Origin of the sequence: Streptomyces sp. 549, from assembly GCF_030124175.1 — a bacterium.
GTDB lineage: Bacteria > Actinomycetota > Actinomycetes > Streptomycetales > Streptomycetaceae > Streptomyces.
In genome coordinates, this window is the sequence record NZ_JASKMT010000026.1 from 1 (window position 1) to 54,990 (window position 54,990).

A 54,990-nucleotide genomic window follows, 5' to 3' on the forward strand; every position below is an offset into this window, starting at 1 on the left:
GGGCGCCGTGGGGGCGGGGCGGGCGGGGTCAGCCCTGGCCGGAGGCGAGTGCGCGACTGCGGTCGCGGGCCGCCTCCAGGGCGGCGATGAGGGCGGCGCGCACGCCGTGGTTCTCCAGCTCGCGGATGGCGTTGATCGTGGTGCCGGCCGGCGAGGTGACGTTCTCCCGCAGCTTGACCGGGTGCTCGCCGCTGTCCCGCAGCATCACCGCGGCACCGTAGGCGGCCTGGACGATGAGGTCGTGCGCCTTGTCGCGGGGCAGGCCGAGCAGGATGCCGGCGTCGGTCATCGCCTCGACGAGGAAGTAGAAGTAGGCCGGTCCCGAGCCGGACAGCGCCGTGGCCGCGTCCTGCTGGGACTCCGGGACGAGCAGGGTCTTGCCGACGCCGTTGAAGATCTCCTCGGCGTGCGCCAGGTGCGCCGCCGTGGCGTGGGTGCCCGCGGAGATGACCGACATGGCCTCGTCGACCAGAGCGGGTGTGTTGGTCATGACGCGGATGACGGGCGTGCCGGGTGCCAGGCGCTCCTCGAAGAAGGTGGTCGGCACTCCGGCGGCCCCGCTGATGACCAGCCGGTCCGCAGGGGTGTGCGGCGCCAGCTCCTCCAGCAGCGCTGCCATGTCCTGCGGCTTCACGGTGAGGATGAGCGTGTCGGCGCTCTTCGCGGCCTCCGCGTTGCTCACCGCGCGCACCCCGTGCCGGGCGGTCAGCTCCTCGGCGCGTTCCGGGCGGCGGGCGGTGACCAGCAGGTTCTCCGTGGACCAGCCGCCGCGGATCATTCCGCTGAGCAGCGCCTCGCCGATCTTTCCGGTGCCGAGCACGGCGACTTTCTGCGTCATGCACCCAGTCTTGCAGGGGTCGGCGCCCTCAGGGGCGGGTGTCCGCGTCCTGGTACGGCGGGCGGAGTGTCGGGCCGGCTCAGGCGGTGCAGCGGTGCAGCGGTGGCGGCGCCGAGCAGGAGGAACAGCAGGACCAGCGTCCGGCGGTCGCGGCCGAGCTGGCGCAGTACTCGGCGGGCGGTCGCCAGGGTGCGGCGGCCGGAGAGCGCGGCGGTCATCGGCCGGTCCCCTCGGGGGTGTCGGGGGTGCTGAGGTGCCGGGGGTGCCGGGGGTGCCGGGGCACCACTGACACCGCCCGGCGCCCCCTCGCGTACGGGGGCGGCCGGGCGGTGGCGGGGCGGGGCCTGGGCTGCGGGCAGGTCTGGACAGGCGTGGACCAGGCGCGGAGTCAGGCGCGGCGCTTGGGCTTGCGGCGGGCGGCTGGGTTGCCGGTGCGGGTGGAGCGGCGGCGCTCGTACTGCTGCACGGCCTGCTCGTACTCCTCGCGGCGCAGCTTCTCACCGGGCGCCTCGACCAGGCTGCGGATGCCGTAGGCGAGCAGCACACCGATGAAGCCGATCAGCCGGATGCTGTGCTGGGAGCGGTCGCCGCTGTCGTGCGGGCCGTCGGGGCGCCGGGTGAAGCCGGTCCAGGTCCGGGTGAAGGCGATCGAGTTGCAGATGGCGAAGGCGACCACGACGGCGATGTTCACCACCCGTCCGACGTCGGCGATGGCCAGTCCCTCGTAGGACAGGCGCAGCACGATCGCGCCGGCCGCCGCCGCCGCGAAGGCGGCCAGGGTGAGCCCGGCGCGGCGCAGCAGGTAGCCGCCGGAACGGTCCACCCACGTGGTGCCGTAGAACCGGATGGGTTCCGGCTCCGGCGCGGTGGCGTTATTCGGCAGGCGGGTCGCGTCGTCCATGCGGTCGATTATCACCGCCCGCCGCCCGCCCGCCGCCGCCGGGACGGGCCCGCACGCCGTGCGATCGGACGGGGCCCCTCCGTGTTCAGCGGGCAGCTCCGTGTTCAGCCGGGCAGCTCCGCGCCGATGTGCGAGCTGGTCCCGACGGCCCGCTCGCCCTTCCCTCCGCGCTCTCTTGCGGTTACCCGGGAACGGCAGGAGAGTGTGTGACGTCCTGCACGAACGCAATCTCCGAGACGGGTGGTCATGGTGGCGACCAAGCGAGCGCTCAAGGGCCTGCCCGAGGACGCCGACCTGAGGCGCGCGGACTCCCTGGCACGGGAGATCTTCTCCGACGTCGCCAACAAGTGGGCGCTCCTGATCATCGAAGCACTCGGAGAACACACCCTGCGCTTCAGCGAGCTGCGCAACGAGGTCGAGGGCGTCAGCCACAAGATGCTCACCCAGAACCTGCGCATGCTGGAACGCAACGGACTGGTCGACCGCAAGGTGTACCCCACCGTCCCACCCCGGGTCGACTACACCCTCACCGAACCGGGCCGCGCCCTACGCACGACAGTCGACGCCCTCTGCCACTGGACCCACCACCACCTCGCACACATCGAAGACGCACGCCGCCACTTCGACAACTGACGAGCACACGGCAGCGCGCCCGGCGTGTGCGCGGACGCGCCCGCTTGCGCCGCCGCGCGCCCGGCGCTGCGCGTGACGGCCACCACCTGCGGCCCTTCGGCGCCCGGCCGGGCGCTACGCTGCCTGATGTCCCGCGGGGGAAGTCCGGTGAGAGTCCGGCGCTGACCCGCAACGGTAGGCGGAGCCCTTCACAGGGCCCCGCAAGCCCGATCACCCGCGGCGGCACAGCTCCTGTCAACTCGCCGTGGACTGCGAGGGGGTGCGGCACGGCACACCGTGCGCGGCGCAGGGCGCCGCGGGACGGCCCGGGCGGCTCCTGCCCGTGCCCGGCCCGAGGCTTAGGCGAACCGCCCGTGGCCACACCGGTCAAACACCCTCCCGGCCCCCGCACGGCTGCCGTACGCGAGGCTCGGCCCGCGCCCGGCCGCCGCGTACCCGTCCCCCTCCTGGTCGCCGGCCTCGCCGCGGTGCTGCTGGTGTCGCTGCCGGCGGCGGTGACGCTGGGCGCCTCCGGCCTGGGCTGGAGCGACGCGCTGGGATATCTGCGGGCCGGGTTCACCGGGGGCCTGATCCAGCCGGAGGACGTCGGGGCCTACACGATCGTGTGGGAGATCCGCTTCCCGCGCGCGCTGCTCGCCGCGGTGGTCGGCGCGGGGCTGGCGGTGGTGGGCGTGGCCGTGCAGGCCATGGTCCGCAACGCGCTGGCCGACCCGTTCGTGCTGGGCATCTCCTCGGGCGCCGCGGTCGGTGCCAACGCCGTACTGATCTTCGGAGCGCTGGGCGCCCTGGGCATGTACGCCGTCTCGGTGGCGGCGTTCGTGTCGGCGCTGGGCGCGATGACGCTGGTGTACGCGGTGGCGCGCACCGCGCACGGGCTGACGCCGCTGCGGCTGGTACTGACGGGCACCGCCATGTACTACGGCTTCTCCGCCGTGACGACGCTGATGGTGTTCATGGCCGAGCGGGGTGAGGCGGCCAGGTCGGCCATGATGTGGCTGCTCGGCAGCCTGAGCGGCGCCACCTGGACGTCCGTTCCCGTCGCCGGTGGCGCGGTGTGCGCCGGCACCGTGTACCTGCTGCTGTCGGCCCGGCGGCTGAACGCGCTGGCCATGGGGGACGAGACGGCCGCGGCCCTGGGCATCGACGCCGAGCGGTTCCGCCGGGAGCTGTTCGTGATGGCCGCCGCCGTCACCGGTGCCGTCGTCGCGGTGAGCGGCGCGATCGGCTTCGTCGGCCTGATGGTGCCGCACGCCGTCCGCATGGTGGTGGGCGCCGACCACCGGCGGGTCCTGCTCGTCGCACCGCTGGCCGGGGCGGTGCTGATGGTGTGGGTGGACGTGCTGTCGCGGACCGTCATGGCGCCCGTCGAACTGCCCGTCGGGGTGCTGACCGCGGTGATCGGCGTGCCCTGCTTCCTGCTGCTGATGCGGCGCCGCGGCTACGCCTTCGGAGGTGCCTGATGCAGGTGGACGTGACCGACCTGAGTGTGGAGATCGCGGGCGCCCGCCTGGTCGACGAGGTGACGCTGCGGGCCGGGAAGGGCCGGGTCGTCGGGCTGGTCGGGCCGAACGGCAGCGGCAAGTCGACGCTGCTGCGCTGCGTGTACCGGGCCCGCAGGCCCGCGGGAGGCACCGTGCGCCTGGACGGCGACGACCTGTACGCCATGACGAACCGGGAGAGCGCCCGGCGGCTGGCGGCCCTGCCGCAGGAGTCGGTGACCGAGTTCGACTTCACCGTCGCGGAGGTCGTCGCGATGGGCCGCGTCCCGCACCAGCGCGCCGCGGCCCGGTCCAGTGAGGCGGACCGGGCGCAGTGCGCGCAGGCGCTGCGGCGGGTCGGCGCGGACCACCTCACCGAGCGGGTCTTCACCAGCCTGTCCGGCGGCGAGAAGCAGCGGGTGCTGATCGCCCGCGCCCTGGCGCAGCAGCCCCAGGTCCTGGTGCTGGACGAGCCCACGAACCACCTGGACATCGCGCAGCAGTTGGAGGTGCTGGCGCTGGTGCGGGACAGCGGCCTGACGGTGCTGGCCGCACTGCACGACCTGAACCTCGCCGCACTGCACTGCGACGAGCTGTACGTCATCGCCGGCGGCCGGATCGTCGCGTCCGGTGCCCCGCACGAGGTCCTCACCGCGGACCTGCTCGCCGAGGTCTTCGGCGTGCGCGCTCACCGGGTGTCCCACCCGGAGACGGGCGCCGTGCAGCTGCTCTTCGACCGTCTCCCCTCCGAGTGAAGGACGCCACACCACCCATGAACCCCGCAACCCGCAGGACCACCCGCACCACCGCCCGGGCCGCCGTGTGCGCCGCCGCGGCGCTCACCCTGCTCGCCGGGTGCGGCGCCCAGGTCGACACCGGCTCCGACACCGGCTCCGACACCGGTTCCGACTCCGCCAAGGGCTCGTCCGCCGACGGGCACTACCCCGTCACGATCACCAACTGCGGCGAGAAGAAGACGTTCGACAAGGCGCCCGAACGGGTCGTCACCAACGACGTGGGCATCACCGAGATCATGTTCGCGCTGGGGCTCGCCGACCGGATGGCCGGCTACGTGATGCCGGACGACAAGGGCGACCTCGACGGCGTGCCCTGGAAGGACGGCTACGAGAAGACGAAGTGGCTGTCGAAGCGGCAGATCAGCAAGGAGATCGCCGTGGACGCCAAGGCCGACCTGGTGTTCGCCGGCTGGAACTACGGCTTCAGCGAGGCGAACGGGCTCACGCCCGCGACGCTCGAGAGCCTGGGCATCGACACGTACCTGCTCACCGAGTCCTGCCGAAGCGGCGAGGGCAAGGAGCGCGGTGTGATGTCGCCGCTCGACGCGCTCTACACCGACCTGCGCACCCTCGGTACCGTCTTCGACGTCGAGGACCGGGCCGAGAAGCTGGTGAAGGAGTTCCAGCAGGAGGTCGCCGCGGCCCAGGCCGCGGCGCCCAAGGGCAAGGACCGGCCGCGGGTGTTCCTCTACGACGACGGCCGCGACAAGCCGCTGACCTCCGGGGTGTTCGCCGGGCCGCACGACATCATCACCAAGGCCGGCGGCGACCACGTGATGAAGGACCTCGAGGACTCCTGGACGACGGTCGGCTGGGAGACGGTCGTGGACCGCGACCCCGAGGTCATCGTCATCAACGACTACGGCGACACCAGTGCCGAGGAGAAGCGCAGGTTCCTCAAGAGCTACGGACCGCTCAAGGGGGTCTCCGCGGTGAAGAACGACCGCATCTTCGTGCTCGACTACGTCGACCTGGTGGAGAGCCCGCGCAACCCCGCCGCGATCACCGCCCTCGGTGCCTACCTGCGCGAGACCGGCGACTGAGTCGGGCGGAGCACCGACGGGAGACCGGCGCCCGCGCCGCCGCGGGCGCCGGTGCTCCTACACTGGGGGCGTGGTGAGCACCGAGTGGCAGGACGACCTGCGCAAGCGCGGATACCGGCTGACGCCGCAGCGCCAGCTCGTGCTGGAGGCGGTGGACAAACTGGAGCACTCCACGCCCGAGGACATCCTCACCGAGGTCCGGCGGACCGCGGGCGGCGTGAACATCTCCACCGTCTACCGCACGCTGGAGCTACTGGAGGAGCTGGGGCTGGTCAGCCACGCGCACCTGGGGCACGGCGCGCCCACGTACCACCTCGCCGACCGGCACCACCACATGCACCTCGTGTGCCGGGACTGCACCACCGTGATCGAGGCGGACGTCTCGGTCGCCTCGTCCTTCGCGGAACAACTGCGCGAGTCCTTCGGTTTTGAGACCGATGTGAAACACTTCGCGATCTTCGGGCGCTGCCGCGAGTGCTCGGCGGACCGGCCCGACCACACATCCTGAGGTACTGGGGTTAACGCATGACCTACGCAAGCCCGCTGCTGTCGCTGCCCGGCGCCGTGTCCGCCGAAGGTCCCGACGAGGGGGTCGCCGCGCACTACGGCGACCTGTTCCGGGAACAGCGCGCCCTCGCCGACGGCACCGGCTTCGTGGACCTGTCGCACCGCGGTGTGCTCACCGTCAGCGGCGCCGACCGGCTCTCCTGGCTGCACCTGCTGCTCACCCAGCACGTCAGCGAGCTGCCGCCGATGCAGGCGGCCGAGTCGCTGATCCTGTCGGCGAACGGGCACATCGAGCATGTGCTGTACCTGGTGGACGACGGCACGACGACGTGGATCCACACCGAGCCGGGGCGGCAGCAGGCACTCCTGGACTACCTGGAGAGCATGAAGTTCTTCTACCAGGTGGAGGCGGCCGACCGGACTGCCGACTTCGCCGTGGTCCACCTGCCCGCCGGGTCGATCACCGCCACCCCCGAGGACACCGTCGCGCGCGAGACCCCGCACGGACGGGACCTGTTCCTGCCGCGAGAGCGGCTGCGCGACTTCGCCGAGGCGCACGGCCGCCCGGTGGGCGCGCTGGCGTACGAGGCACTGCGGGTGGAGGGCCACCGGCCGCGGCTCGGCCTGGAGACGGACCACCGCACGATCCCGCACGAGCTGGGCTGGATCGGCTCAGCCGTGCACCTGCAGAAGGGCTGCTACCGGGGGCAGGAGACGGTGGCGCGGGTGCAGAACCTGGGCAAGCCTCCGCGCCGGCTCGTCTTCCTGCACCTGGACGGCAGCGAGGTGACGATCCCCGGCCACGGCGACCCGGTGCGGCTCGCCTCGGACGGCCCCGACGGGCGCCCGCTCGGCTTCGTCACCACCTCGGCCCGCCACCACGAGCTGGGCCCGATCGCGCTGGCGCTGGTGAAGCGCAACGTGCCCGTCGACGCCGAACTGGTGGCCGGCGAGAACACCGCCGCGGCGCAGGAGACGGTCGTCGAGCCGTAGGTGTGTTCCCCTTTGAGGTCAGGGGCGCGGCCGGCGGTGGTTTGCCTGCGAGCGCGGTGTGTCCGCGGTGGCGATTGCAGGTGTGCAGCCGGCGAGGGAACGCGTCACGTCGTTCCTGCTCTGAGCAGTGGAGGCGGGTTCGTTCGTGGGTGATCCCACGGTTCCCACCGACACTCCGACCAGGGCGAGCACCGTCCGGAAACCTACGTCCAGAAACCAGACGGGCTCACGCCGCCCTCAAGTAGCCCAAGCCATACGGAGAGACAACCACAATGGCCGGAAACCGGGCTATCAGTGCACGGCGCATTGCAGGACTCTCGTGACGTCTCCATGCCGGAGACGTCACGCGAGACAGGGGAAAAACATGCGCAAGATCGCGATGGCCACCGCAAGTCTGGCCCTTGCCGTGGGAACCGGACTCGCCGGAGCGCCCAGCGCTGGTGCGGCGACCCCCTGCCCAAGCGGAGCACTCTGTATCCGTGAGGCGAACGGCAGCATCCTGAACAAGAACATCTTCTACAGCTACGGGGCTCACAACCTGTCGAACGTCACCGGTAACCGCGTACTGGCCCACTACCAGACCGGCGGCGCGGGCTACCAGGTCTGCTACGGGTACAACGGCACCAACTGCTCCAACGTGATCCGCTGGACAGGTGAATCAGCGCCGTACAACATGACGCCGATCAACTCCGTGGTCCTCGTGCGCTGACCACCGAGGACACCCCACGGCCCCGGCGTTGTTCCGGTCTGTCTGGTTAGTGATGGTTGGCCAGATGTCATAGGTCCTGATGAGCAGCGCAGACTCCGCTGCCAAAGGCTCAAAGGGTCTCGCTGAGGGAGTCGGCGAGGCGGCGCCGGGAGGTGCGGGCGGCCGGCAGGGCGGACGCGGCGACGGCGCCCAGCACGGCGGCCACCGCGACGGCCAGCAGCACGGCGGGCGGCGGGCTCTGCGCGATGCCCGCGCCGACGCCGCTGGACCGCCCCTGCGCGTCGACCAGCCAGCGCCCCACCAGCACGCCGAGCCCGGTGCCGAGCACCGCGGCGGCCAGCGCGGTGAACCCGGCAGCGGCCACGATGACGGAGCTGATCTGCCGCGGTGTCAGCCCGATGGCCTTGAGCGCCAGTAGGTCGCGGGCCCGGTCGCGGACGCTGGTGCCGATCATGGTGAGCAGTTCGGTGAGCCCGATCAGGGCGAGCACCGCGACCACACCGACGATCACGCCGCGGGCCGGGCCGAGGCCGGCCGCGGGCGGCGGCGTCTCGCGGACCTCCAGCGAGCCGCCGCCGTCCTGCGCGAGGTCGGTGGCGACCTTGCGGGCGTCGGCGCCCGGCCGCAGCAGCACGTGGTGGAAGGCGGGCCGCAGGTCCGGGTCGCGCTCACGCAGGGTGTCGAGTGTCGTGGAGACCACCCGGCCGCCGCTCTCGGGTTCGATGGTGCGGCCGACGAGGTGCAGCACCTGCGGCCGTCCCTCCACCGTCATGCGCACCCAGTCGCCGACCTGGACGCCCAGCAGGTCGAGCAGTCCCTGACCGGCGACCGCCTCGTCCGGCCCGTCCGCCGCGCGGCCCTCGACCACGTCGAACGGGTACGGGGAGCGGGCGGTGCCCAGGCCGCGCAGCGTGATGGTGCCGGTCTGGCCGGGCACCAGCGCGGCCACCTCCACGCCGGGGTGCGCGGCGCGCACGTCGGGGTGCGCGGTGAGGAGGCGGCGCACCTCCGCGTCGCCGAGCCGGTCGGGCTGCTCGGCCCGCGCGGTGAGCGCCGTCGGCAGGCCCAGGTGCCCGGACCGGCTGTGGAACTGGTCGAGCGTGGCCCAGGCGCCGAGCGCCACGGTGACGATCAGCAGCGGCAGCGCGAGCCGGGCCACGGCCAGCAGGGTGCGGGACCGGCGGGGGAAGGCGGCCCGCCACCCGAGCACCAGCGCGGGCGGCACGCCCAGGCCCAGTGCCCGGCGGCCCAACCCGGTCAGGCGGCTGCCACCGGGCAGCGCCGCCCGTGCCGCGGGCACCGGCGGCACCCGTCCGGCCCGCCAGGCGGCGAGGCCGGTGGCCGTCGCGATGAGCAGCACCGCGGCGGCCGGCATGCCCAGCAGCGTCGCGGTGTGCCCGGGGAGGTCGGGCCACACCCCGGCCGCCTCGCCGATCCGACCGGGGATGTGCGCGCCGAGCAGTGCGATGGCGGCCGTGCCCAGGGCGACGCCGAGCAGGGCGAACGCCAGGTGCTGGACGAGGAAGATCCGCACGACCTGGCCGGGCGTGAACCCGATGGCCTTGAGCACGGAGATGTCGCGGAGCTGGCCGCGGATGCGGGCGCTGATGGCGCCGGAGGCGGCGAGCGCGGCGGCGAGCAGCGCGCCCAACCCGAAGACGGCGAACAGCAGGCCGAGCAGCCGGTCGTCGCCCTCGGCCTCGGCCCGGGCCTGCTGCCACTTGGTGACCTGGGCCACGCGGTCGGCGCCGAGCAGGGTCACGGCGCGCTGCACGGTGAAGTCTGTGTCGCGCGGGTCGTCCAGCCGCAGGCCGGTGGTCTGGCCGGTGTGGTCGGGCACGGCGGCGTCGAGGGTGGCGGGCAGGACCCAGGCGGTGCCGGGGCGGTCGCCTGCCCGGTAGCGGGGCTCGGCCGCGTCGGCGGTCCCGGCCACGCGCAGCGTCAGCGTGCCGCCGTCCCGGTCCGGCACGGTGAGCGTGTCGCCGGGCTCGGCCCACAGCACCCGGGCCAGCGAGCTCTCCAGCACGATCTGGTGGACGTCACCCGCAGCGTCGCCGGGGGCGTCCCCCGAAGCGTCGCCGGGGGCGTCCTGGCCCGCCGCGTCCCCCGGGGCGGCCAGCCAGCGGCCCGCGACCATCTGCGGACGGGCCACCTCCGGCGGCTCGGGCGCGGCGGCGCGCAGCTCCACGGTGGCGCGGGCGCCGCGGGAGGTGACGGTGGCGCGGCCGGTCGGGAAGGGCCCTGACAGGCTCTCGACGCCGTCCAGCGCGGCCAGCTGACCGGGGTCGGCGCCGTCCCGGGTCTGAATCCACACGTGCGCGCCCTCGGACTGCGTGAAGATCCGCTGCCACGGGTTGGCGGCGTAGCTGAACAGAGCCCCGGCGAGCAGCAGCGAGGCGATGATGCCCGCCGTGGCGAGCACGATGAACAGCGCCTCGCCGCGGTGCGCCCGCAGGTCGGCGTGTGCCCAGCGCAGCGTGGCCCGCACCGTCAGTCCTTCAGTTCCAGCACGCCGGAGACGCCGCCGCCGGGTGGCCGGCGCCGACCGCCGCCGAGTGCGGCGTCGTCGGCGATGCGGCCGTCGAAGAAGCTGATGACGCGGTCGGCGGCGCTGGCCATGCGGGCGTCGTGGGTGACGAGCAGGATCGTCTGGCCGCGCTGGTGGAAGCGGGACAGCAGCCGCAGCACCTCGCGGGTGCCCTTGCTGTCGAGACTGCCGGCGGGTTCGTCGGCGAGCAGCAGCGCCGGGTGGTTGACGAGTGCGCGGGCGAGGGCGACCCGCTGCTGCTCGCCGCCGGATAGTTCGCCGGGCATGGACCGCTCCTTGCCCTCCAGGCCGAGTTCGGCGAGCAGGTCGGCCCGGCTGTCGCGGGCGGCCCGGGGGGACGCGCCGGCCAGCAGGGCGGGCAGCTCGACGTTGTCGGCGACGCTGAGGTTGGAGACGAGGTTGAAGAACTGGAAGACGATGCCGATGCTGCGGCGGCGCAGCACCGCCCAGCGGGCCTCGCGGTAGGTGTCCACGCGCTTCCCGTCGAGCCACAGCTCGCCGCTGTCGGGCCGCTGGAGCCCGCCGAGCAGGTGCAGCAGCGTCGACTTGCCGGCACCTGAGGGGCCGGTGACGGCGACGAACTCGCCGGGCTGCACGCTGAGGTCGACGTCGCGCACGGCGTGCACGGGGGTGCCCTCGCCGTGGTGGGTCTTGGTGAGCCCGACGGCACGCAGCAGCGGTGGCACGCCGGAGGCGCTGTGGGCGACGGGGGCGTCCGGCTCGGAGACGTCCGACGCGGGGGCGTCCGACGCGGGGGCGTCCGGCTCCGGAGGGGGACCCGGCGGCTGCGCCTTCGGGTCGGGGGTGCCGCCGTGGCTCATTCCAGCTCCTCCTGACAGCGTTCCAGCCAGTCGAGGTCGGCCTGGAGGTGCAGCATCGCGCCCTCGATGAGCAGCTGGGCGACGGGGTTGTCGCGGTCCTCGACCGCCGCCAGCTTGGACAGGTCCCGCATGGTGTTCAGGTACTGCCGCCGCTGCTTGTTGATCAGTGCGACCTGGTCGGCGAGACCGGACTGCCGGGCGAGTACCAGTTTCATGAAGAACTCGTCCCGGACGCGGGGCTCGTCGGTGGTCTCCTCGAACCAGCCGAGCACGGCCTCCCGGCCGGCGTCGGTGATCCGGTACGTCCTCTTGTTGGGACGGCCGGACTGCTCGACGTCCTCACCCTCGATCAGGCCGCTCTTCTCCAGCCGGCCCAGCGTGACGTAGACCTGGCCGACGTTGGGCTGAGGGTACGCGGCGCCCAGCAGCTTCTCAAGGTCCTGCTTGAGCTCGTACCCGTGGGCCGGACCGCGGGTGAGGAGCGCCAGCAGCGGCAGCCTCACGCTCTTCCCTCCCCGGTCCGTGGACGCTGGTGGCGGACCGGGCCGGGCTGTGGCCCGGATCGCTCTCGTCCTGTTCTTGGACGTCTAGTATCGCCCATGCCTAACAGGTATATATGGGCGCAGGGCGTCCTGCGACGAAGCGGGCGCCGGTGCACTGGGAGGAACCTATGCGGTGGACGCGTGCCGCGGGCCGGGGCCTCCTTGCTGCTGCCGTGGTGCTGGCCGGGTACGCCGGGTTCGGCCCGCACGCGGACGGTGCGGCGGGCGCGGGCCGCGGCCCGATGACGCTGGCCACCGCCGGGGACCTCACCGACTACCTGGGCCCGCTGCTGGACGGCTGGAACCGCGAGCGCCCCAGGGAGCGGGTGACGCTGGTCGAGCTGCCGGACTCCGCGGACGAGACCCGCGCCCAGATGATCACCGAGCTGCGTTCCGGCGGCGACCGCTACGACGTGCTCAACATCGACGTGGCGTGGACGTCGGAGTTCGCCGCGGCGGGCTGGATCGCGCCGCTGGACCGCGGCGGGTTCCCGCTGGGCGACTTCCTGCCGCCGGTGGTGGACACCGCGACCTTCGGCGGCCGGCTGTACGCCGTGCCGTACGTGACCAACGCCGGGCTGCTCTACTACCGCGCGGACGTGCTGCGGCGCGAGGGCCTGGAGCCGCCGCGCACCTGGGAGGAGCTGGCCCGCCAGGCGCGCGAGGTCGCGCCGAAGTACGGGCTGGAGGGCTACGCCGGGCAGTTCCTGCCGTACGAGGGGCTGACGGTGAACGCCACCGAGTCGGTGCACTCGGCCGGCGGGTCCTTTCTGCGGGACGAGGGCGCCCGGGTGACGGTGGACTCCGACGCGGCCCGGCGCGGCCTGGCCTTCCTCGCCGACGGCGTGCGGGAGGGCTGGATTCCGCGCGAGGCGCTGGACTACAAGGAGGAGGAGTCCCGGCAGGCGTTCCAGGAGGGGCGGCTGCTGTTCCTGCGGAACTGGCCGTACGTGTACTCGCTGGCCAACGGGGACGACTCCGAGGTGGCGGGCCGGTTCGGCACGGTCCCGCTGCCGGGCCCCGACGGCCCCGGCACCAGCGTGCTGGGCGGCTCCAACCTGGCCGTCAGCAGCGGGTCGCGGCATCCGCGGTCGGCCGCCGACCTGATCCGCTACCTCACGAGTGAGCCGGTGCAGCGCAAGGTGCTCACCGACGGCGCGCTGCCGCCGGTACGGGCCGCGCTGTACTCGGACCGGGACCTGATCCGGCGCTACCCCTACCTGCCGACGCTGCGGCAGAGCGTGCTGGCGGCCGAGCCGCGCGCCAAGAGCCCGCGCTACGACCAGGTGAGCCTGGCCGTGCAGGCCGTCGTACAGGACGCCCTCGCGCTGAGGCAGACGCCGCGGGAAGCGGTGGCCCGCCTGGGCCGCGAACTGGAGTCGATCGCCCGCAAGGGCTGATCAGAGCGCTGCCCGCAAGGGCTGATCAGAGCGCAGCCCGCAAGGGCTGATCCGGGCGCCGCCCGGGCGGGGTGGGTTTCACATCGGCCCCGTGCGCCTCACCCGCCCCTACTTACGCGTTAAGTAGATCCGCGCGCCGCAACACCCCCACAAACCGGGTCAGAACCGGGCTGTTTTCGACGTACTCGTTGACACTCTTATGACACACCTACTTAACATGCATGCATGAACGAGCGAACCGGCCCTGGCTCGCTCTCGCACCAAGCAGGAACAGGTCAACGGGAGATGCTCACAGCCCCGGCCGAGAACGGCCTCCTCACCGGCACCGCCCACCACTGGTGGCGCGACGCGGTGATCTACCAGGTCTACGTCCGCAGCTTCCTGGACAGCACCGGCGACGGCATCGGCGATCTGGCCGGTGTGCGCGCCGGGCTGCCCTATCTGAAGAAGCTCGGCGTGGACGGCGTCTGGCTGAGCCCCTTCTACCCTTCACCGCAGGCCGACCACGGCTACGACGTCGCCGACTACCGCGACGTGGACCCCGTCTACGGGGACCTCGCCGAGTTCGACCTGCTCGTCACCGACGCCCGGCGGCTGGGCGTGAAGGTCCTGCTGGACATCGTGCCCAACCACTGCTCGGCCGCCCATCCCTGGTTCCAGGAGGCACTGGCCGCAGAGCCCGGCAGCGCGGCCCGCAGCCGCTTCCACTTCGCCGACGGCCGCGGCGCGGACGGCGGTGAACCGCCGAACAACTGGCGCGCCATGTTCGGCGGCCCGGCCTGGAGCCGGGTCACCGAGGCCGACGGGTCGCCGGGCCAGTGGTACCTGCACCTGTTCACGCCCGACCAGCCGGACTGGAACTGGCGCAACCCCGAGATCGGCGACACCTTCGAGCAGGTGCTGCGCTTCTGGCTGGACCGCGGTGTGGACGGCTTCCGCATCGACGTCGCCGCCGGCCTGTACAAGCACCCCGAGCTGCCCGACTCCCTGGACCCCGGTGCCGACGAGCGCGCCCGCGACTCGGTCAACCAGCTCGCCTGGAACCAGCCCGAGGTGCACGACGTGTGGCGCCGCTGGCGGGCCGTGTGCGAGGAGTACGCCGCCCGCGACGGCCACGACCGGCTGCTCGTCGGTGAGGTCTCGGTGCCCACCGCCCGCGAGCACGCCGCCTACGTCCGGCCCGACGAACTGCACCAGGCGTTCTTCTTCGACCTGCTCAGCGCGCCCTGGGACGCCGAGGCGTTCCGCCGGACGATCAGCGAGGCGATGCGCGACATCGCCGGCACCGGCTCGACCGTCACCTGGGTCCTCAACAACCACGACCAGGTCCGGACCGTCACCCGCTACGCCGGCGAACCCGGCGTCGAGGGCAGCGGGCTGGGGTCCACCCGGGCGCGCGCCGCCGCCCTGCTGATGCTGGCTCTGCCCGGCGCGGCCTACGTCTACCAGGGCGAGGAACTGGGCCTGCCCGAGGTGGTGGACCTGCCCGACGAGGTCCTCACCGACCCGATCTTCCACCGCACCGGCAGCCGGGCCCGCATCCGCGACGGCTGCCGGGTCCCGCTGCCCTGGTCGGGCCACGCCTCCCCGTTCGGCTTCAGCCAGGGCGTCGACGGCGCCCGGCCGTGGCTGCCGCAACCCGAGTGGTTCGCCGACCACGCGACCGACCGGGCGCTGGCCGACACCCGCTCGTTCTGGCACCTCTACCGCGACGGTCTGCAACTGCGCCGCGGCCTTCCGCAGCTGGGCGAGGGCACGCTGCGGTGGCTGGAGACGCCGCCGCAGGTGCTGGCCTTCGTCCGCGGCGACGGGCTGGTGTGCGCGGTCAACTTCGGCACCGACCCGGTACCGGCCCCCGTCTCCGGCACCCCGCTGCTGGCCAGCGGCCCCTGTACCAACGGTGTCCTGCCCGGTGGCACCGCCGCCTGGTGGACCGGAGACTCCCCCACCTCCCCCTGACCCCGAGACCCCGTCCCCTCCACAGCACCGCCCGCACCACCGGAACCGCCCCGCACCACCACAGCGCACCACAGCACCCCCGGCACGACCCGTACCGCACGTACCGCACGTACCGCACCCGACGCGGCAGCCCACGTTGCCCGGCTCGGCGGTCCGCCGTGCCCCGGCACGGCAGCCGCACCCCGCTCCACGCGCACTCCCCGCTCGTCCCGCACTCCCCGTTCGTCATCCCGCTCGTCCTGAACCTCCCGGAAGGACCACCGCCATGAGACGACCCACCTCACTCGGCCGCACCACCCGCCGTACCGCAGCCGCCGGAGCCGCCACCCTGGCGCTCGCGCTCGGCGCGACCGCCTGCGGCGGCGAAGACCCGACCGGCCCCGCGTCCGGCGGCGAACTCAGCGGCCAGACCGTCACCGTCGCCGGTGTGTGGACCGGCAGCGAGCAGAAGAACTTCCAGAAGGTGCTGGACGCCTTCGCCGCCGAGACCGGCGCGAAGACGCAGTTCGTGGCCACCGGCGACAACGTCTCCACCTTCGTCGGCAGCAAGATCCAGGGCGGCAACGCGCCCGACGTGGTGATGGTGCCCCAGGTCGGCGTGCTGCAGCAGTTCGCCGAGGAGGAGTGGCTGAAGCCGCTGTCGAAGAAGACGGAGATGACGGCCACCAACAACTTCGCCAACGTCTGGAAGGACTACGGCACCGTCAAGGGCACGTACTACGGGCTGTACTTCAAGGCCGCCCACAAGTCGACCGTCTGGTACAGCCCGGAGGCGTTCGACCAGGCCGGCGTCGAGGAGCCCGACACCTACGAGGACATGCTGAAGGCGGGACGCACGCTCGCCGACTCCGGCACGCCCGCGTTCGCCGTGGCCGGCGAGGACGGCTGGACGCTGACCGACTGGTTCGAGAACATCTACCTCTCCCAGGCCGGGCCCGCCGACTACGACAAGCTCGCCGCGCACGCCATGCCCTGGACGGACGACAGCGTCGTCAAGGCGCTCACCACCCTCGGTGAGCTGTTCGCCGACAAGGAACTGATAGCCGGCGGCGCCCAGGGCGCGCTGCGCACCGACTTCCCCACCTCGGTGGAGCAGGTCTTCGGCCCGCAGCCCAAGGCTGCCATGGTCTACGAGGGCGACTTCGTCGGCGGCATCGCCAAGGACGAGTTCGGCAGGAAGCTCGGTGAGGACGCGAAGTTCTTCCCCTTCCCGCCCGTGGACGGCGGTGAGGCCCCGGTCGTCAGCGGCGGTGACGCGGCCGTCGTGCTGAAGGACGGCAAGAACCAGAAGGGCGCGATGCGCCTGCTGGAGTTCCTCGCCACCCCGCAGGCCGCGGCCGTCTGGGCCGAGGCGGGCGGCTACCTCTCCCCCAACAAGGAACTCTCCCTCGACGAGTACTCCGACGACACCACCCGGGAGACGGCCAAGTCCCTGATCGACGCCGGTGACTCCGTGCGGTTCGACATGTCCGACCAGGCACCCGCGGCGTTCGGCGGCACCAAGGGCGCCGGCGAGTGGAAGCTGCTGCAGGACTTCCTCCGCGACCCGTCCGACCCCAAGGCCACCGCGGCCAAGCTGGAAGCCGCGGCGGCCAAGGCCTTCAAGAGCTGAGGCAGGGGCAGATGAAACCGACCGCCCCCGCCCCACCCGTGGGCCCCGTCCCGGGCCCCGCCGCCGCGAAGCACAACCCGCGGCGGCGGGCCCGGCGCCGGGCCCGCGTGGCCGCGGTGCTGTTCGTCCTCCCGGCGCTGCTGCTGCTCGGCTCACTCGTCGTGTACCCGGTGGTCTTCTCCATCGGGCGCAGCCTGTTCGACGCGAGCGGCGACACCTTCGTGGGCGCCGGCAACTACACCGAGATGTTCCGCGACCCGGCGACGCTCAAGGCCATTCGCAACAGCACGATCTGGGTGGTCGTCGCCCCCGTCCTGCTCACCGGGCTGGGCCTGGTGCTCGCCGTGCTCACGGAGAAGATCCGCTGGGCGACCGCCTTCAAACTGCTGCTGTTCCTGCCGATGGCGGTCTCCTTCCTCGCCGCCGGCATCATCTTCCGGCTCGCCTACGAGCAGGACCCCGAGCGCGGTGTGCTCAACGCGGTGGTCGTCGGCGTGCACGACTCCGTCAACGACGGCTCCGCCTATCCCAAGGCGCGGGCCCGCGAGGAGCACGGCCTCAGCCGCACCGAGGACGGCGGCTACCGCACCAGCGACCCGCTGGGGCCGGGCGACAGCGTCAGCCTCGGCTTCGTCGGCGTCCCGCCGGCCGACGTGCCAGCCGGGGCGCGGCCCGCCGCGGGCGCCGCGGCCGAGCAGGCCGCCGACGACGAACTGCGCGGCACCGTCTACCTGGACTTCACCCCCGGCGGGGGCGGCAGCCCCGGCCGGGTCGACCCGCAGGAGAAGGGCCTGCCCGGCATGAGCGTCGAGGCGGTCCGCGACGGCGAGGTGGCCGGCCGGACGACGACGGCCGCCGACGGCTCGTTCACCTTCACCGGCCTGGCCGACGGCTCGTACACGGTGCGGCTGCCCGCGGCGAACTTCGCCCCGCCCTACGAGGGCGTGTCCTGGCTCGGCCCGGCCCTGGTCACCCCGGCGATCATCGGCGCGTACCTGTGGATCTGGACCGGCTTCTCCATGGTCCTCATCGGCGCGGGCCTCGCGGCGCTGCCCCGGGACACCCTGGAGGCCGCCCGGATGGACGGCGCCAACGAGTGGCAGATCTTCCACCGCATCACGGTGCCGCTGCTCGCCCCGGTGCTGACGGTCGTCTTCGTGACGCTGGTCATCAACGTGATGAAGGTCTTCGACCTCGTCTACATCATCGCCCCGGGCCCGGTACAGGAGGACGCCAACGTGCTCGCCACCCAGATGTGGCTGGTGTCCTTCGGCGGCGGCAACAACCAGGGCCTCGGCAGCGCGCTCGCGGTGCTGCTGCTCGCCCTGGTGGTGCCCGCGATGATCTTCAACGTCCGACGCTTCCGCAGGAGCCAGTCATGAGCGGACCCGGCACCATCGAGGCCAAGCCCGCGCCGCAGCCCGTCCCGGCGCGCGGCCCCGGCGCGGTCACTCCCGCCCGTCCCCGGCGCTCCCCGCTGAAGTGGCTGACGGCACAGCTCAGCCGCGGCCTGGTCCAGGCGCTGCTGGTGGTCATCGGGCTGATCTGGATCACCCCGCTGGCCGGGCTGTTCCTGTCCTCGCTGCGCTCGGAGCAGGACAACGCCTCGGCCGGCTGGTGGACGGCGCTGACCGATCCCGCCCAGCTGTCGCTGGAGAACTACACCGCGCTGTTCCAGGACTCCGGCATCACCAGCTCGTTCTGGAACACGGTGATGATCTCCGTGCCGACGACCGTGCTGGTGGTCGGGATCGCCGCGCTGGCCGGATACGCCTTCGCCTGGCTGGACTTCCCCGGCCGGGACGCCATCTTCCTGCTGGTGGTGGGGCTGCTGGTGGTGCCGGTGCAGATCGGTCTGCTGCCGGTCGCCAAACTCTTCGGCGCCATCGGCCTGTTCGGGACGATTCCCGGTGTCGTGCTGTTCCACGTCGCCTACGGGCTGCCGTTCGCGGTGTTCCTGCTGCGCAACTACTTCGCGGAGATCCCGCGCGAGATGCTGGAGGCCGCCCGGATGGACGGCGGCGGCGAGTGGCGGATCTTCAGCCGGCTGGTGCTGCCGCTCGGCCGTCCCGCCCTCGCCAGCCTGGCCATCTTCCAGTTCCTGTGGGTGTGGAACGACATGCTGGTGGCACTGCTCTTCGCCGACAGCGACTCGCAGCCGCTGACCGTGGCACTCCAGTCCGAGATGCGGCAGTTCGGCAGCAACATCGGCGTGCTGGCACCGGGCGCGTTCCTCTCCCTGGTGGTGCCCGTCGCCGTGTTCTTCGCCTTCCAGCGGCACTTCGTCCAGGGGGTGATGGCCGGCTCCGTCAAGTGAGCCCCCATACGGGCGGGGCGGGCCGGCAACGAGCGCCACGGGGGTGCTCGGCGCCGCCCGCCCCGCCGCCGCAACCGCTCGGCGGGTCACCCCTTCGGCTGCCGGGCCGCCCCCGGCGCGTCAGACCTCCAGCAGCACCGTGAAGGGACCGTCGTTGACGAGCGACACCTTCATGTCGGCGCCGAACCGGCCCTCCGCGACCTCCGCGCCCAGCTCCCGCAGCCGGGCGCACACCTCGTCCACCAGCGGCTCGGCGACCGGTCCGGGAGCCGCCGCGTTCCACGTCGGCCGCCGGCCCTTGCGTGCGTCGCCGTAGAGCGTGAACTGGCTGATCACCAGCAGTGGGGCGCCCAGATCGGAGCACGACTTCTCGCCCTCCAGGATGCGCAGCGACCACAGCTTGCGGGCCAACCGCGCGGCGTGCTCCGCGGTGTCCTCGTGCGTCACCCCCACCAGGACGCACAGCCCGGCGCCCACCACCTCGCCGACCGTCCGGCCGTCCACCGTCACCCGGGCCCCGTTCACCCTCTGAACTACTGCTCGCATGCATCCATGATGCGCCGGATGGGTGCCAAGCCGCTGCGCGCGGCCGCCCGGCAGTGGCACGATGCGAGAACGTAATACGGCGGTCGCGGACCACGCGGCCACCACCGCGACACCGTTGAGCCGACGGACAGATGAGTCGTATGAACTGCATGAACGCCATGCACACCGCACCCGCCGCCGAACCCGTGCGCCCCGCGCCCGGCCCGGACCGGCGTGTGCGGCGTGCCGCCCCGGACGGCACAGGACCGGCAGGACGCGGCACAGCGGACGAGGGGACCACATTATGACCACGTACGGAACCGGCCGGGACCCCGACCGCGGCACCGAACACACCAGGGCGGCCGGCGCGGTGACCGCCGCCGCACCCCACCTGCCCCACCAGCACCCCGGCGTCGACGGCCCCCGCCCCGCGCCCGCGGACCACGCACCCGGGCTCGGCGCACTGGGCCTGCCCTCGCTGCGCGGACTGCGCCGATCCGCACAGCAGGACGAGGCCGACCTCAGCTACCTGCGGCGCCTGCTCCAGGGCCGCATCGACATCCTGCGGGCCGAGATCACCCGCCGGGTCGACCCGGCGGCACGCATCGTCGACCGGCTGCCGGAGATCCTCGCCGACGCCCCCGCCCGGCACCGCCAGTCCGCCCGGCACGTGACCCTCGGCACCCCGCACAGCGCCGAGTACCGCAAGCTCGCCGACTCGATGCTGGCCGAGGTCGAGCTGTCCGACCTCGGCGCCCGCAGCGACAACGAGCTGCACGACGCGATGGGCCGCCTCATCCGCTACGAGCGTCAGATCTCCGGCCGCCGGCAGACCCTCCAGCGGACCGCCGACGAGTGCAGCGCCGAGATCGCCCGCAGGTACCGTGAGGGCGAAGCACAAGTCGACGACCTGCTGGCCTGAGGGCGATCCCCTCCGGTGGCCGGTCGTGCCCACCGAAGGAGATGGCCCGCCGATGTCGCCGACCGCAGCACCCGTCCTCGCCGAGATCGTCCGTTCCGGTTTCACCGAGGGCCGGCACCGCGGCTCGCTGGTCGTGCTCGACGCCGACGGGCAGGTCGACTGGTCGCTCGGCGACCCGTCCGCACCCGTCTTCCCCCGCTCGTCGAACAAGCCGATGCAGGCCGCCGCGGTCCTGCGGGCCGGGCTGCCGCTGTCCGGCGAACGGCTCGCGCTCGCCGCCGCCAGCCACTCCGGTGAGCCCTTCCACCTGGAGCTGGCCGGGCGCATGATCGCCGAGCAGGGGCTCTCCGAAAACGACCTGCTGTGCCCGCCCGACCTGCCGCTGGACGCCGTCGAGGCGGAGACCTACCTCGCCGCGGGAGGCGTCCGCGCCCGTCTGACCATGAACTGCTCCGGCAAGCACGCCGCGATGCTCGCCGCCTGCCGCGTCAACGACTGGTCCACCGAGACCTACCTCGACCCCGGCCACCCGCTGCAGAAGCTGGTCGTCGAGACGGTCGAGGAGGCCGCCGGGGAGCACGTCGCGCACACCGGCACCGACGGCTGCGGCGCACCGCTGCTGGCGATCTCCCTCACCGGCCTGGCCCGCGCCTTCCGCAGCTTCGCCCTCGCCGCGCCGGAGAGCGAGCAGGGCCGCGTCGCCCAGGCGATGCGTTGCCACCCCGAGTACGTGGCCGGCACCCGCCGCCCCGACACCTGGCTGATGCGGGAGATGCCCGGCGCGCTGTCGAAGATGGGCGCGGAAGCGGTCCAGGCGGTGGCCCTGCCGGACGGCCGTGCGCTCGCCTTCAAGCTGGAGGACGGCGGCATCCGCGCTCTCGGTCCGGTCCTGGCCCGCACCCTGCGGCGCATGGGCGTGGAGGCGCCGGTGCTCGACCGCGTCGCCGACGTCCCGCTGCTGGGCGGCGGCGTCCCGGTCGGCGCGGTGCGCGCCACGTTCTGAGCAGCGGTGGCCCGGTGGTGTGCGTGCCTGCGCACGCCGCCCGCCGTGGCTCTCCGGGGGCCGGCCGCGGAGGGAAACGCGGATGCGGTGACCGGGCCGGGCGTCCTACGCTGCCGGGGTGTCCCTCCCCCTCCGCACGCTCCGTGACCCCTCCGACCTGCCGGGCTGGCTCGGCGCACTCGCCGTCGGCTTCCTGCGCGCCCCCGAGGTGACCGACGAGGAGGTCGCCTTCCGCGCCGGCGCCTGGGATATCGCCCGCGCCTGGGGCGTCTACGACGGCGTGCGCTGCGTCGCGACCTACCGCACGTTCGCGCAGCAGCTCACCCTGCCGGGCGGCCGGGCGGTGCCCGCCTCGGCCGTCACCAACGTCACCGTCTCCGCGACGCACCGCCGCCGCGGCCTGCTGACCCGGATGATGGGCGCCGGGCTGGCCGACGCCCGGGAGCGGAGCGACGTCTGCGCGACGCTGATCGCCGCCGAGTACCCGATCTACGGCCGGTACGGGTTCGGGCCCGCCGCCTGGACGACCGACGTCGCGGTGGACGTGCTGCGCACCGGCCTCGACCCGCGCCGGCCCGCGGACACCGGCGAGGGAACGGTAGAGCTGGTCTCCGCCGAGGAGTTGGGCAAGCTCGCACCCGGCGTGCACGAGCGGTTCCGTGCGCTCCCCGACAGCGCCGGCGCGGTGGACCGCAGCGAGCGCTGGTGGCGGTTGCACACCGGAGCGCTGCACGACCCCGTCGATCCGCTGCCGGTGTACTTCCGCGCGGTGTACCGGGACGCCGCCGGGGAGCCGCAGGGCTTCGTCTCGTACGCGGTCGACGACCGGTGGGAGGCGAAGCTGCCGCACGTCACCGCCACCGTCCGGGACCTGATCGCCACCACCCCGGCCGCCGAACGCGCGCTGTGGCGCTACCTGATGGCCATCGACTGGGTCACCACGCTCAAGGCGTCGAACTGCCCGCCGGACGACGTGCTGCCGCTGCTGCTGCCCGACCCCCGCGCCGCCCGCCTCACCACCCACGCCGACTTCCTGTGGGTGCGCCCCCTGGACGTGCCGGCTCTGCTGGAGTCCCGGAGCTACCGCGTGCCGGGCGGACTGGTGCTGGAGGTGCACGACCCGGACGGGCCGGCCGCCGGACGCTACGCGCTCGACGCGGCACCCGAGGGCGCCCGCTGCACGCGCACCACCCGCTCCGCGGACCTCACCCTGGACGCCGCCGCGCTGGGCACGCTCAGCCTGGGCGACGAGTCGGCCGTCCGGCTGGCGGTGCTGGGCCGGATACACGAGGAGCACCCCGGCGCCGCTGCTCAGGCCGACGCACTGCTGCGCGCCCCCCGCCGCGCCTGGTGCCCGGACGTCTTCTAGAAACCGTCCCGGCTCCCCGGCGGAGGAGCGCACGGTGGGGTGGGCCGGGGCCGGGAGCCCGGGTGGCTCAGCTGGCGCCCGGGCCGATCAGGAGCACGGTCAGCACCGCCGCCCCCATGCAACTGCAGGTCGCGTTCCGCGACTTGATGCCGACCGCCAGCAGGATCACACCGGCGGCGCCGAACACGCCGTACCTGGCTTCGATCACACGCTCGGCGACGACCACCAGCACCGCCACGAACAGGGCGAGGTAAGGCATGGTGTTCCCTCCTTCCGGAGGACTCGGAAGACCGTGGACTGCGTGGGCGCCCATACGCCGTCGGACGGGCGGGAGGGGGAAGTGCGCCGAACCGGAGGCAAGATCCGAACAACTTGCGCGACTTGATCGCCAACCCTGGAAAGTTGGCGGCCAACTCACTCCTAGTTGTGCCCAACTTCGGTGGGCCCAGAAACACTTGGCGGGCAACTCCCGCAGCTTCGGACAAAGTTGTACGGTCACAGGGTGAGCAAGGATCAAGGCGCTGTTGAGCCGGCCACCAAGGACGACATCGCCGCCCATCTGCGGGACCGCATCAGGGACGGCGAGCTCGGTCCGGGAGACCGGCTGCCCACCCAGCAGAAACTGGTCAGGCAGTTCCGCAGCAACCGCAACGCGGTCCGCGAGGCGCTGAACGTGCTGAAGGCCGAGGGCCTGCTCGCCCACACCGGCCGCGGCGCCCCGCCCGTGGTCGCCGAGCAGTCCACCCACACCGAGGCCCCGCGCCCGGCCGGCGTCGAACTCGCGGAGCGGGTGCTCGCCGCCTTCCACGCCGAGCACGTCACCATCGACACCTACTCGCTCACCACGGAGACCCTGAACACCGCCCTGGCCGCGGCGCGCCTGGCCATCGAAGCCGGGGACCTGAACCCGCAGTCGATCACCGTGCGCGTCATCATGCCGGACCCGCACGCCGAGTTGGCGCTGCCGTGCCTGGTCGGCGACCCCACCGACCCCCGGCCGCGGGAGCGCCTGCGCGAGCTGATGCAGACATACGCGCAGGTGCTGGTGATGGACCTTCGGAAGCTCCAGGAACTGGAGCTGGTCAGCGACGTGAGCGTGCAGATCCGCTGGATGCGGATGACTCCGACCATGAAGTACTACCGGCTCAACAACAGCGAAGTGCTCCACGGCCTCTACAAGGTGATTCCCCGGACGGTCACCCACCGGCACGAGGACATGGAGATCTACGACGTGCTCGGAGTGGAGGCGTGGCTCTTCCGCTACTCCAGCGGCTCCGACAGCCGCGACGACCAGGAGACGGCGTTCGTGGACACCACCGCCGAGTGGTTCGACTCGCTCTGGGCGGTCGCCGAGCCCTCCGACCTCACCCGTTGAACGAACCCGCCCGGGGCCCTTGGCGGCGGCTCCTCGGCCCGGACACCCCGGTGGGCGGGCGGCGGGTCCGGCCGCCGCACGGGTGAGCGGGCAGCGGGCGCGGGGCCCGGACCTTGCCATCCGCAGCCGGGGGGCCGAAGATACGGGTCCCGGCGTCCGGTGGCCCGCGGCCCTCCGCGAGGTGCGCCGCATCCGGCACCGGTGGTCCGGCCGGGCGACCTCGCTCGTGCCGCGGACCGTCGAGCGGGCACCCGGACCCCGTGGCTGCCCGGCACAGCGTGGAGGGGGACGGTTGCCGATGGAACGACTGGTCGCTGCGGCGGAGCATGTGGTCTTCGACTTCGACGGGCCGCTCTGCCGGCTCTTCTCCGGCGTCTCCGTGGAGGCGATCACCGAGCGGCTGCTCGCCATCGCCGACGAACGCGCCTGCGGCCTGGACCTGCCCCGGTCGGACGGCCCGTTCGCCGTCCTGCGCCGGGTGGTCGGGCATTCCCCGTCCGGCCCGCTGGCGCGTGAACTCGCGGCGGCACTCGTCGAGGAGGAGCTGCGGGCAGCGCCCCGCGCCTGGCCCACCGCGTACGCGGACGGCCTGGTGATGACGCTCGCCGCCACCGGCCGGATCTTGTCCGTCGCCTCCGACAACGCCCCCGAGGCGGTGCGCGAATACCTCGCCGACCGGCGCCTGGGCCACCTGTTCGCCGGGCGGGTCCACGGACGCGATCCGGACGCGTCCCTTCTGAAGCCGGACCCGTCGTGTGTGCTGCGGGCGGTCGAGACCGCCGGGGTGCCCACCGAGCGGACGCTGATGATCGGTGACTCCGGCCGGGACGCGATCGCGGCCCGGAAGGCCGGCACCGCCTTTCTCGGATACGCCAGGAACGACCGGAAGCGGGCCGACCTGCTGGAGGCGGGAGTGCCGCCGGAGCACCTGGTCTCCTCGTTGCTGCCCGTCCTGGAAGCGGTATCCGTGGCCGACTTCGCCAAGGTGCCCGCCCGGCGCGCGACAGGCGGCTGAATGCCGTGCGGGCGGTGCCGTCGGCCGGGGGCGGCCGTCGGCACCGCCTGAGCGCATCTGTTCAACTCCCGTGCCACGCCCGACACTCGGGTGATGAAGACCCTCCTCAACACCGTCAGGTGCGTGCTCTTCGACTTCGACGGCCCGCTGTGCGACCTGTTCGCCATCCACCCCGCGCGGGACGTCGCCGAGCGGATCCGGCAGTGCGTGCGCGAGCACGGGGAGTCCGGCCTGCTCGGCCCGGAACTGCACACGACCGACAACGCCCACGACATCCTGCGCAGCGTCGCCGGACGCCGCAAGGGCCCCTTCGTCGCCGCGCTGGAACGGGAACTGACCCGGCAGGAGGTCACCGCCGCGACGAGCGCCTGGCCGACACCGTTCGCCGACCGGCTGGTGCAAACGCTACGGGCCACCGGGCACAAGCTGGCCATCACCACGAACAACTCCCCCGAGGCAGTGGGGCGTTACCTGGAGACCCGGGGCCTCGGGCACGTCTTCGGCCCGCGCGTCTACGGCCGGCAGCCCGACGTCAGGCTGCTCAAGCCGGACCCCGACTGCCTGCTGCGCGCCCTCGACGCGCTGGGCGAGCCCCCGCACCGCGCCGTCATGATCGGTGACGCGCCCGTGGACGTCCAGGCGGCACAGGCCGCCGGTGTGCGGTTCATCGGGTACGGCAGCACCCCCGCGAAGGCCGCCGCCCTGCGGAAGGCCCTGGGATACGCGGCCGACGCACCCGTCATCAGCTCGCTGGAATCCGTACTGGAGGTCGTACAGCAGCCTTCCAGGTGACGTCCGGGTTTCCTCACCTCCCGCTCGACGGCGAACGGATAGGCTTCCGCCCTCCGCCGTGTGAGAGGTACGACGACTCCGCGATGAAACCACCGCAGTCCTTCGAGGGGTACCACCGGACCTGGCACGTCCTGGGCCCGTACAAGTACGCCGAACCGCATGACGGTGCGCTGTGGTTCGACCGCCGCTGCTTCCGGTCGGAGAACGAGCTGCTGGCCGAGCTGGCCGCGCTCGGCACCGGCCGTGTCCCGGCCGTCGGCGAGCTGGCGCCGGGCATGACGGTGCAGTCGTTCGTGCCGGGCGAGTCCCTCTACCGGCGCCGGCCGCGCGGGACGCCGGTGCCGTACCTCTACCGGCGGCAGATCATGTCCCGCTTCCGGCACCTGGCCTCCCTGCGCCCCTCGGACGTCGCCTCCGAGCGCAGCTGCGAGGCGGAGGCGCGTCCGGCGGACGGGGACACCACCGGCTTCCTCCGCGCCCTGCTGTCCTACGCCCACCGTGAGACGTATCTCGCCCGCCTGCCGGAGTACGGCACGCTGTTCGAACGCCTGGGCATCACCGGCGCCGCGGTGGACAGGAGATCGTGGCTGCACCGGGAGGCCGGCAGGCTGACGCCGAGGCCGTTCTGCCTGCTCCACGGCGATCTGCACCGGGAGAACCTCATCGTCGACCGGTGGCGGCGGTTGTGGACGATCGACTGGGAACTGGCCATGGTCGGGGACCCGTTGTACGACCTCGCGACCCACCTGTACCTGATGGACTACCCCGACCGGCAGCGGAAACCCGTCATCACCGCCTGGCGGAAGGCGGTCACCGCCGAACTCCCCGGCGCCGACGCGGGACTGAGCGAGGACCTTCCCCGCTACCTCGACTACAAGCGTGTGCAGTCCGTGTACACCGACGTCGTCCGGCAGTCGCACCGCCGCCTCACCCCGCACACCGCGACGGTGGTGCTCGGCGTGCTCCGGCGGGCGGCGGACCTCCTGGGCGTCGACGAGAGCGACCTGCCGACCCGTCGCCAGATCACTGCCGCCTACGCAGAGCACGCCCGGAGCAGGGCCGCCGCACGTACTGCCGCCGAAACCGCCGCGACCGGTACCGCCGTGACCGGTACCGCCGCGACGACCGCCGAGCAGCCCGCGGTGGTGGGCGGGCCCTCCTCCGCCGGGGCACCGGGCTACGTAAGGTGAGGTCACCGGTCGGGTGGCGGTTCCCGGGCAGTTCCGGGGACGGCCTTCGCACCCGACGCCCGCCGCACGCGTACAGGAGGCTGACCGCCCATGACCGACGAGCCCGCGCACGACCCAGAGATCCTGCAACTGGCGGGCAAGGTCTTCGACCTGGCCCGCCAGGGGGACACGGACACCCTCGCCGCCTACGTGGACGCCGGTGTCCCGCCGAACCTCACCAACGACAGCGGCGACACGCTGGTGATGCTGGCCGCCTACCACGGCCACCCGGCCTCGGTGCGGGCACTGCTCGCCCGCGGCGCCGACCCGGACCGGGCCAACGACCGCGGGCAGACGCCCCTCGCTGGTGCGGTGTTCAAGGGGGAGACGGAGGTGGTCCGCGCCCTCGTGGACGGGGGCGCGGACCCGGCGGCCGGCACACCGAGCGCGGTGGACACCGCCCGGATGTTCGCGAAGACGGAACTGCTGGAGCTGTTCGGCGCTCAGTGACGCGGCCCCCCGGCGGGCGCGGCCGGTACGGCACCCCCGTCGGCGTCCCCCGCGGCGTCGACGGAGTCCAGCGTGCCGTCCACCGTCGCGTCCCCGGCCGCGCCGACGGCAGCCCCCGTCATCCCACCCGCCTCGCCGTGCTGCTCCACGGTGTCCGCCTCGGCGCCCGCGTCCGGGCTGACGTGGCGCAGCAGTACGGTGGCGGCGAGCGCGATGCCGGTGACCAGCACCGCGCTGACGACGGCCGTGACCTGCATGCCGTGCACGAACGCCTGCCCGGCGGCCTCCATCAGGGCGGCCCCGGTCTCACCGGGGAGCTGCCCGGCAGCGGCGGCGGCACCCCCGATGGAGTCCCGGGCGGCGTCCGCCGCGGCGTCCGGCACACCCGCCGGAAGTCCTCCGGTCATCTCGCCGCGGTAGACGGCCGTGCCGACGCTGCCGAGCACGGCGATGCCGAGCGCCATCCCCATCTCGGTGCCGGTCTCGGACAGTGCGGAGGCGGCGCCGGCCCGCTCCGGCGGGGCGCCCGCGATGATCAGGTCGGTGCCGAGGGCCATCGTCGGACCGAAGCCGATGTGCAGTACCACCAGGCCGGTCACCGCGGTGGCGATGCCGGTGTCCACGGTGATGCGGGCCAGCAGCACGATGCCGACCGCGGAGAGCAGCATGCCCGCGCCGATCAGGTAGGCGGCCCGCACGTGCTTGACCAGTGCGGGCGCCAGCATGATGCCGACCAATCCGGCGACCACGCCGGGCAGCGAGTACAGCCCGGCCTGCAGCGGGGACAGACCCAGGACCATCTGGAGGTACTGCCCGACGAAGAACATCAGGCCGCCGCTGGCGAAGACGGCGAGCGCGACCGTGCCGAGGGAGACGCTGAAGCCGCGGTTGGCGAACAGCCGCAGGTCGAGGAAGGGGTCGCGGAGCGAGCGCTGCCGCCGGACGAAGACCACGCCCAGGGCCAGCCCGGCGGCGATGGCCAGGACGGAGGCCGGGTCGGCCCCGTGCTCGGCGATGCCCTTCAGGCCGTAGACGGCGGCAAGCACGGTGAGCAGCGACATCACCGCGCTGGTCAGGTCGAGGCGTCCGGCGTTCGGGTCGCGGAACTCGGGCAGCAGCAGGGGTCCGGCGATGAGCAGGACTGCCATGACGGGAACGCCCAGCAGGAACACCGATCCCCACCAGAAGTGCTCCAGCAGCGCGCCTCCGACGAGCGGGCCGAGTCCGGCGCCGACCATGAAGCTGGACATCCACACGCTGATCGCCAGTGTGCGCTGCCGCGGGTCGTGGAACATGTTGCGGATCAGCGACATGGTGGACGGCATCAGCGTGGCCCCGGCGAGGCCGAGCAGCGCCCGGGCCGCGATGAGTGTCGCCGCGCTGTCGGCGAGCGCGGCGAGGACCGAGGCGACGCCGAACGCGGCGGCACCGGTCAGGAGCAGGCGTCGGCGGCCGATGCGGTCGCCGAGCGTTCCCATGGTGATCAGGGAACCGGCGATCAGGAAGCCGTAGATGTCCACGATCCACAGCAGCTGTGAGCTGCTGGGCGCGAGGTCCGCGCTGAGGTGCGGCACCGCGAGGTGCAGCACGGTCATGTCGAGGGCGATCAGCAGGGTCGGGAGGGCCAGGACCGCCAGCCCGATCCACTCACGCCGACCGGCCCGGGTTGACGGGGTACGGGGTGCTGCCTCTGGAAAGCTCATGCCCCGGAGCCTAGAAGTTCAACTCAGCTTCAAGTCAACTGGTTTCTTCCGGACGCCGGACGCGGGCAGGTCTGCAGCCCTGCCCGCGCGGATCAGAGCGAGCGCTCCGCGTAGACGCGCATCGCCTGGCTGACGAACGCGGCCGTTCCGGCGCCGTGCGCGTCGTAGACCGCGGCGAACCGGGGGTCGTCGACGTACATCCGGCCCAGCCCGGTGAACGCCTCGGCGGTCGGCTGCCTGCCCTGCCAGCCGGCGCCGACCCACTCGTAGTGGCTGCGGGTGATCTGCTGCACCTCGTCGCTGCCCGGGTCCAGGCCCTGTGCGTGGGCCAGGCCGAAGGCGGCGCCGATCTCCTGCTGGCGCCGCTGGAACTCCGCCCGGTCGTCCACCGGCAGCGAGCGCCACCACTGGTCGCCCTGCTCGTAGGCGCCTCGACCCCAGCGGTCGATCACCTCTTCCTTGTACCGCGTGTGGTCAAAACCGTCGAAGGCCTTCTCGGCCATGAGCGGTTCGCCTCCTTCCAGTGTGTGCAACGTGGTCCGCACCGACTCGATCTGCCGTTGCAGGCGCTCGCGCTCCTGTTCCAGCAGCCTCAGGTGGGTGCGCAGCGCGGCGGAGGTGTTGCGCTGCCCTTCGAGCACTTCCGCGATGGCGGCCAGGCTCATCCCCAACTCCCGGAGCAGCAGGATGCGCTGCAAGCGCACCAGTGCGTCCTGGTCGTAGTGGCGGTAGCCGTTGTGCCCGATCCGGCTCGGCTTCAGCAGCCCGATGTCGTCGTAGTGACGCAGGGTGCGGCTGGTGGTGCCGGCCGAGCGGGCCAGGTGCTGGATGGACCATTCCATCGCCGGGACCTCCTGTTCCGTCGCCGGTCACGACGCTAGGGGTTCACGCAACGTCAACGTCAAGCGTGCCCGGAGGCTCGTGCGGGTCCGTGCGGGTCGAGGCGTGTCCGTGCGAAGCCGTGCGGAACAGGGGCGTCCGGGGTGTCCACGAAGGAGGGAGGGGGAAAGGGCGGGACGGCACCGGCCGTGGGGGCCGGTGCCCGGTCAGTTCTGCCGGTCGGCGCGCAGCTTGTCGTTGAGGCGCCGGGCTTCCGTCAGTTCGTCCTCCAACCGGACGATGCGGCAGGCCGCTTCGACGGTGGTGCCCTGGTCGACCAGCTCCCGGACCCGTGCGGCGATCCGCAGTTGGTGCCGGGAGTAGCGGCGGTGCCCGCCGGACGAGCGCTGCGGCGATATCAGCTCGGCCTCGTCCAGGCTGCGCAGGAAGCCGGCCGTGGTGCCGAGCATCTCGGCGGCGCGGCCCATGGTGTAGGCGGGGTAGTGGTCGTCGTCGAGCTTGGTCTCCATGTGTCGTGTCTCCAGACTGCTCACCGTCCACGAGTCGAGGGCCCCGGTGCGTTGCACCGGGGCCCTGGGTTGGGTTGACACCATCTACCGGCTATCAGGCCGGTCTACCGTTTCCGCGTCTGCCCGAACGGCTCGGGGGACGCGGGGATCGCGAATGCGTAACCGAAGACCACCTTCCGATCATGGGGACTGCGGTAACCCGTTCGGCGCGATGCCGCTGTCGCCGACGGGCGATCCAATGGCGTGTTTCCCTTCCCTTCTCCTCGGATTTCTCTTCTTCCCGAACTGGTGATTCCTTGTCGCGGCCACCACCGGCGCGACCCCTGAGCTCCTGCATTCGGGCCGATCACCGCCTGGCAACCGCTCGCCTCCCCGGCCGACGCCACCTGCTCGCGCCCACCGAATCAGCGTCATGATCCTTCACTCGCGGCAGTTCGTCGTCTGCCGCGCCTCTGAGATCTTCTCTCCGCTGGCTACGAGGAAAATGCTAGCTATGGCGAGCGCGAATGTCTACCTCGACCAGAGGAGTTTTTCTGTCCCGTGCGGACGGGCGACGGCCAGGGCCCGGATCAGTCGTCGCCGGGCACCCTGCCCGTGGACACCGCGAGCCGGTTCCAGGCGTTGATGGCCAGGATCGAGGCGATCAGCTGGGCGATGCTCGCCTCGTCGAAGTGGGCGGCGGCCCGGCGGTAGACGTCGTCCGGCACGCCGGCGCGCGGCAGCAGCGTGACGGCCTCGGTGAGGGCGAGCACGGCCCGCTCGCGCTCGGTGAAGAAGGCACCGGCCTCCTGCCAGACGGCCACCAGGTTCAGGCGCTCCTCGGACTCGCCGGCCTTGCGCGCGTCCGTGGTGTGCATGTGCACGCAGTACGCGCAACCGTTGAGCTGCGAGGCGCGGATGCGGACCAGCTCGACCAGCGTCGGCTCCAGCCCCTCGCTGGCGGCGGCGTCCAGGGCGATCAGGGCGCGGTACACCTTCGGAGCGGCCTTGGGGAAGTCCACGCGGGACACATCGGGGGAAGTCATGACCGCTAACCTACGAAGCCCACCGACCTTGCGAAAGGTGCACTTCCGTGTCGGAACCATGGGTCAATTCCGCCCGGCGGACCGGCAGTGACCTGCACCTGGAGCTGCCCGCCGCCGGAAGCCGCCGGGCCGCCGTCATCCGGGCGCTGCGCGACGCGGTACGGGACGGGCGGCTTGCCCCGGGCGTCCGCCTGCCCCCGTACCGCTCACTCGCCGCGGACCTGGGCCTGGCCCGCAACACGGTCGCCGACGCCTACGCGGAACTGGTCGCTGAGGGCTGGCTGACGGCCCGCCAGGGCTCCGGCACCCGCGTCGCCGCCCGCCCGGCCCCACTCACCGCCACCCCGGGGGGGCCGCCCCCGGCGGGGGCGTCCGAACCGCTCGCGCACGACCTGCGGCCCGGACGCCCGGACGCCGCCTCGTTCCCCCGAGGCGCCTGGCTGGCCTCCGCGCGGCGCGCGCTCACCGACGCGCCGCACGACGCCTTCGGCGCCGGCGACCCGCGGGGCCGCCCGGAGCTGCGGCGGGCCCTGGCCGACTACCTCGCGCGGGCCCGCGGCGTGCGCACCGACCCGGACCGGATCGTGGTCTGCTCCGGCTTCGGCCACGCGCTGCGCCTGCTGTTCGGCGCGGGCGTGCTGCGCGGGCCGCTGGCCGTGGAGGCCTACGGGCTGTCGTTCCACCGGTCGCTGCTGGCCGCGGCGGCGGTCCGTACCGTCCCGCTGCCCCTGGACGAACACGGGGCCGACGTCGACGGATTGGCGTCGGCTCCCGGTGGCGGCGGGGTGCGGGCGGTGCTGCTCACGCCGACACACCAGTTCCCCACCGGCGGCCCGCTGTCCCCCGCCCGCCGCGCGGCCGTCGTCGCCTGGGCCGGGGCCCGGGGCACGGTAGTGCTGGAGGACGACTACGACGGCGAGTTCCGCTACGACCGCGATCCGGTGGGCGCGCTCCAGGGGCTCGACCCCGAACGGGTGCTGCACTTCGGCTCGGTCAGCAAGAGCCTCTCGCCCGCGCTGCGCCTGGGCTGGATGGTGCTGCCGGGCCGGCTGGTCGGCCCGGTCACCGCCGCCAAGGGCGAGTGGGAGGCGTGGACGAGCGTGCCGGACCAGCTCACGTTCGCCGACCTCGTCAGCTCCGGCCGGTACGACCGGCACGTGCGGCGCATGAGGCAGCGCTACCGGCGGCGCCGGGACCGGCTGGTCGCCGCCCTGGCCGAGCACGCCCCGCACGTCACCGTGTCGGGCATCGCCGCCGGTCTGCACGCCGTGCTGCGGCTGCCGCCGGGCACCGAGCAGACCGCCCTGGCCGAGGCCGCCAGGACCGGCCTGGGCGTCTGCGGGCTGGGCTCCTTCCGGCACCCGGAGTCCACGATGCCCACCCAGGACGGCCTGGTCGTCGGCTACGCCACCCCGCCCGAGCACGCCTACGGGTCCGCGCTGTCCGCCCTGTGCCGCGTGCTGCCCCCGGCACCGGTCCCGATCCCGGTCCCGCACTGAGTAGCGCGGGACCGGGCGCGCGGCCGGTCAGGCGGCGGTGTCGTACGTGTAGTGCGGGGTGTGGTCCAGCATGTCGGCCGGGGTGACGTCGTTCCACGGCCGCATGGTCTCGTTCAGGTCGACCACGTTCGCCGTGCCGCGCGCCGGCAGGTAGACCCCCTGCGGATGCCGGGCCTGCCACTCGGTCCACAGCTTGTCGATGAACGCGTGGTGCATCCAGAACACCGGGTCGTTCGGGGACCCGCCGGTCGCCATGTGGCCGCCGACCCACACGTGCACGCGGTTGTGCAGGTTGACGCCCCGCCAGCCCTCCAGGTGGTTGCGGAAGCCGTCCGAGGCGCTGTTCCAGGGCGGCATGTCGTAGGTAGCCATGGCGAGCACCGAGTCCACCTCCGCCCGGGTGGGCAGCGGCCGGGTGCCGGAGCCGAGGGAGCGGCGCAGGAAGTTGCGGCCGTCCACCCGGACCTCGATCGGCCAGCGGCTTCCGGAGAACGCGAACGGCCCGTCCGTCACCTGCCCGTCCCGGCTGCGGCCGGTGCCGCCGAGGAAGTCCGGGGCCCACAGCGACGCCGCCGCCGTGCGGTCCACCGTCCAGTCCCAGTACGGCAGGGTGACGTCGGCGTCGACGGACTGCAGCGCCTGCTCGAACTCCAGCAGGAACCGGCGGTGCCAGGGCAGGAAGGACGGCGAGCGGTGGCCGACGCGGTCGCCGCTGTCGGTGTCACTCATGATGAAGTCGTTGTGGGTGGAGACGAAGGTGTCGTACCGCCCGCTTCTCTTCAGCGCCAGCAGCGCGTCGGTGAAGCGCCGCTTCTCGGCGGCGGTGAGCTGCGCCTGGTTCTTGCGTACGGTCATGGTGGTGCGACTCCCGGATCAGCTGGTTTCGAGGGGGACGAGCGCGGCGCCCTGGAGTTCCAGGACGGCCGCCCTGGCGATCTCCCGCGGCGTGTCGGCCGGCTCGTAGTGGTTGATCACGCTGACCCAGGTGCCGTCGGCGTTCTCCATGACGTGCAGTTCCTCGCCGTCGATGTGCACCGCGTAGCCGGCGCCGTGTCCGTCATGGCCCCCGTGGCCTCCGCTGTGGCCGCCTCCGTGGCCGGTGCCGTGGCCGCTCTGCGGCCGGGTCGGACCGCCCTGGATGCGGCGTCCCCGGTAGACCTCGTCGAAGGCCGGCGGTGTTCCGCCGCGGGCGGCGCGGTCCGCTGTGCCGTGGCCGGCGTGCCCGGCTGCGTCCTGCGGCGCTTCGGTACGCGCGGTCCCGGCGATCGCCGGGCCTGCCGCGGCGAGGCCGGCGGCGGCACCGGCCACGGCGACGGCGCCGAGCGCGCGTCGGCGAGTGATTCCGGACATGTGAGAACCCCCAAGTCGGTGCAGTGGTCAGATGCACCCGGGGCCGGTGGTCGGCCCTGGTTGGCATATGCCTACCTGGAGGCCGTTAGCGGGGAAAACCGCAGCAATCCGGTTGGCCCGGATACGGACAGATCCCGTCATCTGGTACAGCGTTGAACGAAGTGGATCTTGCTGTCCGCACGGCCCGGAGAGCGCGTCCACTGCGAAGTCCGCTGCGGGAGAGGGCCGTTGCCGGGAGATCTTCTTGCCGGGCAGCCGCAGGTGTGCCCTGGCTCACCCCGGGAGATTGTCCGCAAACCGCCCCGCCGGCGGGAGGACACGCGCCGGGCACCGCCCGGGCCACCCGAGGGGCCCGTGGTCGGCAGGCGGCGGATATCCGGTGGCCGGGACCGCGCGGGAGCGGGAGCATCGAGCCATGACACGCAGTTTTGAGCAGCTGGTGGCCGAGGCGGAGGACGTGCCGGTGGACGGCTGGGACTTCTCCTGGCTCGACGGCCGGGCCAGCGAGCAGCGGCCCTCCTGGGGCTACCAGCGCACCATGAGCGAGCGGCTGGCACGGGCCACGGCCGCCCTGGACCTCCAGACCGGTGGCGGCGAGGTGCTGGCCGAGGCCCCGAAACTGCCGCCGCTGACCGTCGCCACCGAGGCGTGGCCACCGAACGTCGCCAAGGCGACCGCGCTGCTGCATCCGCTGGGCGTGGCGGTGGTCGCCGACTCGGACGAGCCGCCGCTGCCGTTCGCCGACGCGTCCTTCGACCTGGTGACGAGCCGGCACCCGGTGACCGTGTGGTGGCGGGAGATCGCCCGGGTGCTGCAACCCGGCGGCACGTACCTCTCGCAGCACGTCGGTCCGGCCAGCGTCTTCGAGCTGGTCGAGTACTTCCTCGGCCCGCAGCCCGAGGAGACCCGGCGGCAGCGCCACCCCGAGGACGCGCGGCGTGAGGCCGTGGACGCCGGGCTCGACGTCGTCGACCTGCGGTTCGAGACGCTGCGGACGGCGTTCTTCGACGTCGGCGCGGTGGTCTACTTCCTGCGCAAGGTCATCTGGATGGTGCCCGGCTTCACCGTCGACCGGTACCGCGACCGGTTGCGGGAGCTGCACGAGCAGATCACCCGCGACGGCCCCTTCGTCGCCCGCACCACCCGCTTCCTCATCGAGGCCCGCAAGCCCGCCTGAGCCCCGGCGCCCGCCACGGTGTTTGCCTTCCGCCGGGCGGAGCACTCACCCGGCGGGCGGAGGTCCGAGGACCGGCACCGGGAGGGAGCGGGCGATGTTCGAAGGGTTCACGGAGACCACGGTCACCACGGGAACCACCGGGACGGCGGAGTCGGCCGGGGAGGGCGACACGGGCGAGACCGTCCGGTTGCACGTGCGGCACGGCGGCAGCGGGCCCCCGATCCTGCTGCTGCACGGGCATCCGCGCACCCACGCCACCTGGCACCGGGTCGCGCCGCGGCTGGCGGCCGCCGGGTACACCGTCGTCTGCCCGGACCTGCGCGGCTACGGCAGGTCGTCGAAGCCGGCCACCGACGCCCGGCACCTGCCGTACAGCAAGCGGGCGATGGCCGGCGACTGCACGGCCCTGATGCGCGTCCTCGGCCACGAGCGGTTCGCCGTGGTCGGTCACGACCGGGGTGCCTACGTCGCCTTCCGCCTGGCCCTGGACCACCCGGCGGCGGTCAGCGCGCTGACCGTGCTGGACTCGGTGCCGATCGGCGAGGCGCTGAACCGCTGCGACGCCCGCTTCGCCGCGCGCTGGTGGCACTGGTTCTTCCTCGGCCAGACCGCCGGACCGGCCGAACGGGTGATCAACGCGGACCCCGACGCCTGGTACGGCGGTGATCCCGAGCGCATGGGCGCCGAGGCGTACGAGGACTTCCGCCGAGCCGTGCACGACCCGGCCACCGTGCACGCCATGTGCGAGGACTACCGGGCCGGGCTGGGCGTCGACCGCGAACACGACGAGGCCGACCGCCTCGCCGGCCGGCAGGTGTCCTGCCCGCTGCAGATGCTGTGGGCGACCGGAGACGACATGGTCGACCTGTACGGCGACGTGCTCGCGGTGTGGCAGCCGTGGGCCGGCGACCGGCTGACCGGCGGCCCGATCGAGTCCGGCCACCACATCGCCGAGGAAGCCCCCGGCGAACTGGCCGCCGCCCTGCGCCACTTCTGGGAGGCCGGCCCCGTCACGCCCCGCCACCGCACAGCCCCCTGACCACCCCGGTTCCCCCGACCACCCCGCGCCCACTACCAGAGTCGGGCCGGCTCTCGCGGGCAGTCGGCCGTATCCGCCCGTGCCGGACGCCGGTGCCGGACACTGTCGACGCATGGCCATCGACTACCGCAAGCAGCCCGCGCCCTCGTCCTCGCCCACCGGGCCGCTCAACCTGGAGAAGGTGACCGAGCGCGCCCCGGGCCTGGTCAACCTCTACAAGACGGCCGCCGTCTCGCTGGCCAAGCACCGCGTCAGCGGCCGGCGCGCCGCCGTCTACCTGGTCCTGGACCGGTCCGGCAGCATGCGTCCCTACTACCGCGACGGCTCGGTGCAGCACCTCGCCGAGCAGACGCTCGCACTGGCCGCGCACCTGGACGACGACGGCGTGGTGCCCGTCGTCTTCTTCTCCACCGACATCGACGGCACCGCCGAGATCAGCCTCGACTCCTACCGCGACCGCATCAACCCGCTGCACGAGTCGATGGGGCACATGGGCCGCACCAACTACCACCTGGCCATGCAGGCGGTCATCGACCACTACGAGGCGTCCGGCGCGAGCGACCCGGCGTTCGTCGTCTTCCAGACGGACGGCGCGCCCACCTCGAAGACCGCGGCCGAGCACGTGCTGTGCTCGGCCGCGAAACTGCCGGTCTTCTGGCAGTTCGTCGGCTTCGGCGACGACGAGTTCCGCTTCCTGCGCAAGCTGGACGACCTGCCCGCACCGGGACGGCGGGTCGTCGACAACGCCGGGTTCTTCGCCGCCGGGCACTCCCCCAAGGCGATCTCCGACGCCGAGCTCTACGACCAGCTGCTCCACGAGTTCCCCGACTGGCTCACCGCGGCCGGAGCCGCCGCCATCCTCCGCGACTGACCCCTTCCGCCACCCCCGTGCGAGGCCGCACGACCGGCCCTCGAACCCTGCCCCGCACGGCGGAGGCGCCCGGCCCGGTCAGGCACCGACGTAGGCGGCGAGGTGTTCGCCGGTGAGGGTGGAGCGGGCGGCGACCAGCTCGGCCGGGGTCCCCTCGAAGACGACCCGGCCACCGTCGTGACCGGCGCCGGGGCCGAGGTCGATGAGGTGGTCCGCGTGCGCCATGACCGCCTGGTGGTGCTCGATGACCACCACCGACTTGCCGGAGTCGACGAGCCGGTCCAGCAGACCGAGCAGCTGCTCGACGTCGGCCAGGTGCAGGCCGGTGGTCGGCTCGTCGAGCACGTAGACGCCGCCCTTGCCGCCCATGTGGGTGGCCAGCTTGAGCCGTTGCCGCTCACCGCCGGACAGCGTGGTGAGCGGCTGGCCGAGGCTGAGGTAGCCGAGCCCGACGTCGGCGAGCCGCTCCAGGATCCGGTGCGCGGCCGGAGTGCGCGCCTCGCCTGCGCCGAAGAACTCCTCGGCCTCCGTCACCGGCATCGCGAGCACCTCGCTGATGTCACGACCGCCGAGGTGGTGGTCGAGCACCGACGCCTGGAACCGCTTGCCCTCGCAGTCCTCGCAGGTGGTGGCGACGCCGGCCATCATCGCCAGGTCGGTGAAGATGACACCGGCACCGTTGCAGGCCGGGCAGGCGCCCTCGGAGTTGGCGCTGAACAGCGCCGGCTTGACACCGTTGGCCTTGGCGAACGCCTTGCGGATCGGGTCGAGCAGCCCGGTGTACGTCGCCGGATTGCTCCGCCGCGAACCGCGGATCGCGCTCTGGTCGACCGACACCACCCCCAGGTCGGCGGCGGCCGGGCTGCCGACCAGCGACCCCTGCACCAGCGAGCTCTTGCCCGAGCCGGCGACGCCGGTGAGGACGACGAGCACGCCAAGCGGCACGTCCACGTCGACGTCCCGCAGGTTGTGCGTGGCCGCGCCGCGGATCTCCAGCTTCCCCGTCGGCTTGCGCACCGTCTCCTTCAGCGCGGCCCGGTCGTCGAGGTGCCGACCCGTGACCGTGGTCCCTGCCCGCAGGCCCTCGACGGTGCCCTCGAAGCAGACCGTGCCGCCCGCCGACCCGGCCCCCGGGCCGAGGTCGACGACGTGGTCGGCGATGGCGATCGTCTCCGGCTTGTGCTCCACGACCAGCACCGTGTTGCCCTTGTCGCGCAACCGCAGCAGCAGGTCGTTCATGCGCTGGATGTCGTGCGGGTGCAGGCCGATGGTCGGCTCGTCGAAGACGTAGGTGACGTCGGTGAGCGAGGAACCGAGGTGGCGGATCATCTTGACGCGTTGCGCCTCGCCGCCCGACAGCGTGCCCGAGGGCCGGTCGAGCGAGAGGTAGCCCAGCCCGATCTCCACGAACGAGTCGAGCGTGTCCCGGAGCGACGTCAGCAGCGGCGCCACGGACGGCTCGTCCAGCCCGCGGACCCAGTCGGCCAGGTCGCTGATCTGCATCGCGCAGGCGTCGGCGATGCTGACGCCCTCGACCTTCGAGGACCGGGCCGCCTCGCTCAGCCGCGTGCCCTCGCACTCGGGACAGGTGGTGAAGGTGACCGCCCGGTCCACGAACTCGCGGATGTGCGGCTGCATCGCCTCCCGGTCCTTGGACAGGAACGACTTGCGGATCTTGGGGATCAGCCCCTCGAAGGTGAGGTTGACACCCTCGACCTTCACCTTGGTCGGCTCCCGGTGCAGGAAGTCCTGCATCTCCTTCCTGGTGAAGTCGCGGATCGGCTTGTCCGGGTCGAGGAAGCCCGACTCGGCGTAGGTACGCACGGTCCACCAGCTGTCCGACTTCCAGCCCGGAATGGTGAACGCGCCATCCGAGATCGACTTGGAGTCGTCGTAGAGCTGGGTGAGGTCGATGTCGGACACCGAGCCGCGGCCCTCGCAGCGCACACACATGCCGCCGGTACGGGTGAACGTCTGCTTCACGGTCTTGGCGGAGCCGCGCTCGACCGTGATCGCGCCGCTCGCCCGGACCGAGGCCACGTTGAAGGAGAACGCGCCCGGCGGGCCGACGTACGGCTTCCCGAGCCGGCTGAACAGGATGCGCAGCATCGCGTGGGCGTCGGTGGCGGTGCCGACCGTGGAGCGCGCGTCGGCACCCATGCGCTGCTGGTCGACGATGATCGCCGTCGTCACGCCCTCCAGCACGTCGACCTCGGGGCGGGCCAGCGTCGGCATGAACCCCTGCACGAACGAGCTGTAGGTCTCGTTGATCAGCCGCTGCGACTCCGCGGCGATCGTGCCGAACACCAGGGAGCTCTTGCCCGAGCCGGAGACACCGGTGAACACCGTCAGGCGCCGCTTGGGGATCTCGACGCTGATGTCCTTCAGGTTGTTCTCCCGCGCGCCGTGCACACGGATCATGCCGTGGCTGTCAGCCACGTGCGGCGCGGACGACGGGGAGGCGGGCGCCCGGGATGCGGACGCCTTGGCGGCGGACGTCTTGGTTGCGGCCGTCTTCGCGTGGGACGCCTTGGCGGCGGACGGGTTCGGACCGGTGCGGGTGGCCATGCTCATCATGTCCTCGTCTGTGCGGCGGAGCCGCCGCCTCCGCCCCCGCGGCGTCCCCTGGCGGGGCGAGCGGTGCGGGTGCGGGCGGGCGGTGCGGTGCCGGGAAGGCGGTGCGGCCGGTGGCGGCGGGTGGCGGCTACCGGCGACCGGCCGGCCGTCGGGGGGGCGGTGACGGCCGACTGCGGCGTCCGGGATGGTGCGTGGTCGCAGGGGCCACTCGGGTCGCAACGGCCGGGACGTTCGGATCGCCAGCGACGATCGGCGATCACCGGCCGCCTCGGCCGAGGCGGCCGAGGCGGCGTGCCCGGCCGGTGATCGTCAGGCTAGCGCCCGGTGCCCCGGGCCGCAGCTCAGTTCGCGCGGGGCTGGGTGAAGCGCAGCATGTTGCCCGCCGGGTCGCGGAAGGCGCAGTCGCGGACGCCGTACGGCTGGTCGATCGGCTCCTGCAGCACCTCGCCGCCCGCCGCACGGACGCGCTCGAAGGTGGCGTCGCAGTCGGCCGTCCCGAAGATGACTCCGCGCAGCAGGCCCTTGGCCAGCAGCTCCGCCATGGTCTTCTTGTCCGCGTCGGAGGCCTCCGGGTTCGCGAGGGGCGGTTCGAGCACGATGGCCACGTCGGGCTGCGAAGGGGAGCCCACCGTCACCCAGCGCATGCCCTCGAACGCGACGTCGTTGCGGACCTCCAGGCCCAGCGCGTCGCGGTAGAAGGCGAGCGCCTTGTCATGGTCGTCGACGGCGATGAAGCACTGCGAAAGTGTGATGTCCATGTGCTTCACGCTACGGGCGGGGTGGGTGGTTTCGCTTCTCCATTCCTGATCGGTCGGGTGTACATCTTGGCGATGCAGGCCGGAATGGAAGCACCCTCCTCGTGGTCGCGCGCCCGGTACGCGCTCGGGCTCTCGCCGACCAGTTCGGTGAAGCGCGAGCTGAACGACCCCAGCGAGGTACAGCCCACCGCGAAGCACACCTCCGTCACCGTCAGGTCGCCCCGCCGCAGCAGCGCCTTGGCCCGCTCGATCCGGCGCGTCATGAGGTAGCTGTACGGCGTCTCACCGAAGGCGGCACGGAAGCTGCGGGAGAAGTGGCCCGGCGACATGAGCGCGGTACGCGCCAGCGCCGGAACGTCCAGCGGCTCCGCGTACTCGCGGTCCATCCGGTCACGGGCCCGGCGCAGCCGGACCAGGTCCTCCAACGTCACCCGCCCACCCTCCCACAGGGCCCGCGGCCCCACCTCGGGCACGCCGCGCACACCGCCACGTCACGGCCGTTCCGCGCTGAGGAAGGCCCCCGGGCGCACCTGCCGGGGTACGGCGTCCCGCCCCTGTGCTCTCCTGTGGCGGTGACAACTCCCCGGAGTGCCCACCGGCCCTTCGACGCGCTGCTCTGCGACCTCGACAACGTGATCCGCTTCTACGACACGACGGAGTTGGCCGCCCTGGAACGTGGCGCCGGGCTGGCGGAGGGGACCACCGAAAGCGTGGCGTTCGCCCCGGAGACGGACCTGCCGCTGCTGCTCGGTGAGATCACCAAGGAGCTGTGGGTGGACTCCATCACGGCCAGGCTCGCAGGGCAGGTGCCGAAGGCGCAGGCGCGCGAGCTGGCGACAGCGCTGGCGAAGGCGCCGTTCCGGGCCGACGACGTGGTGGTCGCCATGCTGCGACGGGCGCGGGCGCACGTGCCGGTGGTGCTGGTGACCAACGCGACCGTGGAACTGGAGGACGACCTGGTGACGCTGGGTCTGGCGGACCTCGCCGACCACGTCGTCAGCAGCGCCCGGGTGGGCGTGGCCAAGCCGGACCGCAGGATCTACGAGATCGCGGCCCGCCGGGCAGGCGCCGCCATGGACCGTTGCCTGTTCGTGGACGACCGGCTCGAGAACGTCGAGGCCGCGGTCGCCCTCGGCATGACCGGCCTGCACTACCGCGAACCCGCCGACCTGCGTGCGTCGTTGGGCGTCCTGCTGGATGCCTGAGGCAGGCCGTGGAGGTGCTCCCGCCCTGAGAGAACGGGGTTTGCACCACCGCTTGTCCATCGACCACGTTCTCCCCCTGCGCAGCCTGACCAGCGCGCAGGAAACGGGGCATCGGGGGATGAATCGCGAGAGCAGGACTCTGTGCCTGCTTGAACTCTCGCAGTTCTCGACCATTCCGGCGACTCTCCGCCGTGCTTCTTTGTGCTCGGGCGGCTCGTTATGCATGTCTCGGCGGTCTCCATACACAGGGCTACACGAGGGAACGCGATGAGAGCCGACAGCACTACCTGCCCCACCTTCCCGTGCGAGTGACCACGTCCGGAACCCGGCACGGCGCGCGACTCGCGCCCTTCCTGCTGAGCGCCGTCCTCCTCACCGGATGCACCGCAGAGGAGCCCGCTGCCCCGAGCAGCGCGGGTTCGAAGCGTGACGCACGCGATCACATGATCAGCGGCACCGTGTACGCCGAGGGCGCGGACGAGGGACCGTGGTTGGTCTCGGACGTGGTGCGGACCACGACGGAACGAGGCGACATCACCCTGACCTTCACGTCCCTGCCGGAAGCGGGAATCAGGGTCAAGCTCCTCGACAAGCCCAACCGGACCATCGGTTCGGTGCAGACCTGGCAGAAGGACGAGACCGGCGTGGCGAAGGTCTTGGCCGAGGGCGTCGCGGGCGACACCGCGTTCGTCAACGCGTTCGAGCAGCTGGACCCGTGCAGCAACTGCAGCCCCTACACCTTCGAAGGAACTCAGAGGTACTGATTCCCTCGTTCGCCTCGGGCTGCTGAAGCCTCGGGCTGCTGAAGTGGTGAGGAGTGAGGGGCCGCCGGGCCTTCGGAGCACGTCGGACCCCGGGATCGGCTGGGGGTCACCTGACGCCGCGAGTGCTGGCAGGCCGGGCAGATCGACTTCCCCGGCGGACATCCGGGCCCCGACGGCCCCGAGTGGACGTTCAATCCGAGATCACCGGCCTCGACCCGACCGCGCCCATCGATGATCTTGTTGGGACCACTGCAGCGACCGGCTCTCCTTCCGTGACCAGTCGTTTGAGACAGCCGACAAGTGACAGCTCCGCCGCGAATCGCGCGCGACCGGCACGGCTGGTCGGCAGGCCCGCCAGCGTCGATCAGCCGACCTGGAAACGGGCCATCGAACCTGCTCACGAGCAGCAACCACCCCGATCAAGGCAAGCGCGTCATGTCCGGATCCCTCCCGATGTGGGACACGACACTTTTGCAAGCAGTCGCTTGCAAAAGTTAGCACCGGGGTGCATGGTGGAGGCATGGCTTCACTGAACCCCGGTGACATAGGCGAGTTCCTGCGCGAGCAACGGCGTAGCGCGCAGCTCTCGCTGCGGCAGCTCGCCGACGCCGCGGGGGTGTCGAATCCGTACCTCAGCCAGATCGAGCGCGGGCTGCGCAAGCCCAGCGCGGAGATCCTGCAGCAGCTGGCCAAGGCGCTGCGGATCTCCGCGGAGACGCTCTATGTGCGGGCCGGGATGCTGGAGGAGCGGGAGCCCGGGGAGACCGGGGTCGTCGCCGCCGTCCTTGCCGATCCGTCGATCAGCGATCAGCAGAAGCAGGCGCTGCTCCAGATCTACGAGTCGTTCCGCACGCAGCACGGCAGTGGCGCCGCACCGGGCGCCGCACCGCAGGACCCGTCGGCGGCTCCTCCGTCGAAGCCGTCACCGCAGCACACCGAGAAGCACACAGAGCAGCCGACCTGAGCATCCCCGGGAGGGACCCTCAATGCCCAGCAACACCGACTTCCGCAAGACGCTCACCGACCCGACGCCGCTGTACTTCGCGGCCGGCGTGATCGAGAAGGTCCGCACCGAGGCGCCCGAGCGCATCGCCAAGGTCCGGCAGACGGACCCCAAGGCCGTGCAGGAGCGCGTGCAGGGCCGGTTCCAGGACGTGCTCACCACGCTGGACTCCGACCTGAAGAAGGTCCGCGAGCAGGCCCAGCACTTCGCACTCCAGGGCGTCGGCTTCGCGGCCGAGGCCGCGGTGAAGGCCAAGGAGGGCTACGACACGCTCGCCGAGCAGGGCAAGTCGGCCGTCGAGACGTGGCGTGCCAAGTCCGTGTCCGAGGACGTCGTCTACGAGGCGACCATCGAGCGCGAGGCCGTCGTCGTCACCGAGGCCCCGGCCGACACGAAGCAGGGCGAGACGAAGCAGGCCGAGGCCGGTGGCGCGTCGAAGACCACCGCCAAGTCCGGCACGTCGAGCACCTCCGGCACGTCCGCGAAGACCGCCGGTACGCAGAAGCAGGGTGAGGGCGCCAAGCGCTCCACCACCGCGCGTCAGACCCCGGCGGCCAAGAAGACCACCGGCCAGAAGTCGACCCCGAAGTCCGACTCCTGACCGAAGAAAGTCCGACTCCTGACCCAAGCGGTCAAGCGGTCAAGCAGTCGCTCCGGCGCCGCCCGAGGCGGACGGCCGGGACCGGGTCCGTACGCGCGGTCGCGCCGGGACACGGGTGAACGACCCACGAGGACGGGACAGGCCGGGCGGGGAGTACCTGCCCGGCCTTCCGTCCGGGTAGCGTGGGATGGCAAGGACGGCAAATCTCCAGGGTGGTGGCCAGCGTGCTTCTGAACGGTTTCAACAGTCTGCTGAGTTTTGTCTTCCTCGGGCTGCTGATCTTCGCCATCTTCTGCTTCGTGGACGCGGCCCTGCGCCGCGAGGACGCCTACCGTGCGGCGGACAAGAAGACGAAGCAGTTCTGGTTGATCATTCTCGGCGTGATCGTCGCGGTGAACCTGATCCTGAGCTTCTTCTTCCTGGTCATCGCCGGTCTCATCGCCAACATCGTCTACATGGTGGACGTGCGTCCCGCGCTCATCCGGGTGACCGGCAGCGGCGGTGGCGGACGCTTCCGGGGCAGCAGCAGCGACGGCCCCTACGGCCCCTACAACGGCGGGCGCTGACACCCGCACGGCCCCGGCCCCCGGCCCGCACCGACCGGACCCGGACCCCGCCGCAGGACCTGACGAGTCGCCGCACGACCTCACGAGCCCGCCGCCCCGCAGGGGCGGCGGGCTCAGTCGCGGTGGCCCGCCCGCTCAGCCGCGGTCGAGCAGGACGACGGCGACGTCGTCGGCCAGTTCGCCGCCGTTGAGCTGGCGGACGTCGTCCAGCAGGCCGTCCAGCAGCGTCTGGCCCTGTGCACCCTGGGCCAGGCGCTGGGCGACCAGGGTCCGCATGCCGTCCTGGCCGAGGCGCTCACGTCCCTCGCCGATGTGGCCCTCGATCATTCCGTCGGTGTAGAGCATCAGGCTCCAGGACGCTCCCAGCTCCACCTGGGTACGGGCCCAGCGGGCGCGGGACAGCAGGCCCAGCGCCGGTCCCGCGCCGTCCTCGGGCAGCAGCCGCAGCCCGGCGGAGTGGGAGAGCAGCGGCGCGGGGTGTCCGGCCAGGCAGACACCCGCCCGCCGGCCGTCCGGGGAGATGTCGACCATGCACATGGTCGCGAAGATCTCCTCGTTGGACCGCTCGTACTCCAGCACCTGCTGGAGGGTGGCGAGCAGGTGGTCGCCGCACAGGCCCGCCAGGATCAGCGCCCGCCAGGCGATGCGCAGCTCGACGCCGAGCGCGGCCTCGTCGGGGCCGTGCCCGCAGACGTCGCCGATCATGGCGTGCACGGTGCCGTCGCTGGTCCTGACCGTGTCGTAGAAGTCGCCGCCGAGCAGGGCCCGGGAGCGGCCGGGGCGGTAGCGGGCCGCGAAGCGCAGCTCGCTGCCCTGCAGCAGCGGCGTGGGCAGCAGGCCGCGTTCCAGGCGGGCGTTCTCCTGGGCCCGCAGCCGGGACTCGGTGAGCTGCCGGTGGGCGACGTCGGCCCGGCGGCGCTCCAACGCGTAGCGGATGGCCCGGCCGAGGAGGCGGGCGTCCATCTCGTCGCGGAAGAGGTAGTCCTGGGCGCCGATGCGGACCGCTTCGGCGGCGCGTTCGGCGTCGTCCTCGTCGGTGAGGACGAGCACGGCGTGCCGGGGGGCGAGGTCGAGGATCTGGCGGAGCAGTTCGAGGTCACCCAGTGCCAGGTCGACCAGGATGCAGTGCACCTCGTCGGTGAGCAGCCGCTCGACCTCGGTGAGGTTGCGCGCGGTCCGCACCCGGACCCGGCCGCCGTAGGCGTTGATCATCTCGGGCAGCGGCGGGGACCCCGCGGGGTCTGCCTGGATGACGAGCAGGGTCTCGGCCTGGCGCGGCAGCTGCACGGTGGCAGGCGCCGCTCTCGTCTCGTCACCCAGCGGCACGGACATCAACGTTTTCCTCTTCCCTCCCCCCGAGGGCAGTGCGGCACCCTGCACGGCGTGCCGCAGGTGACCCTAACCGGAGGGGAGGCTGCGGGGAATGCTTCGTAAGGAGGAAGCATTGGCATATGCCGTAGTTCACAGGCGGTGAGCAGCACGATCGGCCCCCTGTGGAGCCCGGTGTGCCCGGCCGGCTACCCACCGGCGCCGCCCGCCGCCGCGCCGCCCGTCCTCGTCCACCGCGGGGCGGGGGTCACCGCGGGGCGGGGGTCACCGTCACGCGTCAGGGCGGACGACGCCGAGCACGGGCAGGGCGCCGACGCCCTCGATGCGGACCTGGCGGCCGGTGCGCGGTGCGTGCACCATCGAGCCGTCGCCGACGTAGAGGCCGACGTGGCTGGCGTCGTTCTTGTAGATGATCAGGTCACCGGGTCGCATGTCCTTGAGGTCGACCTTGTGCAGCGACTTCCACTGCTCCTGCGAGGTGCGCGGGATCGTGGTGCCGGCGGCCTCCCAGGCGCGCAGGGTCAGCCCGGAGCAGTCGAAGGTGCGCGGGCCGGTGGCGCCCCAGCGGTAGTCCTTGCCGATCTGGGCGGTGGCGTAGGCGATGGCCTGCTTTCCGGCCGCGGACGCCTTGCCGCTGATCTCGTCGAGCACGCCGCTCTTCAGCCACCGCATCTGACGCTGGTAGGAGGTCTGCTCCTCCAGCTCGCGCAGTCGCGTGCGCTCGCCCGAGGCGAGCTGCGACTCGATCTTGACGGCCTTCGCGAGCCGCTCCTCCACCTTCTTCTTCGCCGCGGCCTGCTTCTTGCGGCTCGCCTCCAGCTTCTTCCACTGGACGTGGGCCTGCCGGGCGTCGGAGGTCAGCGTCCTGCGGGTCGTCCGCAGTTCGCGCAGGAGGCCGTCGGTGGCCCGCTGGCCCTTGTACATCAGGCTGAGCGAGTGCAGGAAGTCCTCCGGGTCCCGCTCCAGTACGAGCTGCCGGCCGGGCGGCAGGCCGCCGCCGCGGTACTGGGCCCGGGCCATGGCCCCGGCCTGGTTGCTGAGGTCGGTCAGCTCGTCCTGGTTGCGGTCGAGCTTGCGGGCGAGGCGGTCGACGGCCTTCTGCTGCCGCTCCACCCGCTGCACGGCGGCGTTGTAGTCGTCGGTGGCGGAGCCGACCTGGTCGTGCAGGTCCTCGATACGGGCCCGCAGCTGTTCGAGCCGGGCGGCGTCGGCGGCGTCCTGCCCGCCCGCCCCGGGGCCGTCGCCTGAGCCGTCACCGGAACCGTTCCCCGTGCCGCCCCCCTCATCGCCCTCCACGTCGCCCCCCGGGCCGAAGGTGCCGGGCGGGAGGGGCAGGGGCGTGTCGGGCAGTGGGCGGTCGGACTGCTGGGGGACGCCCGGCCGGTCGGGGCCGGCGGACTGCTGCGGCGCGGGTTCCGGCGGCGCCGCGTGGGCCGCGTGGACGCCGTGGGCGGGCACCGACAGCAGTCCCACCGCGCAGACCAGTACTGCCCCCTTGCGTATCACCGTGAATACCCCTCCCGTGCGGTGACGTCCCCACGCCTCGTCGACGCTTCCCCCGCGCGGATCGTTCCACGACCCGCCAGAATGCAACAGGGCACCCCCACCGGTGCCGGAGCCGTTCACACACCGCCCGGAGCCGTCCGGGCACTCGCAGCCACCGATTCACGTCTCAGCCGTGGGAGGCCACACATACGACCAATGAGGTTCACCTTGTGTTCACTCTCGACCGTCGGGCACTTCACCTCTTCTGCCTAACTTCGGTCAGGTGAGGTGCGCGTCGCATGGCGCTCGCGAGCCTCGCAGCGCATAGCTGGTCGAAAGAGAACGCCACGTCGTCCGCCGCTCACCGTCAGTAGGACCGGTGGGCAGAGGAAGGAACTGAACCGAAGTGAAGCTTCAGCGCACCAACCGGCTTCGCGCCCTGACCGCCGGTGCTCTCGCGGTCACCGGCGCCCTCGTCCTGTCCGCCTGCGGTTCGGACGACAACGCCGGCGGTGGCGGCGGCCAGCAGACCAGTGCCGCGAGTGACATCGAGTGCGACGGCCAGGGCAACCTGCTGGCGTCCGGTTCCACCGCGCAGAAGAACGCCGTGGACGTGTGGGTCCAGGCCTACCAGGACGCCTGCCCCAACACGAAGATCAACTACAACCCGACCGGTTCCGGTGCGGGCATCCAGGAGTTCCTCCAGGGCAAGACGACCTTCGCCGGCTCCGACTCCGCCCTCAAGGAGGACGAGGTCACCCAGTCCGCGAAGGTCTGCAATGACGGCGGCAAGGCCGTCAACCTGCCGATGGTCGGCGGCCCGGTCGCGGTCGGCTACAACATCTCCGGTGTGGACGACCTGGTCCTGGACGCGTCGACCCTGGCGAAGATCTTCGACTCGAAGATCGGCAAGTGGGACGACCCGGCGATCAAGAAGCTGAACCCGGACGTGGACCTGCCGCCCACCAAGATCCAGGCCTTCCACCGCTCGGACGAGTCGGGCACCACCGACAACTTCACCGACTACCTGGCCACCGCCGCCCCCGACGACTACCCCTACGAGCCCGCCAAGGCATGGGCCGCCAAGGGCGGCCAGTCGGCCAACGGCTCCGCGGGTGTGGCCACGAACGTGCAGCAGACGGACGGCGCCATCGGCTACTTCGAGCTCTCCTACGCCTCCGGCAACGACCTGAAGACGGTCAAGCTGGACACCGGCGCCGGTGAGCCCGTCGAAGCCACCGTGGAGAACTCCACCAACGGCATCGCCGCCGGCAAGATCGTCGGCAAGGACGGCGACCTCGCCATGGAGCTGGACTACTCGACCAAGGAGGAAGGGGCCTACCCGATCATCCTGGTCACCTACGAGATCGTCTGCGACAAGGGCAACAAGCCCGAGAACCTGGACGCGCTCAAGTCCTTCCTCACCTACGCCGCGAGCGAGGACGGCCAGAAGGCCCTCACCGAGATCGACTACGCGCCGGTCCCCGAGGACGTCATCACCCAGGTCCGCGAGGCCGTCACGAACCTCTCCTGACCTGAAGCAGCGCCGGCGGCCCCGCTGAAGGGGCCGCCACCCCGCCGGGGTCCCCACCAGGACCCCGGCAGCACCACGCACAGCCCCGATCCCCTTCCGGTGCACCGCCGCCAGGGCCCGGACCGGCAGCAGCCGGCCCGCACCCCAGACCGGAGAAACCATGGACATAGCTTCGACCACCACGCCTCCACCCAGGACGCCGAGCCAGCCGACCCCCGCCGGCCGGGCGACCCACCGCGGTGACCAGATCTTCCTCGGCCTCTCCAAGGGGTCGGGCATCGCCCTGCTGGTGATCATGGCGGCCATCGCCGCCTTCCTCACCTGGCGCACAGTGATCGCGCTCGCCCAGAACGAGGGCAACTTCCTCACCACCTTCGAGTGGAACGCCAACGCCGACCCGCCGGTCTTCGGTATCGCCGTCCTGGCCTTCGGCACCGTGGTCAGCTCGCTCATCGCCATGGTCATCGCCGTTCCGGTGGCCGTCGGCATCGCGCTGTTCATCTCCCACTACGCGCCGCGCCGGCTCGCCACCCCGCTCGCCTACGTCATCGACCTGCTCGCCGCGGTGCCGAGCATCGTCTACGGCCTGTGGGGCGCCCTGTTCCTCGTGCCGCACCTGACCGGCCTCTACACCTGGCTCGACCAGTTCTTCGGCTGGACGCAGGTCTTCGGTTACGACGGCGGCGCACCGCGCTCCCTGTTCACCGTCGGCATCCTGCTGGCGATCATGATCCTGCCGGTCATCACCAACGTCTCCCGCGAGGTCTTCAAGCAGTCGCCGAAGATGCAGGAGGAGGCCGCGCTCGCGCTGGGCGCCACCCGCTGGGAGGTCATCCGCATGTCGGTGCTGCCCTTCGGGCGGTCCGGCGTGATCAGCGCCTCCATGCTCGGCCTGGGCCGCGCCCTGGGTGAGACGATGGCCGTGGCCACCGTCATCTCGCCGAGCTTCCTCATCAACGCGAGCCTGCTCGACCCGGGCGGCGGCACCTTCGCGCAGAACATCGCCGCCGGCTTCAACGAAGCCGGCGAGTCCGGCCGGGACGCGCTCATCGCGTCCGGCCTCGTCCTGTTCCTCATCACGCTGCTGGTGAACGGCGCGGCCCGCCTGATCATCGCCCGCCGCAAGGAGTACTCGGGGGCCAACGCATGAGCAACGCCGTCCTCAACAAGGACTCCACCGACCCCGGTACACCCGCGGACGCCCTGCACGCCACGCTGCGCCAGCCCCGGCTTCCGCGCTGGTCGCCGGTCGCGATCGCCGCAGGCTCGATCGCCGTAGGCGTCGGCATCGGCGTGCTGGCCGACCTGTCCAGCCGCGTGCAGTGGGGCCTGATCGCCGCCCTCACCTTCGTCGCCGCCACCTTCGTGCTGGGCACCGCGGTCGAGGGCGGGCGGCAGGCCAAGGACCGGCTGGCTACCAGCCTGGTCTGGGTCAGCTTCCTCGCCGCGATCATCCCGCTGGCGTCGCTGCTCTGGGAGACTCTCGCCCGCGGCTCGTCGATGCTGGACATGTACTTCCTGACCCACTCGATGAGCGGGCTGCGGGACCTCCAGCCGGGCGGCGGCGTCTACCACGCACTGCTCGGCACGCTCCAGCAGGTCGGCCTGGCCACCCTGATCGCCGCGCCGATCGGCCTGCTGACCGCCGTCTACCTCGTCGAGTACGGCCGCGGCAAGCTCGCCAAGGCCGTCACCTTCTTCGTCGACGTCATGACCGGCATCCCGTCGATCGTGGCGGGCCTGTTCGTGCTCAGCTTCTGGATCATCCTGCTCGACTTCGGCTACTCCGGCTTCGCCGGCGCGATGGCGCTCGCCATCCTGATGATGCCGATCGTCGTGCGCTCCACCGAGGAGATGCTCAAGCTCGTCCCCAACGAGCTGCGCGAGGCCTCGCTGGCCCTGGGCGTGCCCAAGTGGCGGACCATCCTGAAGGTGGTGCTGCCGACCGCGATCGGCGGCATCACCACCGGCGTGATGCTGGCGGTCGCCCGCATCGCCGGTGAGACGGCGCCCGTGCTGCTGCTGGTGTTCGGCGCCTCGTCGATCAACAACAACCCGTTCCAGGACCCGCAGTCCTCGCTGCCGTACTTCATCTGGCAGCAGTTCAAGGCCGGCAACCAGTACGCCTACGACCGTGCCTGGGCCGCGGCGCTGGTGCTGATCGCCTTCGTGATGATCCTGAACCTCGCCGCCCGCGGCATCGCCCGCTGGAAGGCCCCGAAGACCGGCCGCTGAGGCCACGCAGACGCAAGAAAGAAGTGATCTCCATGGCCAAGCGCATCGACGTCAGCGGTCTGACCGCCTACTACGGCTCCCACAAGGCCATCGAGGACATCTCGATGACCGTCGAACCCCGTTCCGTGACGGCCTTCATCGGCCCGTCCGGCTGCGGCAAGTCCACCTTCCTGCGCACGCTCAACCGCATGCACGAGGTGACCCCCGGCGGCCGGGTCGAGGGCAAGGTGCTGCTGGACGACGAGTCCCTGTACGGGCCCGGCGTCGACCCGGTGGCGGTCCGCCGCACCATCGGCATGGTCTTCCAGCGGCCGAACCCCTTCCCCACCATGTCGATCTTCGACAACGTGGCCGCCGGGCTGCGGCTCAACGCCCGCTACAAGAAGTCCGAGCTGGACACCGTGGTGGAGAAGTCGCTGCGCGGCGCCAACCTGTGGAACGAGGTCAAGGACCGGCTGAACAAGCCCGGCTCCGGCCTCTCCGGCGGCCAGCAGCAGCGCCTGTGCATCGCCCGCGCCATCGCCGTCGAACCGCAGGTGCTGCTGATGGACGAGCCCTGCTCGGCCCTCGACCCGATCTCCACGCTGGCGATCGAGGACCTGATCGGCGAGCTGAAGGAACGGTTCACGATCGTCATCGTGACCCACAACATGCAGCAGGCCGCCCGCGTCTCCGACCGGACGGCGTTCTTCAACCTCGCCGCGATCGGCCAGCCCGGCAAGCTCATCGAGATCGACGAGACCCAGCGCATCTTCTCCAACCCCTCGGTCCAGGCCACCGAGGACTACATCTCCGGCCGCTTCGGCTGAGCCGGCCCGGCGGACGGGCCGACCGTCTCCCCGGTCACCCGCCCGGTCCGCCCCCGCAGCGTCTGCGGTGCTGCATGGCGGTGCCACCGCACGACGAAGGGCCCGCCCCGAAAGGGGCGGGCCCTTACCCGTGCCGCCGGCTTCCGGCCGTTGGCCGGCCGGCCACTCAGCCGAAGGCGAGGTTCACCACCCAGAAACTCAGCGCTGCCACGCTGGCCGCAGCCGGCATGGTGATGAACCAGCCCGCGACGATGTTCTTGGCGACGCCCCAGCGCACCGCCTTGACCCGCCGGGTCGCGCCCACGCCCATGATCGCCGAGGTGATCACGTGCGTGGTGGAGATGGGGGCGTGGAACATGAACGCGGTCGTGTACATCACCGAGGCGGCGGTGGTCTCGGCGGCGAAGCCCTGCGGCGGGTCCAGCTCGATGATGCGGCGGCCCAGCGTGCGCATGATGCGCCAGCCGCCCGCGTAGGTACCGGCTGAGAGCATCAGCGCGCAGGCGATCTTCACCCAGACCGGGATGGCGTCGCCCTCCTCCTCGACCCCGCCGATGACCAGCGCCATCACCACGATGCCCATCGTCTTCTGGGCGTCCTGGAGGCCGTGGCCCAGCGCCATGCCCGCCGCCGAGACCGTCTGCGCGATACGGAAGCCGCGCTGCGCCCGGTGCGGGTTCGACCGGCGGAACAGCCACATGATGCCCGTCATCACCAGGTAGCCCAGCAGCAGGCCGACGATCGGCGAGATGAACATCGGGATGACGATCTTCTGCAGCACCCCACCCCAGTAGACCGTGCTGGAGCCGGCCAGCGCCGCGCCCACCATGCCGCCGAACAGGGCGTGCGAGGAGGACGAGGGCAGGCCGAAGTACCAGGTGATCACGTTCCAGGTGATCGCGCCGACCAACGCGGCGAACAGGATGATCATCCCCTGTCTGCCGGTGGGCGTGGCGATCAGCCCCTCGCTGACCGTCTTGGCGATGCCGCTGCCCATGAACGCGCCGGCCATGTTCATCACCGCGGCCATCACCAGCGCCACCCGCGGGGTCAGCGCCCGGGTCGAGATCGACGTCGCGATGGCGTTCGCCGAGTCGTGGAACCCGTTGGTGTAGGTGAAGAAGAGCGCAACGCCGATGACCACGACGAGTGCAAAGGTGTCCACGTCGGTTCAGGACTCCTTGACCACGATGGTCTCCACCGTGTTGGCGACGTGCTCGAACGCGTCGGCGGCCTCTTCCAGCACGTCCACGATCTGCTTCAGCTTCAGCACCTCGATGGCGTCGAACTTGCCGCTGAAGAGGTGCGCGAGGAGCTTGCGGTGGATCTGGTCCGCCTGGTTCTCCAGGCGGTTCACCTCGATCCAGTACTCGGTGAGGTGGTCCATCGTGCGCAGGTTCGGCATCGCCTCGGCGGTCAGCTCGGCCGCCCGTGCCAGCACCTCGATCTGCTGCTCGACGCCCTTGGGAAGGACGTCCACCTGGTACAGCACGACCAGGTCGACGGCCTCCTCCATGAAGTCCATGATGTCGTCCAGCAATGACGCCAGCCGGTAGATGTCCTCGCGGTCGAACGGCGTGATGAACGAGGAGTTCAGCTGGTGGAAGATGGCGTGGGTCGCGTCGTCCCCCGCGTGCTCCGCTGCGCGCATCCGCTCGGCGATCTCGGCACGTCCGGAGACGTCCGCCCCGAGCAGTTCCATCAGGAGCTTGGAGCCGGTGACGATGTTGTCCGCGGAAGCGGCGAACATGTCGTAGAAGCTCGTCTCCCGCGGGGTCAGACGAAAGCGCACGGGGTTTCCTCGGGGTGCATCGGCGTCAGTCTGGTTGATGCTAAGTGCATCATCCGGCCACAGCGAACCGGCGTCCCCCAGTGTCACCCATGCGACCGCCCCGGTGGCACCGGGGCTGAGGAACACTGCCCAGCACGGGTCAATATTGGGTAACCTATACCGGCTAGGGGTATATCCACCTGACGCTTCACCCTTCGGGAGCCCGCATGCCGACGACCGATCCGGAAGCCCGCCAGCCGACCGACCCGCACATTTCAGCCACCGGGCACCGGGCGCCCCTCGCCGGGCACCGGTCGGACGCCCCCGCCGGCCCGCACGGCTACGCCAAGGAGAAGGACGCGCACCTGAAGCGGCTCCGCCGGATCGAGGGCCAGGTGCGGGGCCTCCAGCGCATGGTGGAGGAGGACGTCTACTGCATCGACGTGCTCACCCAGGTATCCGCCTCGACCAAGGCACTGCAGTCCTTCGCCCTCCAGCTGCTGGAGGAGCACCTGCGGCACTGCGTGGCCGCCGCCGCCACCGAGGGCGGCGAGGAGATCGA

Annotated in this window: 55 protein-coding genes and 1 riboswitch (1 of these 56 only partly in view); of the genes, 34 read left to right on the forward strand and 21 right to left on the reverse strand. The window is 72.1% G+C overall.

Features of this window, described 5'->3' with window-relative positions; genetic code table 11:
• Positions 1 to 28: 28 nt before the first annotated feature.
• From proC to QNO07_RS22585, 3 genes are all read right to left on the reverse strand, one after another.
• Positions 29 to 838, reverse strand: a complete 810-nt coding sequence (proC, locus tag QNO07_RS22575; RefSeq protein ID WP_283994107.1) for a pyrroline-5-carboxylate reductase — start codon at positions 836 to 838, stop codon at positions 29 to 31.
• A complete protein-coding gene (locus QNO07_RS22580; RefSeq protein WP_283994108.1) occupies positions 835 to 1,056 on the reverse strand; it encodes a hypothetical protein in 222 nt (73 codons plus the stop codon). The genes proC and QNO07_RS22580 overlap by 4 nt, the downstream gene beginning before the upstream one ends.
• Positions 1,057 to 1,226: 170 nt before the next feature.
• Positions 1,227 to 1,739 (reverse strand): hypothetical protein, encoded by a 513-nt coding sequence (locus QNO07_RS22585; protein WP_283994110.1) that lies wholly within the window; start codon positions 1,737 to 1,739, stop codon positions 1,227 to 1,229.
• Positions 1,740 to 1,988: 249 nt separating this feature from the next.
• Here QNO07_RS22585 and QNO07_RS22590 point away from each other — a divergent pair, with 249 nt between their 5' ends.
• The 7 genes from QNO07_RS22590 to QNO07_RS22625 all read left to right on the forward strand — a co-directional run bounded on the left by QNO07_RS22590 (position 1,989) and on the right by QNO07_RS22625 (position 7,899).
• The gene (locus tag QNO07_RS22590; RefSeq protein ID WP_283994193.1) at positions 1,989 to 2,372 is read left to right on the forward strand and encodes a winged helix-turn-helix transcriptional regulator; all 384 of its coding nucleotides are present in this window, start codon (positions 1,989 to 1,991) and stop codon (positions 2,370 to 2,372) included.
• Positions 2,373 to 2,508: 136 nt separating this feature from the next.
• Positions 2,509 to 2,588: riboswitch (cobalamin riboswitch) on the forward strand.
• 137 nt (positions 2,589 to 2,725) lie between these two features.
• Positions 2,726 to 3,832, forward strand: coding sequence for a FecCD family ABC transporter permease (locus QNO07_RS22595; protein WP_283994111.1), 1,107 nt, complete (start codon positions 2,726 to 2,728; stop codon positions 3,830 to 3,832).
• Entirely contained in the window at positions 3,832 to 4,605 is a 774-nt protein-coding gene (locus QNO07_RS22600) for an ABC transporter ATP-binding protein (RefSeq protein WP_283994112.1), read from the forward strand. The genes QNO07_RS22595 and QNO07_RS22600 overlap by 1 nt, the downstream gene beginning before the upstream one ends.
• Positions 4,606 to 4,622: 17 nt before the next feature.
• Positions 4,623 to 5,690, forward strand: a complete 1,068-nt coding sequence (locus tag QNO07_RS22605) for an ABC transporter substrate-binding protein (protein WP_283994113.1) — start codon at positions 4,623 to 4,625, stop codon at positions 5,688 to 5,690.
• A gap of 70 nt (positions 5,691 to 5,760) precedes the next feature.
• Positions 5,761 to 6,198 carry a Fur family transcriptional regulator gene (locus QNO07_RS22610; protein ID WP_283994114.1) on the forward strand — a complete coding sequence of 146 codons (438 nt, stop codon included), beginning with the start codon at positions 5,761 to 5,763 and terminating at the stop codon, positions 6,196 to 6,198.
• Between the two features lie 17 nt (positions 6,199 to 6,215).
• Positions 6,216 to 7,190, forward strand: a complete 975-nt coding sequence (gene ygfZ, locus QNO07_RS22615; protein WP_283994115.1) for a CAF17-like 4Fe-4S cluster assembly/insertion protein YgfZ — start codon at positions 6,216 to 6,218, stop codon at positions 7,188 to 7,190.
• Between the two features lie 364 nt (positions 7,191 to 7,554).
• Positions 7,555 to 7,899 (forward strand): hypothetical protein, encoded by a 345-nt coding sequence (locus QNO07_RS22625; RefSeq protein WP_283994116.1) that lies wholly within the window; start codon positions 7,555 to 7,557, stop codon positions 7,897 to 7,899.
• 109 nt (positions 7,900 to 8,008) lie between these two features.
• On the opposite strand, the gene QNO07_RS22630 is transcribed toward QNO07_RS22625, so the two are convergent.
• The 3 genes from QNO07_RS22630 to QNO07_RS22640 are packed head-to-tail and all read right to left on the reverse strand — an operon-like array spanning position 8,009 to position 11,771.
• Positions 8,009 to 10,387 carry an ABC transporter permease gene (locus QNO07_RS22630; RefSeq protein WP_283994117.1) on the reverse strand — a complete coding sequence of 793 codons (2,379 nt, stop codon included), beginning with the start codon at positions 10,385 to 10,387 and terminating at the stop codon, positions 8,009 to 8,011.
• 2 nt (positions 10,388 to 10,389) lie between these two features.
• On the reverse strand, positions 10,390 to 11,268 hold the full coding sequence (locus QNO07_RS22635; RefSeq protein ID WP_283994118.1) for an ABC transporter ATP-binding protein: 879 nt from the start codon (positions 11,266 to 11,268) through the stop codon (positions 10,390 to 10,392).
• Complete coding sequence (locus QNO07_RS22640; RefSeq protein WP_283994119.1) at positions 11,265 to 11,771, reverse strand: PadR family transcriptional regulator; 507 nt, start codon at positions 11,769 to 11,771, stop codon at positions 11,265 to 11,267. Before QNO07_RS22640 ends, QNO07_RS22635 begins: the two co-directional genes overlap by 4 nt.
• A 167-nt stretch (positions 11,772 to 11,938) precedes the next feature.
• Here QNO07_RS22640 and QNO07_RS22645 point away from each other — a divergent pair, with 167 nt between their 5' ends.
• The 5 genes from QNO07_RS22645 (at position 11,939) to QNO07_RS22665 (ending at position 19,098) form a co-directional block, all read left to right on the forward strand.
• Entirely contained in the window at positions 11,939 to 13,210 is a 1,272-nt protein-coding gene (locus QNO07_RS22645) for an ABC transporter substrate-binding protein (RefSeq protein WP_283994120.1), read from the forward strand.
• 285 nt (positions 13,211 to 13,495) lie between these two features.
• The gene (locus QNO07_RS22650; protein ID WP_283994195.1) at positions 13,496 to 15,169 is read left to right on the forward strand and encodes a glycoside hydrolase family 13 protein; all 1,674 of its coding nucleotides are present in this window, start codon (positions 13,496 to 13,498) and stop codon (positions 15,167 to 15,169) included.
• 265 nt (positions 15,170 to 15,434) lie between these two features.
• On the forward strand, positions 15,435 to 16,781 hold the full coding sequence (locus QNO07_RS22655; protein WP_283994122.1) for an ABC transporter substrate-binding protein: 1,347 nt from the start codon (positions 15,435 to 15,437) through the stop codon (positions 16,779 to 16,781).
• 11 nt (positions 16,782 to 16,792) lie between these two features.
• Positions 16,793 to 18,163: an ABC transporter permease gene (locus tag QNO07_RS22660; protein WP_283994123.1), complete on the forward strand. Its 1,371-nt coding sequence runs from the start codon at positions 16,793 to 16,795 to the stop codon at positions 18,161 to 18,163.
• Positions 18,160 to 19,098 carry a carbohydrate ABC transporter permease gene (locus QNO07_RS22665; RefSeq protein WP_283994124.1) on the forward strand — a complete coding sequence of 313 codons (939 nt, stop codon included), beginning with the start codon at positions 18,160 to 18,162 and terminating at the stop codon, positions 19,096 to 19,098. Before QNO07_RS22660 ends, QNO07_RS22665 begins: the two co-directional genes overlap by 4 nt.
• 120 nt (positions 19,099 to 19,218) lie before the next feature.
• On the opposite strand, the gene dtd is transcribed toward QNO07_RS22665, so the two are convergent.
• Positions 19,219 to 19,644, reverse strand: a complete 426-nt coding sequence (dtd, locus tag QNO07_RS22670; RefSeq protein WP_283994125.1) for a D-aminoacyl-tRNA deacylase — start codon at positions 19,642 to 19,644, stop codon at positions 19,219 to 19,221.
• A 283-nt stretch (positions 19,645 to 19,927) separates the two neighbouring features.
• On the opposite strand from dtd, the gene QNO07_RS22675 reads away from it, so the two are divergent.
• The 3 genes from QNO07_RS22675 (at position 19,928) to QNO07_RS22685 (ending at position 22,917) form a co-directional block, all read left to right on the forward strand.
• Positions 19,928 to 20,545, forward strand: coding sequence for an RsiG family protein (locus QNO07_RS22675; protein ID WP_283994126.1), 618 nt, complete (start codon positions 19,928 to 19,930; stop codon positions 20,543 to 20,545).
• 52 nt (positions 20,546 to 20,597) lie between these two features.
• Positions 20,598 to 21,548 carry an asparaginase gene (locus QNO07_RS22680; RefSeq protein ID WP_283994128.1) on the forward strand — a complete coding sequence of 317 codons (951 nt, stop codon included), beginning with the start codon at positions 20,598 to 20,600 and terminating at the stop codon, positions 21,546 to 21,548.
• Between the two features lie 118 nt (positions 21,549 to 21,666).
• Positions 21,667 to 22,917, forward strand: coding sequence for a GNAT family N-acetyltransferase (locus QNO07_RS22685; protein ID WP_283994129.1), 1,251 nt, complete (start codon positions 21,667 to 21,669; stop codon positions 22,915 to 22,917).
• 67 nt (positions 22,918 to 22,984) lie between these two features.
• On the opposite strand, the gene QNO07_RS22690 is transcribed toward QNO07_RS22685, so the two are convergent.
• Positions 22,985 to 23,176, reverse strand: a complete 192-nt coding sequence (locus tag QNO07_RS22690; RefSeq protein WP_283994130.1) for a hypothetical protein — start codon at positions 23,174 to 23,176, stop codon at positions 22,985 to 22,987.
• Positions 23,177 to 23,419: 243 nt separating this feature from the next.
• On the opposite strand from QNO07_RS22690, the gene QNO07_RS22695 reads away from it, so the two are divergent.
• The 5 genes from QNO07_RS22695 to QNO07_RS22715 all read left to right on the forward strand — a co-directional run bounded on the left by QNO07_RS22695 (position 23,420) and on the right by QNO07_RS22715 (position 27,778).
• Complete coding sequence (locus QNO07_RS22695; RefSeq protein ID WP_283994131.1) at positions 23,420 to 24,292, forward strand: GntR family transcriptional regulator; 873 nt, start codon at positions 23,420 to 23,422, stop codon at positions 24,290 to 24,292.
• Positions 24,293 to 24,590: 298 nt separating this feature from the next.
• Positions 24,591 to 25,307 carry an HAD family hydrolase gene (locus QNO07_RS22700; protein WP_283994132.1) on the forward strand — a complete coding sequence of 239 codons (717 nt, stop codon included), beginning with the start codon at positions 24,591 to 24,593 and terminating at the stop codon, positions 25,305 to 25,307.
• Between the two features lie 93 nt (positions 25,308 to 25,400).
• The gene (locus tag QNO07_RS22705; protein ID WP_283994133.1) at positions 25,401 to 26,099 is read left to right on the forward strand and encodes an HAD family hydrolase; all 699 of its coding nucleotides are present in this window, start codon (positions 25,401 to 25,403) and stop codon (positions 26,097 to 26,099) included.
• Positions 26,100 to 26,182: 83 nt separating this feature from the next.
• Entirely contained in the window at positions 26,183 to 27,289 is a 1,107-nt protein-coding gene (locus tag QNO07_RS22710; protein ID WP_283994134.1) for an aminoglycoside phosphotransferase family protein, read from the forward strand.
• Positions 27,290 to 27,379: 90 nt separating this feature from the next.
• Positions 27,380 to 27,778, forward strand: a complete 399-nt coding sequence (locus QNO07_RS22715; RefSeq protein WP_283994135.1) for an ankyrin repeat domain-containing protein — start codon at positions 27,380 to 27,382, stop codon at positions 27,776 to 27,778.
• Here the strand turns inward: QNO07_RS22715 and QNO07_RS22720 are convergent.
• The 4 genes from QNO07_RS22720 to QNO07_RS22735 all read right to left on the reverse strand — a co-directional run bounded on the left by QNO07_RS22720 (position 27,772) and on the right by QNO07_RS22735 (position 31,855).
• Positions 27,772 to 29,481, reverse strand: a complete 1,710-nt coding sequence (locus tag QNO07_RS22720) for an MFS transporter (protein ID WP_283994137.1) — start codon at positions 29,479 to 29,481, stop codon at positions 27,772 to 27,774. The genes QNO07_RS22715 and QNO07_RS22720 overlap by 7 nt on opposite strands.
• 92 nt (positions 29,482 to 29,573) lie before the next feature.
• Positions 29,574 to 30,323, reverse strand: coding sequence for a MerR family transcriptional regulator (locus QNO07_RS22725; RefSeq protein ID WP_283994138.1), 750 nt, complete (start codon positions 30,321 to 30,323; stop codon positions 29,574 to 29,576).
• 204 nt (positions 30,324 to 30,527) lie between these two features.
• Positions 30,528 to 30,830 (reverse strand): MerR family transcriptional regulator, encoded by a 303-nt coding sequence (locus QNO07_RS22730; RefSeq protein WP_283994139.1) that lies wholly within the window; start codon positions 30,828 to 30,830, stop codon positions 30,528 to 30,530.
• Between the two features lie 569 nt (positions 30,831 to 31,399).
• Positions 31,400 to 31,855 (reverse strand): carboxymuconolactone decarboxylase family protein, encoded by a 456-nt coding sequence (locus tag QNO07_RS22735; RefSeq protein WP_283994140.1) that lies wholly within the window; start codon positions 31,853 to 31,855, stop codon positions 31,400 to 31,402.
• 47 nt (positions 31,856 to 31,902) lie between these two features.
• Here QNO07_RS22735 and pdxR point away from each other — a divergent pair, with 47 nt between their 5' ends.
• Positions 31,903 to 33,354, forward strand: a complete 1,452-nt coding sequence (pdxR, locus tag QNO07_RS22740) for a MocR-like pyridoxine biosynthesis transcription factor PdxR (RefSeq protein WP_283994142.1) — start codon at positions 31,903 to 31,905, stop codon at positions 33,352 to 33,354.
• A 27-nt stretch (positions 33,355 to 33,381) separates the two neighbouring features.
• On the opposite strand, the gene melC2 is transcribed toward pdxR, so the two are convergent.
• Together melC2 and melC1 are read right to left on the reverse strand one after the other, a co-directional pair.
• Entirely contained in the window at positions 33,382 to 34,209 is an 828-nt protein-coding gene (melC2, locus tag QNO07_RS22745; protein ID WP_283994143.1) for a tyrosinase MelC2, read from the reverse strand.
• 18 nt (positions 34,210 to 34,227) lie between these two features.
• The gene (gene melC1 / locus QNO07_RS22750) at positions 34,228 to 34,704 is read right to left on the reverse strand and encodes an apotyrosinase chaperone MelC1 (protein ID WP_283994144.1); all 477 of its coding nucleotides are present in this window, start codon (positions 34,702 to 34,704) and stop codon (positions 34,228 to 34,230) included.
• 415 nt (positions 34,705 to 35,119) lie between these two features.
• Between melC1 and QNO07_RS22755 the strand changes: the two genes are divergently transcribed.
• From QNO07_RS22755 to QNO07_RS22765, 3 genes are all read left to right on the forward strand, one after another.
• Positions 35,120 to 35,881: a class I SAM-dependent methyltransferase gene (locus QNO07_RS22755; protein WP_283994145.1), complete on the forward strand. Its 762-nt coding sequence runs from the start codon at positions 35,120 to 35,122 to the stop codon at positions 35,879 to 35,881.
• 94 nt (positions 35,882 to 35,975) lie between these two features.
• Positions 35,976 to 36,920, forward strand: a complete 945-nt coding sequence (locus QNO07_RS22760; protein ID WP_283994146.1) for an alpha/beta fold hydrolase — start codon at positions 35,976 to 35,978, stop codon at positions 36,918 to 36,920.
• 112 nt (positions 36,921 to 37,032) lie between these two features.
• On the forward strand, positions 37,033 to 37,791 hold the full coding sequence (locus QNO07_RS22765; RefSeq protein WP_283994147.1) for a vWA domain-containing protein: 759 nt from the start codon (positions 37,033 to 37,035) through the stop codon (positions 37,789 to 37,791).
• A 78-nt stretch (positions 37,792 to 37,869) separates the two neighbouring features.
• Here QNO07_RS22765 and QNO07_RS22770 read toward each other — a convergent pair whose 3' ends face one another.
• The 3 genes from QNO07_RS22770 to QNO07_RS22780 all read right to left on the reverse strand — a co-directional run bounded on the left by QNO07_RS22770 (position 37,870) and on the right by QNO07_RS22780 (position 41,557).
• Complete coding sequence (locus QNO07_RS22770; protein ID WP_283994196.1) at positions 37,870 to 40,212, reverse strand: ATP-binding cassette domain-containing protein; 2,343 nt, start codon at positions 40,210 to 40,212, stop codon at positions 37,870 to 37,872.
• A 497-nt stretch (positions 40,213 to 40,709) separates the two neighbouring features.
• Positions 40,710 to 41,126, reverse strand: coding sequence for a VOC family protein (locus QNO07_RS22775; protein ID WP_283994149.1), 417 nt, complete (start codon positions 41,124 to 41,126; stop codon positions 40,710 to 40,712).
• 5 nt (positions 41,127 to 41,131) lie between these two features.
• On the reverse strand, positions 41,132 to 41,557 hold the full coding sequence (locus tag QNO07_RS22780) for a helix-turn-helix domain-containing protein (RefSeq protein ID WP_283994150.1): 426 nt from the start codon (positions 41,555 to 41,557) through the stop codon (positions 41,132 to 41,134).
• Between the two features lie 141 nt (positions 41,558 to 41,698).
• On the opposite strand from QNO07_RS22780, the gene QNO07_RS22785 reads away from it, so the two are divergent.
• The 5 genes from QNO07_RS22785 (at position 41,699) to QNO07_RS22805 (ending at position 45,265) form a co-directional block, all read left to right on the forward strand.
• The gene (locus QNO07_RS22785; RefSeq protein WP_283994151.1) at positions 41,699 to 42,331 is read left to right on the forward strand and encodes an HAD family hydrolase; all 633 of its coding nucleotides are present in this window, start codon (positions 41,699 to 41,701) and stop codon (positions 42,329 to 42,331) included.
• A gap of 308 nt (positions 42,332 to 42,639) precedes the next feature.
• The gene (locus QNO07_RS22790) at positions 42,640 to 43,095 is read left to right on the forward strand and encodes a hypothetical protein (protein WP_283994152.1); all 456 of its coding nucleotides are present in this window, start codon (positions 42,640 to 42,642) and stop codon (positions 43,093 to 43,095) included.
• A 520-nt stretch (positions 43,096 to 43,615) separates the two neighbouring features.
• Positions 43,616 to 44,059, forward strand: coding sequence for a helix-turn-helix domain-containing protein (locus QNO07_RS22795; protein ID WP_283994153.1), 444 nt, complete (start codon positions 43,616 to 43,618; stop codon positions 44,057 to 44,059).
• Between the two features lie 22 nt (positions 44,060 to 44,081).
• Complete coding sequence (locus QNO07_RS22800; protein WP_283994154.1) at positions 44,082 to 44,699, forward strand: hypothetical protein; 618 nt, start codon at positions 44,082 to 44,084, stop codon at positions 44,697 to 44,699.
• Between the two features lie 224 nt (positions 44,700 to 44,923).
• Positions 44,924 to 45,265 (forward strand): DUF2516 family protein, encoded by a 342-nt coding sequence (locus QNO07_RS22805; protein ID WP_283994155.1) that lies wholly within the window; start codon positions 44,924 to 44,926, stop codon positions 45,263 to 45,265.
• 135 nt (positions 45,266 to 45,400) lie between these two features.
• Here QNO07_RS22805 and QNO07_RS22810 read toward each other — a convergent pair whose 3' ends face one another.
• Positions 45,401 to 46,597, reverse strand: a complete 1,197-nt coding sequence (locus QNO07_RS22810) for a PP2C family protein-serine/threonine phosphatase (RefSeq protein ID WP_283994156.1) — start codon at positions 46,595 to 46,597, stop codon at positions 45,401 to 45,403.
• Positions 46,598 to 46,864: 267 nt separating this feature from the next.
• On the reverse strand, positions 46,865 to 48,100 hold the full coding sequence (locus QNO07_RS22815; protein ID WP_283994157.1) for a C40 family peptidase: 1,236 nt from the start codon (positions 48,098 to 48,100) through the stop codon (positions 46,865 to 46,867).
• A gap of 385 nt (positions 48,101 to 48,485) precedes the next feature.
• Between QNO07_RS22815 and pstS the strand changes: the two genes are divergently transcribed.
• From pstS to pstB, 4 genes are all read left to right on the forward strand, one after another.
• Complete coding sequence (gene pstS, locus QNO07_RS22820) at positions 48,486 to 49,613, forward strand: phosphate ABC transporter substrate-binding protein PstS (protein ID WP_283994158.1); 1,128 nt, start codon at positions 48,486 to 48,488, stop codon at positions 49,611 to 49,613.
• 160 nt (positions 49,614 to 49,773) lie between these two features.
• Entirely contained in the window at positions 49,774 to 50,763 is a 990-nt protein-coding gene (gene pstC, locus QNO07_RS22825) for a phosphate ABC transporter permease subunit PstC (protein ID WP_283994159.1), read from the forward strand.
• Positions 50,760 to 51,848 (forward strand): phosphate ABC transporter permease PstA, encoded by a 1,089-nt coding sequence (gene pstA, locus QNO07_RS22830; protein WP_283994160.1) that lies wholly within the window; start codon positions 50,760 to 50,762, stop codon positions 51,846 to 51,848. The genes pstC and pstA overlap by 4 nt, the downstream gene beginning before the upstream one ends.
• Positions 51,849 to 51,880: 32 nt before the next feature.
• Positions 51,881 to 52,657 (forward strand): phosphate ABC transporter ATP-binding protein PstB, encoded by a 777-nt coding sequence (gene pstB, locus QNO07_RS22835; protein ID WP_283994161.1) that lies wholly within the window; start codon positions 51,881 to 51,883, stop codon positions 52,655 to 52,657.
• Between the two features lie 166 nt (positions 52,658 to 52,823).
• Here pstB and QNO07_RS22840 read toward each other — a convergent pair whose 3' ends face one another.
• Both QNO07_RS22840 and QNO07_RS22845 read right to left on the reverse strand, forming a co-directional pair.
• Positions 52,824 to 53,822, reverse strand: a complete 999-nt coding sequence (locus tag QNO07_RS22840; protein ID WP_283994162.1) for an inorganic phosphate transporter — start codon at positions 53,820 to 53,822, stop codon at positions 52,824 to 52,826.
• 6 nt (positions 53,823 to 53,828) lie between these two features.
• Entirely contained in the window at positions 53,829 to 54,449 is a 621-nt protein-coding gene (locus QNO07_RS22845) for a DUF47 domain-containing protein (RefSeq protein WP_283994163.1), read from the reverse strand.
• Between the two features lie 206 nt (positions 54,450 to 54,655).
• On the opposite strand from QNO07_RS22845, the gene QNO07_RS22850 reads away from it, so the two are divergent.
• Positions 54,656 to 54,990 carry the 5' portion of a metal-sensitive transcriptional regulator gene (locus QNO07_RS22850; protein ID WP_283994164.1) on the forward strand. The gene runs 52 nt beyond the window's last position, so the window shows 335 of its 387 coding nt (coding positions 1–335); it begins with the start codon at positions 54,656 to 54,658; the stop codon falls past the right edge of the window.

Excerpts from the sequence above, each read along its gene's own strand:
- QNO07_RS22800 (WP_283994154.1), top strand. The coding sequence starts at position 44,082 with ATGCCCAGCAACACCGACTTCCGCAAGACGCTCACCGACCCGACGCCG.
- QNO07_RS22605 (WP_283994113.1), top strand. The coding sequence starts at position 4,623 with ATGAACCCCGCAACCCGCAGGACCACCCGCACCACCGCCCGGGCCGCC.
- pstA (WP_283994160.1), top strand. The coding sequence starts at position 50,760 with ATGAGCAACGCCGTCCTCAACAAGGACTCCACCGACCCCGGTACACCC.
- QNO07_RS22725 (WP_283994138.1), bottom strand. The coding sequence starts at position 30,323 with ATGGAATGGTCCATCCAGCACCTGGCCCGCTCGGCCGGCACCACCAGC.
- QNO07_RS22600 (WP_283994112.1), top strand. The coding sequence starts at position 3,832 with ATGCAGGTGGACGTGACCGACCTGAGTGTGGAGATCGCGGGCGCCCGC.
- QNO07_RS22775 (WP_283994149.1), bottom strand. The coding sequence starts at position 41,126 with ATGGACATCACACTTTCGCAGTGCTTCATCGCCGTCGACGACCATGAC.
- QNO07_RS22645 (WP_283994120.1), top strand. The coding sequence starts at position 11,939 with ATGCGGTGGACGCGTGCCGCGGGCCGGGGCCTCCTTGCTGCTGCCGTG.
- QNO07_RS22580 (WP_283994108.1), bottom strand. The coding sequence starts at position 1,056 with ATGACCGCCGCGCTCTCCGGCCGCCGCACCCTGGCGACCGCCCGCCGA.
- QNO07_RS22755 (WP_283994145.1), top strand. The coding sequence starts at position 35,120 with ATGACACGCAGTTTTGAGCAGCTGGTGGCCGAGGCGGAGGACGTGCCG.
- QNO07_RS22650 (WP_283994195.1), top strand. The coding sequence starts at position 13,496 with ATGCTCACAGCCCCGGCCGAGAACGGCCTCCTCACCGGCACCGCCCAC.
- QNO07_RS22770 (WP_283994196.1), bottom strand. The coding sequence starts at position 40,212 with ATGATCCGTGTGCACGGCGCGCGGGAGAACAACCTGAAGGACATCAGC.
- QNO07_RS22715 (WP_283994135.1), top strand. The coding sequence starts at position 27,380 with ATGACCGACGAGCCCGCGCACGACCCAGAGATCCTGCAACTGGCGGGC.
- ygfZ (WP_283994115.1), top strand. The coding sequence starts at position 6,216 with ATGACCTACGCAAGCCCGCTGCTGTCGCTGCCCGGCGCCGTGTCCGCC.
- melC1 (WP_283994144.1), bottom strand. The coding sequence starts at position 34,704 with ATGTCCGGAATCACTCGCCGACGCGCGCTCGGCGCCGTCGCCGTGGCC.
- dtd (WP_283994125.1), bottom strand. The coding sequence starts at position 19,644 with ATGCGAGCAGTAGTTCAGAGGGTGAACGGGGCCCGGGTGACGGTGGAC.
- pstB (WP_283994161.1), top strand. The coding sequence starts at position 51,881 with ATGGCCAAGCGCATCGACGTCAGCGGTCTGACCGCCTACTACGGCTCC.
- QNO07_RS22795 (WP_283994153.1), top strand. The coding sequence starts at position 43,616 with ATGGCTTCACTGAACCCCGGTGACATAGGCGAGTTCCTGCGCGAGCAA.
- QNO07_RS22730 (WP_283994139.1), bottom strand. The coding sequence starts at position 30,830 with ATGGAGACCAAGCTCGACGACGACCACTACCCCGCCTACACCATGGGC.
- melC2 (WP_283994143.1), bottom strand. The coding sequence starts at position 34,209 with ATGACCGTACGCAAGAACCAGGCGCAGCTCACCGCCGCCGAGAAGCGG.
- QNO07_RS22705 (WP_283994133.1), top strand. The coding sequence starts at position 25,401 with ATGAAGACCCTCCTCAACACCGTCAGGTGCGTGCTCTTCGACTTCGAC.
- QNO07_RS22700 (WP_283994132.1), top strand. The coding sequence starts at position 24,591 with ATGGAACGACTGGTCGCTGCGGCGGAGCATGTGGTCTTCGACTTCGAC.
- QNO07_RS22690 (WP_283994130.1), bottom strand. The coding sequence starts at position 23,176 with ATGCCTTACCTCGCCCTGTTCGTGGCGGTGCTGGTGGTCGTCGCCGAG.
- QNO07_RS22665 (WP_283994124.1), top strand. The coding sequence starts at position 18,160 with ATGAGCGGACCCGGCACCATCGAGGCCAAGCCCGCGCCGCAGCCCGTC.
- QNO07_RS22680 (WP_283994128.1), top strand. The coding sequence starts at position 20,598 with ATGTCGCCGACCGCAGCACCCGTCCTCGCCGAGATCGTCCGTTCCGGT.
- QNO07_RS22625 (WP_283994116.1), top strand. The coding sequence starts at position 7,555 with ATGCGCAAGATCGCGATGGCCACCGCAAGTCTGGCCCTTGCCGTGGGA.
- pstC (WP_283994159.1), top strand. The coding sequence starts at position 49,774 with ATGGACATAGCTTCGACCACCACGCCTCCACCCAGGACGCCGAGCCAG.
- QNO07_RS22660 (WP_283994123.1), top strand. The coding sequence starts at position 16,793 with ATGAAACCGACCGCCCCCGCCCCACCCGTGGGCCCCGTCCCGGGCCCC.
- QNO07_RS22655 (WP_283994122.1), top strand. The coding sequence starts at position 15,435 with ATGAGACGACCCACCTCACTCGGCCGCACCACCCGCCGTACCGCAGCC.
- QNO07_RS22760 (WP_283994146.1), top strand. The coding sequence starts at position 35,976 with ATGTTCGAAGGGTTCACGGAGACCACGGTCACCACGGGAACCACCGGG.
- QNO07_RS22675 (WP_283994126.1), top strand. The coding sequence starts at position 19,928 with ATGACCACGTACGGAACCGGCCGGGACCCCGACCGCGGCACCGAACAC.
- QNO07_RS22765 (WP_283994147.1), top strand. The coding sequence starts at position 37,033 with ATGGCCATCGACTACCGCAAGCAGCCCGCGCCCTCGTCCTCGCCCACC.
- QNO07_RS22635 (WP_283994118.1), bottom strand. The coding sequence starts at position 11,268 with ATGAGCCACGGCGGCACCCCCGACCCGAAGGCGCAGCCGCCGGGTCCC.
- QNO07_RS22720 (WP_283994137.1), bottom strand. The coding sequence starts at position 29,481 with ATGAGCTTTCCAGAGGCAGCACCCCGTACCCCGTCAACCCGGGCCGGT.
- QNO07_RS22585 (WP_283994110.1), bottom strand. The coding sequence starts at position 1,739 with ATGGACGACGCGACCCGCCTGCCGAATAACGCCACCGCGCCGGAGCCG.
- proC (WP_283994107.1), bottom strand. The coding sequence starts at position 838 with ATGACGCAGAAAGTCGCCGTGCTCGGCACCGGAAAGATCGGCGAGGCG.
- QNO07_RS22810 (WP_283994156.1), bottom strand. The coding sequence starts at position 46,597 with ATGTCCGTGCCGCTGGGTGACGAGACGAGAGCGGCGCCTGCCACCGTG.
- QNO07_RS22710 (WP_283994134.1), top strand. The coding sequence starts at position 26,183 with ATGAAACCACCGCAGTCCTTCGAGGGGTACCACCGGACCTGGCACGTC.
- QNO07_RS22735 (WP_283994140.1), bottom strand. The coding sequence starts at position 31,855 with ATGACTTCCCCCGATGTGTCCCGCGTGGACTTCCCCAAGGCCGCTCCG.